53 protein-coding genes and 2 pseudogenes (1 of these 55 running past the window's edge) are annotated in these 56714 nt (G+C 71.9%); 28 read left to right on the top strand and 27 right to left on the bottom strand.

Features of this window, described 5'->3' with window-relative positions; genetic code table 11:
* Positions 1-3312 carry the 3' portion of a serine protease gene (locus OOZ19_RS20570; RefSeq protein WP_266091766.1) on the top strand. The gene continues 612 nt to the left of window position 1, outside the view, so 3312 of the gene's 3924 nt are visible here — the last part of the coding sequence; its start codon lies off the left edge, out of view; its stop codon occupies positions 3310-3312.
* Positions 3313-3336: 24 nt separating this feature from the next.
* Here the strand turns inward: OOZ19_RS20570 and OOZ19_RS20565 are convergent, their stop codons facing one another.
* On the bottom strand, positions 3337-4545 hold the full coding sequence (locus tag OOZ19_RS20565; protein ID WP_266091765.1) for an amidohydrolase family protein: 1209 nt from the start codon (positions 4543-4545) through the stop codon (positions 3337-3339).
* Between the two features lie 247 nt (positions 4546-4792).
* On the opposite strand from OOZ19_RS20565, the gene OOZ19_RS20560 reads away from it, so the two are divergent.
* Positions 4793-7879, top strand: coding sequence for a UvrD-helicase domain-containing protein (locus OOZ19_RS20560; protein ID WP_266091764.1), 3087 nt, complete (start codon positions 4793-4795; stop codon positions 7877-7879).
* Between the two features lie 8 nt (positions 7880-7887).
* Here the strand turns inward: OOZ19_RS20560 and OOZ19_RS20555 are convergent, their stop codons facing one another.
* The 3 genes from OOZ19_RS20555 to OOZ19_RS20545 all read right to left on the bottom strand — a co-directional run bounded on the left by OOZ19_RS20555 (position 7888) and on the right by OOZ19_RS20545 (position 9372).
* Entirely contained in the window at positions 7888-8088 is a 201-nt protein-coding gene (locus OOZ19_RS20555) for a hypothetical protein (RefSeq protein WP_266091763.1), read from the bottom strand.
* Positions 8046-8204 (bottom strand): hypothetical protein, encoded by a 159-nt coding sequence (locus OOZ19_RS20550; protein WP_266091762.1) that lies wholly within the window; start codon positions 8202-8204, stop codon positions 8046-8048. Before OOZ19_RS20550 ends, OOZ19_RS20555 begins: the two co-directional genes overlap by 43 nt.
* A 160-nt stretch (positions 8205-8364) precedes the next feature.
* Positions 8365-9372: a helix-turn-helix transcriptional regulator gene (locus tag OOZ19_RS20545; RefSeq protein WP_266091761.1), complete on the bottom strand. Its 1008-nt coding sequence runs from the start codon at positions 9370-9372 to the stop codon at positions 8365-8367.
* Between the two features lie 91 nt (positions 9373-9463).
* Here OOZ19_RS20545 and OOZ19_RS20540 point away from each other — a divergent pair, with 91 nt between their 5' ends.
* Positions 9464-9862 carry a VOC family protein gene (locus OOZ19_RS20540; protein ID WP_266091760.1) on the top strand — a complete coding sequence of 133 codons (399 nt, stop codon included), beginning with the start codon at positions 9464-9466 and terminating at the stop codon, positions 9860-9862.
* A 27-nt stretch (positions 9863-9889) separates the two neighbouring features.
* Here OOZ19_RS20540 and OOZ19_RS20535 read toward each other — a convergent pair.
* Positions 9890-10918, bottom strand: a pseudogene (locus OOZ19_RS20535) (alcohol dehydrogenase catalytic domain-containing protein); the annotation flags it as partial.
* A gap of 125 nt (positions 10919-11043) precedes the next feature.
* Positions 11044-12288, bottom strand: a complete 1245-nt coding sequence (locus tag OOZ19_RS20530; RefSeq protein WP_266091759.1) for an MFS transporter — start codon at positions 12286-12288, stop codon at positions 11044-11046.
* Between the two features lie 137 nt (positions 12289-12425).
* Between OOZ19_RS20530 and OOZ19_RS20525 the strand changes: the two genes are divergently transcribed.
* Both OOZ19_RS20525 and OOZ19_RS20520 read left to right on the top strand, forming a co-directional pair.
* On the top strand, positions 12426-13334 hold the full coding sequence (locus OOZ19_RS20525; RefSeq protein ID WP_266091758.1) for a helix-turn-helix domain-containing protein: 909 nt from the start codon (positions 12426-12428) through the stop codon (positions 13332-13334).
* Positions 13335-13368: 34 nt separating this feature from the next.
* Positions 13369-13947, top strand: a complete 579-nt coding sequence (locus tag OOZ19_RS20520) for a pyridoxamine 5'-phosphate oxidase family protein (protein WP_266091757.1) — start codon at positions 13369-13371, stop codon at positions 13945-13947.
* 51 nt (positions 13948-13998) lie between these two features.
* Here the strand turns inward: OOZ19_RS20520 and rox are convergent, their stop codons facing one another.
* The gene (rox, locus tag OOZ19_RS20515) at positions 13999-15420 is read right to left on the bottom strand and encodes a rifampin monooxygenase (protein WP_266091756.1); all 1422 of its coding nucleotides are present in this window, start codon (positions 15418-15420) and stop codon (positions 13999-14001) included.
* Between the two features lie 422 nt (positions 15421-15842).
* Here rox and OOZ19_RS20510 point away from each other — a divergent pair, with 422 nt between their 5' ends.
* Complete coding sequence (locus OOZ19_RS20510) at positions 15843-16607, top strand: sulfite exporter TauE/SafE family protein (RefSeq protein ID WP_266091755.1); 765 nt, start codon at positions 15843-15845, stop codon at positions 16605-16607.
* A gap of 9 nt (positions 16608-16616) precedes the next feature.
* On the opposite strand, the gene OOZ19_RS20505 is transcribed toward OOZ19_RS20510, so the two are convergent.
* Positions 16617-17798 (bottom strand): tyrosine-type recombinase/integrase, encoded by a 1182-nt coding sequence (locus OOZ19_RS20505; RefSeq protein WP_266091754.1) that lies wholly within the window; start codon positions 17796-17798, stop codon positions 16617-16619.
* 59 nt (positions 17799-17857) lie between these two features.
* Entirely contained in the window at positions 17858-18439 is a 582-nt protein-coding gene (locus OOZ19_RS20500) for a TetR/AcrR family transcriptional regulator (protein ID WP_266091753.1), read from the bottom strand.
* 148 nt (positions 18440-18587) lie between these two features.
* On the opposite strand from OOZ19_RS20500, the gene OOZ19_RS20495 reads away from it, so the two are divergent.
* The 3 genes from OOZ19_RS20495 to OOZ19_RS20485 all read left to right on the top strand — a co-directional run bounded on the left by OOZ19_RS20495 (position 18588) and on the right by OOZ19_RS20485 (position 22464).
* On the top strand, positions 18588-19436 hold the full coding sequence (locus tag OOZ19_RS20495; RefSeq protein WP_266091752.1) for an NAD(P)H-binding protein: 849 nt from the start codon (positions 18588-18590) through the stop codon (positions 19434-19436).
* 68 nt (positions 19437-19504) lie between these two features.
* Positions 19505-21082: a flavin-containing monooxygenase gene (locus OOZ19_RS20490; protein ID WP_266091751.1), complete on the top strand. Its 1578-nt coding sequence runs from the start codon at positions 19505-19507 to the stop codon at positions 21080-21082.
* Positions 21079-22464, top strand: coding sequence for an MFS transporter (locus OOZ19_RS20485; protein WP_266091750.1), 1386 nt, complete (start codon positions 21079-21081; stop codon positions 22462-22464). Before OOZ19_RS20490 ends, OOZ19_RS20485 begins: the two co-directional genes overlap by 4 nt.
* A 19-nt stretch (positions 22465-22483) precedes the next feature.
* Here the strand turns inward: OOZ19_RS20485 and OOZ19_RS20480 are convergent, their stop codons facing one another.
* The 3 genes from OOZ19_RS20480 to OOZ19_RS20470 all read right to left on the bottom strand — a co-directional run bounded on the left by OOZ19_RS20480 (position 22484) and on the right by OOZ19_RS20470 (position 24435).
* Entirely contained in the window at positions 22484-22978 is a 495-nt protein-coding gene (locus OOZ19_RS20480; protein ID WP_266091749.1) for a glycine-rich domain-containing protein, read from the bottom strand.
* A 25-nt stretch (positions 22979-23003) separates the two neighbouring features.
* Positions 23004-24230 carry a phenylacetate--CoA ligase family protein gene (locus tag OOZ19_RS20475; RefSeq protein ID WP_266091748.1) on the bottom strand — a complete coding sequence of 409 codons (1227 nt, stop codon included), beginning with the start codon at positions 24228-24230 and terminating at the stop codon, positions 23004-23006.
* 76 nt (positions 24231-24306) lie between these two features.
* Complete coding sequence (locus tag OOZ19_RS20470) at positions 24307-24435, bottom strand: hypothetical protein (RefSeq protein ID WP_266091747.1); 129 nt, start codon at positions 24433-24435, stop codon at positions 24307-24309.
* A 351-nt stretch (positions 24436-24786) separates the two neighbouring features.
* On the opposite strand from OOZ19_RS20470, the gene OOZ19_RS20465 reads away from it, so the two are divergent.
* Complete coding sequence (locus OOZ19_RS20465) at positions 24787-26016, top strand: epoxide hydrolase family protein (RefSeq protein WP_266091746.1); 1230 nt, start codon at positions 24787-24789, stop codon at positions 26014-26016.
* Positions 26017-26452: 436 nt separating this feature from the next.
* A complete protein-coding gene (locus OOZ19_RS20460) occupies positions 26453-27673 on the top strand; it encodes a coiled-coil domain-containing protein (RefSeq protein WP_266091745.1) in 1221 nt (406 codons plus the stop codon).
* Between the two features lie 36 nt (positions 27674-27709).
* Here OOZ19_RS20460 and OOZ19_RS20455 read toward each other — a convergent pair whose 3' ends face one another.
* Positions 27710-28591: a helix-turn-helix transcriptional regulator gene (locus OOZ19_RS20455; protein WP_266091744.1), complete on the bottom strand. Its 882-nt coding sequence runs from the start codon at positions 28589-28591 to the stop codon at positions 27710-27712.
* A 132-nt stretch (positions 28592-28723) separates the two neighbouring features.
* On the opposite strand from OOZ19_RS20455, the gene OOZ19_RS20450 reads away from it, so the two are divergent.
* On the top strand, positions 28724-30199 hold the full coding sequence (locus OOZ19_RS20450) for an aldehyde dehydrogenase family protein (protein WP_266091743.1): 1476 nt from the start codon (positions 28724-28726) through the stop codon (positions 30197-30199).
* On the opposite strand, the gene OOZ19_RS20445 is transcribed toward OOZ19_RS20450, so the two are convergent.
* On the bottom strand, positions 30183-31703 hold the full coding sequence (locus OOZ19_RS20445) for an amidase (protein ID WP_266091742.1): 1521 nt from the start codon (positions 31701-31703) through the stop codon (positions 30183-30185). The genes OOZ19_RS20450 and OOZ19_RS20445 overlap by 17 nt on opposite strands.
* Positions 31704-32088: 385 nt before the next feature.
* Between OOZ19_RS20445 and OOZ19_RS20440 the strand changes: the two genes are divergently transcribed.
* From OOZ19_RS20440 to OOZ19_RS30030, 3 genes and pseudogenes are all read left to right on the top strand, one after another.
* Positions 32089-33063 carry a phosphotransferase gene (locus OOZ19_RS20440; protein ID WP_266091741.1) on the top strand — a complete coding sequence of 325 codons (975 nt, stop codon included), beginning with the start codon at positions 32089-32091 and terminating at the stop codon, positions 33061-33063.
* A 179-nt stretch (positions 33064-33242) separates the two neighbouring features.
* Positions 33243-33989 (top strand): annotated as a pseudogene (locus tag OOZ19_RS30035) (amidohydrolase family protein); the annotation flags it as partial.
* A 91-nt stretch (positions 33990-34080) separates the two neighbouring features.
* Positions 34081-34422 (top strand): amidohydrolase family protein, encoded by a 342-nt coding sequence (locus OOZ19_RS30030; protein ID WP_323055164.1) that lies wholly within the window; start codon positions 34081-34083, stop codon positions 34420-34422.
* Between the two features lie 9 nt (positions 34423-34431).
* On the opposite strand, the gene OOZ19_RS20430 is transcribed toward OOZ19_RS30030, so the two are convergent.
* The 3 genes from OOZ19_RS20430 to OOZ19_RS20420 form a co-directional block, all read right to left on the bottom strand.
* On the bottom strand, positions 34432-34959 hold the full coding sequence (locus OOZ19_RS20430; protein ID WP_266091740.1) for a DnaJ family domain-containing protein: 528 nt from the start codon (positions 34957-34959) through the stop codon (positions 34432-34434).
* A 146-nt stretch (positions 34960-35105) separates the two neighbouring features.
* The gene (locus OOZ19_RS20425; RefSeq protein ID WP_266091739.1) at positions 35106-35858 is read right to left on the bottom strand and encodes an SDR family NAD(P)-dependent oxidoreductase; all 753 of its coding nucleotides are present in this window, start codon (positions 35856-35858) and stop codon (positions 35106-35108) included.
* On the bottom strand, positions 35855-36280 hold the full coding sequence (locus OOZ19_RS20420) for a VOC family protein (protein ID WP_266091738.1): 426 nt from the start codon (positions 36278-36280) through the stop codon (positions 35855-35857). The genes OOZ19_RS20425 and OOZ19_RS20420 overlap by 4 nt, the downstream gene beginning before the upstream one ends.
* 65 nt (positions 36281-36345) lie before the next feature.
* Here OOZ19_RS20420 and OOZ19_RS20415 point away from each other — a divergent pair, with 65 nt between their 5' ends.
* Positions 36346-37026, top strand: coding sequence for a GntR family transcriptional regulator (locus OOZ19_RS20415; protein WP_266091737.1), 681 nt, complete (start codon positions 36346-36348; stop codon positions 37024-37026).
* Positions 37027-37064: 38 nt separating this feature from the next.
* Here OOZ19_RS20415 and OOZ19_RS20410 read toward each other — a convergent pair whose 3' ends face one another.
* Both OOZ19_RS20410 and OOZ19_RS20405 read right to left on the bottom strand, forming a co-directional pair.
* Positions 37065-37646, bottom strand: coding sequence for an isochorismatase family protein (locus OOZ19_RS20410; protein WP_266091736.1), 582 nt, complete (start codon positions 37644-37646; stop codon positions 37065-37067).
* Positions 37647-37743: 97 nt separating this feature from the next.
* Complete coding sequence (locus OOZ19_RS20405; protein ID WP_266091735.1) at positions 37744-38286, bottom strand: GNAT family N-acetyltransferase; 543 nt, start codon at positions 38284-38286, stop codon at positions 37744-37746.
* Positions 38287-38446: 160 nt separating this feature from the next.
* Between OOZ19_RS20405 and OOZ19_RS20400 the strand changes: the two genes are divergently transcribed.
* The gene (locus OOZ19_RS20400; RefSeq protein WP_266091734.1) at positions 38447-38761 is read left to right on the top strand and encodes a GNAT family N-acetyltransferase; all 315 of its coding nucleotides are present in this window, start codon (positions 38447-38449) and stop codon (positions 38759-38761) included.
* A 10-nt stretch (positions 38762-38771) separates the two neighbouring features.
* On the opposite strand, the gene OOZ19_RS20395 is transcribed toward OOZ19_RS20400, so the two are convergent.
* On the bottom strand, positions 38772-39599 hold the full coding sequence (locus OOZ19_RS20395; RefSeq protein ID WP_266091733.1) for a helix-turn-helix transcriptional regulator: 828 nt from the start codon (positions 39597-39599) through the stop codon (positions 38772-38774).
* 129 nt (positions 39600-39728) lie between these two features.
* Here OOZ19_RS20395 and OOZ19_RS20390 point away from each other — a divergent pair, with 129 nt between their 5' ends.
* Entirely contained in the window at positions 39729-39992 is a 264-nt protein-coding gene (locus OOZ19_RS20390; protein WP_266091732.1) for an Atu4866 domain-containing protein, read from the top strand.
* The gene (locus OOZ19_RS20385) at positions 39989-40723 is read left to right on the top strand and encodes an SDR family oxidoreductase (RefSeq protein ID WP_266091731.1); all 735 of its coding nucleotides are present in this window, start codon (positions 39989-39991) and stop codon (positions 40721-40723) included. Before OOZ19_RS20390 ends, OOZ19_RS20385 begins: the two co-directional genes overlap by 4 nt.
* Positions 40724-40793: 70 nt before the next feature.
* On the opposite strand, the gene OOZ19_RS20380 is transcribed toward OOZ19_RS20385, so the two are convergent.
* A complete protein-coding gene (locus tag OOZ19_RS20380; protein ID WP_266091730.1) occupies positions 40794-42233 on the bottom strand; it encodes a carboxylesterase/lipase family protein in 1440 nt (479 codons plus the stop codon).
* A 131-nt stretch (positions 42234-42364) separates the two neighbouring features.
* Between OOZ19_RS20380 and OOZ19_RS20375 the strand changes: the two genes are divergently transcribed.
* Together OOZ19_RS20375 and OOZ19_RS20370 are read left to right on the top strand one after the other, a co-directional pair.
* Complete coding sequence (locus OOZ19_RS20375) at positions 42365-43147, top strand: exonuclease domain-containing protein (protein WP_266091729.1); 783 nt, start codon at positions 42365-42367, stop codon at positions 43145-43147.
* Between the two features lie 219 nt (positions 43148-43366).
* The gene (locus OOZ19_RS20370; RefSeq protein WP_266091728.1) at positions 43367-45157 is read left to right on the top strand and encodes a right-handed parallel beta-helix repeat-containing protein; all 1791 of its coding nucleotides are present in this window, start codon (positions 43367-43369) and stop codon (positions 45155-45157) included.
* Between the two features lie 685 nt (positions 45158-45842).
* On the opposite strand, the gene OOZ19_RS20365 is transcribed toward OOZ19_RS20370, so the two are convergent.
* On the bottom strand, positions 45843-46148 hold the full coding sequence (locus tag OOZ19_RS20365) for a hypothetical protein (RefSeq protein ID WP_266091727.1): 306 nt from the start codon (positions 46146-46148) through the stop codon (positions 45843-45845).
* Between the two features lie 191 nt (positions 46149-46339).
* On the opposite strand from OOZ19_RS20365, the gene OOZ19_RS20360 reads away from it, so the two are divergent.
* The 5 genes from OOZ19_RS20360 to OOZ19_RS20340 all read left to right on the top strand — a co-directional run bounded on the left by OOZ19_RS20360 (position 46340) and on the right by OOZ19_RS20340 (position 50262).
* Positions 46340-47128, top strand: coding sequence for a putative protein N(5)-glutamine methyltransferase (locus OOZ19_RS20360; protein WP_266091726.1), 789 nt, complete (start codon positions 46340-46342; stop codon positions 47126-47128).
* 129 nt (positions 47129-47257) lie between these two features.
* The gene (locus tag OOZ19_RS20355; RefSeq protein WP_266091725.1) at positions 47258-48322 is read left to right on the top strand and encodes a s-methyl-5-thioribose-1-phosphate isomerase; all 1065 of its coding nucleotides are present in this window, start codon (positions 47258-47260) and stop codon (positions 48320-48322) included.
* Positions 48319-49038 carry an acireductone synthase gene (gene mtnC, locus OOZ19_RS20350; protein ID WP_266091724.1) on the top strand — a complete coding sequence of 240 codons (720 nt, stop codon included), beginning with the start codon at positions 48319-48321 and terminating at the stop codon, positions 49036-49038. The genes OOZ19_RS20355 and mtnC overlap by 4 nt, the downstream gene beginning before the upstream one ends.
* Positions 49035-49673: a methylthioribulose 1-phosphate dehydratase gene (gene mtnB, locus OOZ19_RS20345; protein WP_266091723.1), complete on the top strand. Its 639-nt coding sequence runs from the start codon at positions 49035-49037 to the stop codon at positions 49671-49673. Before mtnC ends, mtnB begins: the two co-directional genes overlap by 4 nt.
* A 13-nt stretch (positions 49674-49686) precedes the next feature.
* Entirely contained in the window at positions 49687-50262 is a 576-nt protein-coding gene (locus OOZ19_RS20340) for a 1,2-dihydroxy-3-keto-5-methylthiopentene dioxygenase (RefSeq protein WP_266091722.1), read from the top strand.
* A 73-nt stretch (positions 50263-50335) separates the two neighbouring features.
* Here OOZ19_RS20340 and OOZ19_RS20335 read toward each other — a convergent pair whose 3' ends face one another.
* Positions 50336-51514 (bottom strand): macrolide family glycosyltransferase, encoded by a 1179-nt coding sequence (locus OOZ19_RS20335; protein ID WP_266091721.1) that lies wholly within the window; start codon positions 51512-51514, stop codon positions 50336-50338.
* Between the two features lie 238 nt (positions 51515-51752).
* Between OOZ19_RS20335 and OOZ19_RS20330 the strand changes: the two genes are divergently transcribed.
* Together OOZ19_RS20330 and OOZ19_RS20325 are read left to right on the top strand one after the other, a co-directional pair.
* Positions 51753-52601: an alpha/beta fold hydrolase gene (locus tag OOZ19_RS20330; RefSeq protein ID WP_266091720.1), complete on the top strand. Its 849-nt coding sequence runs from the start codon at positions 51753-51755 to the stop codon at positions 52599-52601.
* A gap of 113 nt (positions 52602-52714) precedes the next feature.
* Entirely contained in the window at positions 52715-52972 is a 258-nt protein-coding gene (locus OOZ19_RS20325; protein ID WP_266091719.1) for a helix-turn-helix domain-containing protein, read from the top strand.
* Positions 52973-52993: 21 nt separating this feature from the next.
* Here the strand turns inward: OOZ19_RS20325 and OOZ19_RS20320 are convergent, their stop codons facing one another.
* From OOZ19_RS20320 to OOZ19_RS20305, 4 genes are all read right to left on the bottom strand, one after another.
* Positions 52994-54184 carry an RtcB family protein gene (locus OOZ19_RS20320; RefSeq protein ID WP_323055163.1) on the bottom strand — a complete coding sequence of 397 codons (1191 nt, stop codon included), beginning with the start codon at positions 54182-54184 and terminating at the stop codon, positions 52994-52996.
* Positions 54185-54438: 254 nt separating this feature from the next.
* Complete coding sequence (locus tag OOZ19_RS20315; RefSeq protein ID WP_266091718.1) at positions 54439-54882, bottom strand: DUF6314 family protein; 444 nt, start codon at positions 54880-54882, stop codon at positions 54439-54441.
* Positions 54879-55577, bottom strand: a complete 699-nt coding sequence (locus OOZ19_RS20310) for an MSMEG_4193 family putative phosphomutase (RefSeq protein WP_266091717.1) — start codon at positions 55575-55577, stop codon at positions 54879-54881. Before OOZ19_RS20310 ends, OOZ19_RS20315 begins: the two co-directional genes overlap by 4 nt.
* Positions 55578-55723: 146 nt before the next feature.
* Positions 55724-56569 carry an undecaprenyl-diphosphate phosphatase gene (locus OOZ19_RS20305; RefSeq protein ID WP_266091716.1) on the bottom strand — a complete coding sequence of 282 codons (846 nt, stop codon included), beginning with the start codon at positions 56567-56569 and terminating at the stop codon, positions 55724-55726.
* Positions 56570-56714 lie beyond the last annotated feature (145 nt).

Genomic DNA, 56714 nt, shown 5'->3' with positions numbered 1-56714 from the left:
GGGCGCGACGCCGATATCGAGCGGCTGCGGCAGCTGGTGGACCGCCGGGACCTGGTCGCGGTCGCGGGCCCGTCCGGCAGCGGGAAGTCGTCGCTGGTGCACGCGGGACTGGTGCCCCTGCTCCAACGGGACGGGACGCGGATCGTCGAACTCGGCGCCCACGACGAGATCCCCGAGGCCACCACCGACACGCTGCTGGTCCTCGACCAGTTCGAAGAGGCCGTCGTCGACGACCCCGTGGCGGCGCGGGAGAGGATCACCGAGCTCACCAGGGCGCTGGCCCGGACGGAACCGCTGCGGGCCGTGCTGACGCTGCGGTCCCGCTCCCTCGACGACCTGATCACGCGGGACACCGTCGACGAGCTCAACCGGGCCGTGTGGTTCCTCGAACCGATGTCGCGGCAGCAGCTGGCCGCCGCCATCGAAGAACCCGCCGCGCACGTCGGCGGACTGGCCTTCGAAGCCGGGCTGGCGCAACGCATCCTCGACGACACCAGCGACGAACCCGGGACCCTGCCGCTGGTGTCGCTCGTGCTCGAACAGCTGTGGGAGAACCGCCACGGCGCCTGGCTCACCCACCAGGCCTACGAACACCTCGGCCGCGTCCCCGGCGCGCTCAGCCGCCACGCCGATCGCGCCCTGCCCGAACCCGGCGAACTCGACGGCCCGCAGCAGGCCCGGCAGAAGGACGAACGTCGCCGCAGCGCCCGGCAACTCCTGGTCCACCTCACCCGCCCCGACGGTGAAGGCGGCTACGCCCGCCGCAGCGCGCACCTCGCGGAACTGGGAGCGGACCTGCGGGAGATCGCCGGATACCTCGCGGCCGAGCGGCTTCTGGTCATCGAGGACCAGCGCGTCAACCTCGCCCACCAAGCCCTCATCGACCACTGGCCGCAACTGCGCACTTGGCTGGCCGAGGACGCCGATTTCGTGGCGTGGCAAGCGAAAGTCGACGACCTGGAACGATCCGGGGTGCTGCTGCGCGGGGCGGCGCTGGACGAAGCGTCCAGATGGCTCGGTCAACGCGAGCAGGACGTCCCGGCGCGGTCGGCCTCGTTCATCCGGCGCAGCACCGCCGCCCAGAGCCGGAGCCGACGCCGGTGGATCACCATCACCGCGATCTCGACCACGCTTGCGCTGGTGTCGGCGGCCCTGACCGCCGTGGCGATCAGCAACTCCGCCGAACTCGACCGCACCCTGCGCGCGACGAACTCGACCCTCATCGCCCAGGAGGCGAACCTCGCCACCGACCCCGATCCGGTCACGGCGCTGCAACTCGCCCTCGCCGCCTGGCGGGAAAGTCCCCACAGCCCCGACGCCTACGGAGCGCTGCTGCAACAGCAGGTCGCTTGGAGCGGCGTGGACCGTGTGCTGCCGCCGCAACTGGTCGGCGAAGTGGACGACATCGCGTCCAACGCGGACGGGCACGTCCTCGTCCTCAGCCCCGTGGACCCCGCCGAGCCGACCGTGGTGTGGTGGGATCTGCTCGGTCCGAACCCGACGCGCCGGGAGATCACGAACGTTTCGGAAGGCGAGTTCGAGCTGAGCCCGGATGGACGCTTCTTGGTACTGCCAGGCGACGATGGACTCCAGGTTTGGGATCTCTCCGATCCCGATGGGGAACCGACCCTGCTCGAATCAGATCCATATGGACCGCCCAGGTTCAGCGCGAACAGCCGCTACCTGACGGCCGTGACCCCCCATGAAGGAAATCGAGCCACCACGCCCGTGAAGATGTGGGATCTCGGCACCATGCGCGAACTGCCCATCCCGGTGGAGGCCGACTGGTTCGATATCGACGCGGCGTACCCGTCCGCCGACGGCCGCGCGCTGATCACCCGCGAACGTCGCGGTCTGGAATCGGGGTTCATCACCACGGTCGTGCGTGATCGCGCAACCGGCGCCGACATCAAAACATTCCCACCGTCCGGAACGCTCACCAGCGAGCTGCTCGGCAACGGCACCCACCTCAGCGTGTGCACCGACGACACCGTGACCGTGCACGAATCCTTCACCGGCACGATCACAGGTCGTTTCCCAGCACCGGAATGCAATCTCACACTCGACGAGACCGGGCAGTACCTGACGGACATCAACGGACAGGTGCCCGCCGCGATTCAATGGCGCACCGGACGAGTCCTCGACGTAGCCGAGCTGGATGACGACCTGTTTCGCGGAGGGTTCCCTGTGATCATCGCCGGTCGCGAGGGAACGGGCACCTTCCTCGACGTCGATCACGGTGCCGTGCGGATAGCGACCGCGAAGGCTGCCAGGCACATCGCCCCGCCCGATTCGACGGCGCTGAAAGCTCGCAGCGCCGACGGTCAGCGGTGGATCGCCTACGACAACGGTCACAGCATCCGCTACGACGAACCCGACGAACCCAGCAGTCTCGTTCTGCTCGATGGTGACGCCACGACACTGGGCCGCGTTCCCTTCCCCTTTTCAGAGCCGGAGGCGCTCGCCTTCGACGCTTCGGGCGAACGCGTTCTCGCCGCGACCGGCACCACGATGCGCATCTTCCGCACCGACGGACTCGTCCTGGAGCGGGAAGTGCGGCTTCCGGGGCCCGACGCCCGTAACGACGACCTGAGAACCGGGTACTCCGGTCCGCCGCACCTCCTGATCGATCCGAGCGGTGAGGTGCTGGTGAGCCAGTCCGGCTTGCTGTCGTTCTGGGACGTCCGCCGGGGGGAGCAAACTGCACCGCCGATGATGTTGGAAGAGCCTCCCCCGCCTCCCGATAACCTGCCGGCCGGGCCGAGCATGGTCTTCCGGCCACGGCACCCGGGCCAGGTCGTGGTGGGAACGGAGAATTCGGTGTCGGTGTGGAACTACCGCACCCGCGCCCTGCTGAACGAGTTCCTCTTCCCCGATTCCCAGGTCGGCGCGGAAGCGCCGGTGGTGTCACCGGACGGTGCGACCGTCGCGATCCTCAACGCGTTCGACGGCACGGTCACTCTCATGGACTTGCGCTCGCAACGGGTTCTTCCGCAGGTGAACGGTGATTTTGCGACACTGCTCGGCGTTTCCGCGCAGCATCTGTTCATCCAGAGCAGAACTGAGAGCGGCACTGAGGTGTGGGACTGGCATGCTCGTCGTCGGCTGGCCGCGATCGACTTCGGCGAGGCGATGAGCCCCGCGCTGGTGGACGACGAGCTGGTCGTCGAACAGCCTGGCTACCGCCGCGTGATCCCGCTCGACCCGGCGATGTGGTTCCGGGATCTGTGCCGGGTTTCGGACCGCGACTTCACTGAGCAGGAAGCGGTACTGCTGCCCGCCGGGGCGAGCCGCGACCGCCCCTGCGCTTGACCTCGCAGAGCTCCGGCCCCGCCTTCAGCGCACCCCGACAGCGGCAGGGGCGATCGGCTCACCGCGGGCGACGACCAGGCGCTGCCGGTGCAGGGCGTGGATGTCGGCGCTGGGATCGCCGTCGACGACGAGGAGGTCGGCGTCGAATCCCGCGGCGACCTGCCCGACCTGGTCGAGTCCGAGCGCCGCCGCCGCACCGGCGGTGGCCATGTCGACGACTCGGCCCGGCGTCCAGCCCACCGCCTCCACGTAGTACGACAGCGCCCCGGCGTAGTCGTCGAACACCGACGTCGGCAGGCCCCCGTCGGTGCCGGGCAGGAACTTCACACCGAACTGGTCCATCCATCGGACCCGTTCCAGCGCGGCCTGGAACCGCTGCTCGCCGACGAAGTCGGCGAAGCCGCGCCAGTCCGGCGGGTAGGCGTGGCAGACCGCGATGCCGCGGTCGCTGATCTCGCGGGCGACGTCCTCGCGCAGGTCCGGTCCCGAATTCTCGGCTCCCAGCCACGAGCAGTGCTCGATCGTGGAGACCCCGGCGGCGACGGCGTCCGCGATGGACCCGGTGCCGTGCGCGTGCGCGGCCACGGGCAGGCCCACGGCGGTGGCTTCGGCGACCACGACGCGCAGTTCCTCGGCGCTGAACTGCCCGGCCCACGTCGGAGGGGATTCCGGGGTCGTCTCCCCACCGGAGGCCATCACTTTGATGACGTCGGCTCCGAGCTCGGCGTTGTGGCGGATCTGAGCGCGGATCGCGTCCGCACCGGCGACCTCGCCGCCGAAGAACCAGCAGTGGCCCTTCGGCGGGGTCAGGGGCGCGGCGGAACCGAGGAGGCGGGGGCCGGTGAGCTCGCCGCGGTTGATCGCGTCCCGCACCCGCAGCACGAGGCCGCGACGATCACCCAGGTCGCGCAGCGTGGTGACACCGGCGCGCAGGGCCTGCTGGGACCGGCCGACGACCCCGAGCAGCAGCTCGTCGTCGTCGGCGTCGAAGTAGTTCTGCAGCATCTTGAAGCTGGCGTCCCACACCAGGTGGGCGTGACCGTTGATCAAGCCGGGCAGGATCGTCGCGCCGGGGAAGTCGCGGTGCTCGGCCCCGGCGGCGGCCGGGTGCCGGTCGATCTCGGCGCGGGGTCCGGCGGCGGTGATCGTGCGCCCGTCGACGAGCACGGCGCCTCCGGGGATCCGGTCGCCGTCAGGTCCCGTCAGGACGGTGTCGGCGGTCAGCAGCAGCACGGAAGGTCCTCCCGGTGATCGGAGCGCGAGCGGTGCGCCGCGCCGTCGACGCCCGCGCAACGGGGGCCTCCTCCGCGGCGCGTCGACGTTCGAGTGCTCGCCGCCCCAGCTGATCCGGTGGGCGCCGCCGAGGCTACTCGGCGCGCCCGGTGGTGCGGGCGCATTGCCGGAAACCGCCGCGCACCGCGGAAATCCGCGCGCACCGGGCCCTTCCCGTGCCGCGCCGCCGGACTGGCAAGATCACCGGGTGCGCTTTTACGCCGATCTGCACGTCCACTCGAAGTACTCCCGCGCGTGCAGCAAGGACTGCGACATCGAGCACCTCACCTGGTGGGCGCGGCGCAAGGGCATCTCCGTGGTGGGCACCGGGGACCTGACCCATCCCGCGTGGTTCGCGCATCTCACCGAAGTGCTGGAACCGGCCGAACCCGGGCTGCTGCGGCTGCGGCCGGAGCGGGACCGGGAGATCACCGAGGCGATGCCCGCGAACTGCGGCGGCGACGTGCGGTTCATGCTGTCCTCGGAGATCTCCACGATCTACAAGCGCGGCGACTACACGCGCAAGATCCACCACCTGTGCTACATGCCGGACTTCGCCTCCGCCGAGGAGTTCTCCCTGCGCCTCGGGAAGATCGGCAACCTCGCCTCCGACGGGCGGCCCATCCTCGGCTTGGACTCCCGCGACCTGCTGGAGATCACCTTGGAGTGCGGCGGCTACCTGGTGCCCGCGCACGTGTGGACGCCGTGGTTCGCGGTGCTCGGCTCGAAGGCCGGGTTCAACTCGATCGACGACGCCTACCGCGACCTCGCCGGACACGTCTTCGCGTTGGAAACGGGCCTGTCCAGCGACCCGGAGATGAACTGGCGGGTGTCCGGGCTCGACCGCTACACCCTGGTCAGCCACTCCGACGCGCACTCGCCTCCGATGCTGGGGCGCGAAGCGACGGTGTTCGACACCGACCTCGACTACCACGCGATGAAGCGCGCACTGGAAACCCGCGACGGGTTCGCGGGCACCGTGGAGTTCTTCCCCGAAGAGGGCAAGTACCACCTCGACGGGCACCGCAAGTGCGGTGTGCGGCTGGAACCCGGCGACACCAAGTCCCGAGGCGGGCGCTGCCCGGAGTGCGGGAAGCCGCTGACCGTCGGCGTGCAGCACCGCGTCGACGACCTCGCCGACCGGCCCGGTGGCATCCGGCCCGACGGGGCCACCGGGTTCCGCAACCTCATCCCGCTGCCGGAGATCGTCGGGGAGATCCACGGCGTCGGCCCCAAGAGCAAGAAGGTCTTCGGCGCCGTGTCCGATCTCGTCGCCGCCCACGGCCCGGAACTCGGCATCCTCGACGCTGTGCCGCTCGACGAGCTGCGGCGCAGCGACCCGCGCGTCGCCGAAGCCATCGGACGGCTGCGCGCCGGTGAGGTCGTGCGCGACGCGGGCTACGACGGGGAGTACGGCACCATCCGCGTGTTCCAACCCGCCGAACTCGCCCGGCTGCGCAACGGCGACTCCTACAGCCTGTTCGACGACTCCCTGTTCGCCCCGGCCGCGGAGGAGCCCCGGCACGCCGCCCCCGCCGAACCCGCACAGCACCCGGAACCGGCCGAAACCCCTGCGGCGCCACCGCAAACACCCGCGCGCGGAATTCTCGCCGGGCTCGACCCCGACCAGCGCGCCGCCGCCGAAGTGCCCGGCGGACCGCTGCTCATCGTCGCCGGGCCCGGCACCGGCAAGACCCGCACCGTCACCCACCGGCTCGCGCACCTCGTGCTCGAACGCGACGTGCCCGCCGCCGAATGCCTCGCGATCACCTTCACCCGCCGCGCCGCCGACGAGCTCACCGAACGCCTCCACGCGCTCATCGGCCCGGCCGCCGCCGACATCACCGTCGGCACCTTCCACTCCTTCGGGCTGCAACTGCTGCGCGAACACCACGGCGCCCTCGGGCTCAGCGCCCAGTTCACCGTCGCCGACACCACGCGCAGGCTCGCCGTGCTCACCGAGATCACCGGTGACGACAAGGCCGCCCGCCGGCTGCTGCCGAAGCTGCCCGACGCCGACCCCGACGCGGCCGACCGGTACCGGCGACGGCTGCGGGAACTCGACCTCGTCGACTTCGACGACCTGCTCACCGAACCGGTGCGGCTGCTGGAGAACGACCCCGGCCTCGCCGAGACCTACCGGCGGCGCTACCGGTGGATCACCGTCGACGAGTACCAGGACGTCGACGCCACCCAGTACCGGCTGCTGGGCGCCCTGGCACCGCGGGAGGCGAACCTGACCGCCATCGGCGACCCCGACCAGGCGATCTACTCGTTCCGCGGCGCCGACGTCGGGTTCTTCCTGCGCTTCGAACAGGACTACCCGAGCGCGCCCGTGCACGCGCTGACCCGCAACTACCGCAGCGGGCGCCACATCATCGACACCGCCGTGCGCGCCGTCGCCCCCAGCACCCTGGTGCCCGGCCGCGCCCTGCACGCCGCCTCCGGGCGCGACCCGCACCGCGTCATCCGCCACGAGGCCGCCGACGAACGAGCCGAAGCGGCCTTCGTCGCCCGCGAGATCGACCGGCTGCTCGGCGGGTCGTCGTTCCACTCCCTCGACAGCGGACGCGTCGACGGCGACGGCCCCGGCGGCGTCGGGTTCAACGACATCGCCGTGCTCTACCGCACCGACGCGCAATCCCGGCTGCTGCTCGACGAATTCGCCCGCGCGGGCCTGCCCGTGCAGAAGCGCTCCCACGACCCGCTGTCGGCGCGGCCCGGCGTGGACCTGCTGATCACCGAACTCGCCCACGTCGCCGACCGCTGCGGAACCGCCCTCGACAAGCTGCGCGCCGCCGCGACGACCGTCGTGTTCACCGTCCCCGACGATGCCCAACCCGACGTGCACAACGCTTTGGAACTGCTCACACCCCTGGCGTCGCGCTGCGGAGACGACCTGGAGCGGTTCCGCCGGGAAGTGCTGCTCGGCGCCGAGGTCGACACCCTCGACCCCCGAGCCGAGGCGATCTCGCTGCTGACGCTGCACGCGTCGAAGGGCCTCGAATTCCCCGTGGTGTTCCTCGTCGGCTGCGAAGACGGGCTGCTGCCGTTGACCTGGCCCGGTTCCGACGCCACCGCCGAGGAGATCGCGGAGGAGCGGCGGCTGTTCTTCGTCGGCGTCACCCGCGCCCAAGACCACCTGTGGCTCACCCACGCCACCCGCCGAACCCGCCACGGCCAAGCCCGCGACCGCGCCCCGTCGCCGTTCCTGACCGGCCTCGGCGACGCCGTCACCCGCGCCGACACCCCCAGCCCGCGCAAGGCGCGAGCGACCCAGCTCAGCCTGCTCTGAGGCGAACCTCAGCCGGGCAGCGCGCCGTGTTCGATGCGGTACTGCTCGACCAGCACCTCGAAGTCGTCCGGGGCGCCCCGGCGCAGCACCACTTCGTGCCCGGTCAGTGCCCGGACCTGCTCGGCGATCCGCTCGGCGGCGGGGGCGGGGGCGATGATCGCGGTGATCAGGCATTCCTCGCCGTCCACGGCGCGGACGTGAACGTCCACGGCACCGCGCACGGGCCCGGGTGCTCCGGTTCGGGGCACAGCAGCAGCACGATCGGTTCCCGCCACGCCAACGCCTCCCGCGTCGACGCGCACCCCCGCACCTGAACCTCGTACACGCCCGGCACCATCGGCCGCCCCCTCACGATCACGGTGCGCACCACGTTAAGGAACCGCACCGCCGGGACCATCGGGGTTCCCACCGACCCGTCCCCCGGAAGGCCCGCCGGGGAGCCGAACGTCCGCGTCCACCGCCGGACCTTGCGGGGCCAGGCGCCGCTATCCCTCGAACGCCGCGCCCGCGCCAGGCCGGGTTCGCCGGGCCGAGCGCACGAGCCGGTCGGCGAACGCCGCGACGAGGTCGCGCAGCTCATCCGGCCGGTCGATGACGAACGGCAGGTCCAGCGCCGCGAGCACGCCGGGCAGCCAGTCGAGCCGCTGCGCCCGCAGCTCCACGCGGGACCAGTGCTCGGCGTCCGCGCCGGTCGGCGGTTCCTCCACGAGGGCGATACCGGCGGGCAGCCGGGTGCGGATCTGCTCGGCGGTCCCCTGGACCCGCAGCGTCACCTCGTGCCGGTAGGGGGCGGTGGCGAGGCCCGTCAGGACCCGCTCCGCGGGATCGACACCGGCGGGCCGCTCGAACGAGCCCGGCAGGGCCCTCGCATCGGCGATCCGATCCAGCCGGAACGTCCGCTCTTCGCCGATAGCGGGGTCGGTTCCCGTCACGTACCACCGGCCGGAGTGGGCGACGAGCCCGTGAGGGTGCAGGGTGCGGTCGCTGCGGCGGCCGTCGGCGGCGGTGTAGCGGATCGCGACCGGGTGGTGGTGGCGCACCGCGTCGGCGATCGGCAGCAGCACCGCGGTCTCCGGGACGGGCTGCTCACCGGGAGCCGCGGTGAAGGCGAGGGAACCGAGCACGGCGTCGAGCCTGGACCGGAGGCGTTCGGGCAGCACCCGCCGGATCTTCGCCGCCGCCGTCTCGGAGGCCGCGCCCGCGGCCGTCATCAACCCGGCCCGGCGGCCCGCGACCAGGCCGAGTAGCACCGCGAGCGCCTCGTCCTCGCCGAGCATCAGCGGGGGCATGCGGTAACCGGCGGCGAGCCGGTATCCGCCGTAGCGACCGCGCACCGACTCGACGGGCACGTCGAGGTCGAGCAGGTGCTCGACGTAGCGCCGCACCGTGCGCTCGTCCACGTCGAGCCGGTCGGCGAGTTCGCCGACCGCGCGGGTCCCTCCCGATTGCAGGAGCTCCAGCAGGGCCAGCACGCGAGCGGCAGGTCGGGGCATGCCGGGAATTCTCCCGCGGATACCGGGCGGGTTCTGCCCGGTATCGGTCATAGCGTGCGGTCACCAGCACCGACCTGACAGGGAGCACCCCGTGGACTTCGTCTCGATCCGCATCATCACCGCCGACGTCGCCCGCCTCGTCGACTTCTACGAGCGCGCCACCGCCGTGCGGGCGGACTGGGCCACCGAGGACTTCGCCGAGCTGCGGACCGCCTCGGCCACCGTCGCGATCGGCAGCACCCGCACCGTCGGGTTGTTCGCGCCCGGTTCCGCTTCCCCGGCCGACAACCGCAGCGTCATCATCGAGTTCCGCGTCGACGACGTGGACGAGCTGCACCGGAACCTGACCGGTGCCGTGGCGGACTTCGTCACCGAACCCACCACGATGCCCTGGGGAAACCGCGCGCTGCTGCTGCGCGACCCCGACGGCAACCTCGTCAACTTCTTCACCCCCGTCACCCCGGCCGCCATCGCGAAGTTCGCCCGGTGACGCCCGGCTCGTCACGGTTCGACGAGGGACCTTGAGGCTCGTGCGCCGGTCCATGTCCCGGTACCCGTCGGGCACGCCGCCGAGGCCGGTGGTGGCGTCGAAGACCTTCCCCGGTTCGATCGCACCGTCGAGGATGGCGGGCATCAGCTCCTCGATGTAGGCGCGCACCGGGGCGGGGCCGCCGGCCAAGCGGATGTTGCGGCCGAACAGGCTGCCGAATCCGACGGGCGCGTCCTCGTACTGCGGGACGCCGACGCGGCTGATGACACCGCCGGGGCGCACGACGCCGAGGGCCTGCTCGTAGGCGGGCATGTGCCCGACCGCTTCGAGCACCACGTGCGAGCCGTGCCCGCCAGTGAGATCGCGGACCTTCTCCACGCCCTCGTCGCCACGCTCGGAGACGACGTCGGTGGCGCCGAACTCGCGCCCCAGGTCGGTGCGGTCCCGGTGGCGGCCCATGAGCACGATCTGCTCGGCGCCGAGGCGCTGCGCCGAGAGCACCGACAGGAGGCCGACGGCGCCGTCACCGATCACGGTCACCCGGCTGCCCGGGGCGACACCGCCCATCTTCGCGGCGTGATATCCGGTGCCGTACACGTCGGCGAGGGTCAGCAGCGAGGGCAGGAGCGCCGAGTCGGGCGCGACGGGCAGTTTCACCAGGGTGCCGTCGGCCAGCGGCACCCGCACCGCCTCGGCCTGGCCGCCTTCTTCGGGCATCCCGTCCCAGAAGTTCGCCTCGGGGTGCGAGCAGGACGTGTGCAGGTTCGCGCGGCAGAACTCGCAGGCGTTGTCGGAGATCGCGAACGGAGCAACGACCAGATCGCCCCGGGTGAGGGTGGAGACGTCCGAGCCGACGTCCTCCACGACGCCGATCAGTTCGTGACCCATCCGGACCGGACCGTCGGTCGCGGACATCGAGCGGTACGGGTGCAGGTCGCTGCCGCAGATGCAGGAAGCGGTGACGCGGACCAGGGCGTCGGTCGGGTGCTTGAGCACGGAGTCCGCGACGTTCTCGACCCGGACGTCACCGGCGCCGTACATGAGCGTTGCGCGCATCAGAAGTTCTCCACGGGTTGGTTCGGATGGCTCCGGGTGCGCGGGTTTTCCGACACCCGGGGCCGCCTCCGGCGTAGGTGGACCGGGGCCCGGCGGCGACGTCGGCCGCTCCGGCCCTCACTGTCCTAGGAGGTGGGGGCCGCCGCCCGGCGGTGCTGGACGACGGCGAGGGTGATCGCGGGCAGCAGGGTCAGCGCGGCGATGGCGGCACCGGCCGCGGCGGGCCCGGTGGCGCCGAGAGCGGAGTCCAGGGAGCGGCCCGCGATCCACGAACCGACCGCCGTGCCGAAGTTGAACGCCGACACGCTGAACGCCGACACGCTGAACGCGGACCCCAGCGTGGGCGCCTTGCCCGCGAAGCGGACGGCCAGGGAGATCAGCACCGGGTTGGCGCCGAGCCCGAAGAACCCCAGCAGGGTGATCAGCACGACCGCGGGCAGCGTGAAGCCCGCCAGCAGGCAGATCGCCAGCAGCAGGACCGAACTTCCCGCGGCGGCCACGATCGTCGTCGCGTGCGGCCGGGCCCCGCCGAGACGTCCACCGACCAAAGAGCCGGCCAGCGACCCGACGCCGAAACCGACGAGCACCAGCGGCACGAGCCCGGCGGGCAGACCGGCCCGCCCGGTCAGCAGCGGCGCGATGTAGGAGTACGCCGAGAGCACGCCGCCGGTCGTGGTCGCGCACGCCGCCAGCACCAGCCACAGCCGTCCCGAACGCAGCGCCGTCAGCTCGGAGCGGACCGACACCGCCTGCTGCTGCGCGCCGTCGCGCCCGACGGTGCGGGCGATGAGCCACACCGCCGCCGCGGCCAGCACCGCCAGCGCCCAGAACGGTCCGCGCCAGCCGGCGAGCTGCCCGGCGAACGCGCCCAGCGGGACCCCGATGACGTTGGCGAGCATGCCGCCGGCGCCCACGAGCCCGAGGGCGCGGGAACTCGCGGCGGGACCGGCGGCGCGTGCGGCGACCACGTTGGCGACCGCCCAGAACGCCCCGGTCGCCAACGCCGTCACGAACCGCGCCACCAGCAGCAGCGCGAAGCTGGAGCCGAAGGCGACCACGACGTGCCCGGCCGCGAACAGCCCCAGGGCCAGCATCAACGTCAACCGGGCGGGCATCCGCAGCGTCAGCATCGCCATCAGCGGAGCCCCGACGATCATCCCGACCGCGAACACCGTGATCAGCAGTCCCGCACGGGACACGCCGATCTGCAGCTCGTCCGCGATCTCGGGCAGCAGGCCCGCGACCACGAACTCGGTCGTGAGCATCAGGAACGTGCCCAACGCCAGCACGTGCACGACGAGCGGGAGCCGCTCGCGGCCTTCGACGTGCCCGTCGCCGGGGGCGTCGAGGACACCTCCTCGCATGGTCATGCTTCGCCCTCCACCAGGGTCGTGTTCACACCGTCGCCCCCTACGGAACCCGCTTCCCCACGAGCGGAGAAGGTCGCGCTTATCGGGGGTACGAGCTCAACCCCCTCCGCGCCCGCACACCCCCTAACCTGGATGGCGTGGAACGCCAGCCCGACAACCGCTCCGACATCCGCGACTTCCTCGCCAGCCGGCGCGCCAAGATCACCCCCGAACAGGTCGAGCTGCCCACCAGCGGCCGACGCCGGGTACCGGGCCTGCGCCGCGAAGAGGTCGCCGTGCTCGCCGGGGTGAGCACCGAGTGGTACACGCGGCTGGAGAAGGGCCACATCAGCGGAGTGTCCGAAGAGGTCCTCGGCGCCGTCGCCCACGCGCTGCGGCTCGACGAGGACGAACGCACCTACCTGTTCGACCTGGCCCGCACGGCGCGACCCCACCGCCGCACGCCGTCGCGCCGCAAGGAGGTCGCGGTCCCGCCCGAGGTCCAGTGGATGCTGGATTCCATGACCCTGTCCTCGGCGTTCGTGCGCAACGGCCGCCAGGACATCATCGCCGCCAACCCGCTGGCCCGGGCGCTGCACGCCCCGGTCTTCGACAGCACCACCACCGGCGAGAACGGCCGCGCCAACCTCGCCCGCTACATCTTCCTCGACCCCAGCGCCCACGACTTCTTCGTCGACTGGGAATCCGCCGCGACCGCCACCGCGGCGCTGCTGCGCGCCGAAGCCGGCCGCGAGCCCCACGACCGGGCCCTGCGCGAACTCATCGGCGAACTGTCCACGCTCAGCGCCGGGTTCCGCACCGAGTGGGCCTCCCACGACGTCCGCATCCGCCACGACGGCAGCAAACGCCTGCGGCACCCGGAGGTCGGCGAACTGGACTTGACCTACCGGTCCCTGGACCTACCGCTGCCGAACCGGGCGGTGCACGACCTGACGGTGTACACCGCCGAGCCGGGTACCACCGCCGAAGACCGGCTCAAACTCCTCACCAGCTGGGCGGCCACCCGCTCCCAGGAGCAGCGCGCCGAGGACTCCTCGCGAACGTGAGGAATTCTCTTGATCCGCCGGTGATAATCGGCTGATGGGAACCAGCTACGCGAGCCTCGACCAGCGATTACGGGCGTTCATCGACGAGCAGCCGGTGTTCTTCGTGGCCACCGCGCCGCTGTCCGGTGACGGACACGTCAACCTCTCCCCGAAGGGCCGGTCAGGCACGCTCGCGGTCCTCGACGAGCACACCGTGGCCTACCTCGACTTCGGCGGCAGCCACGCCGAAACCATCGCGCACCTGCGGGAGAACTCCCGCATCACGCTCATGTGGTGCGCCTTCACCGGACCGCCGAAGGTGCTGCGCGTGCACGGGCGCGGCACCCCGGTGTTCCGCGACGACCCCCGGTTCACCGACCTGATCGCACGGTTCGGCGACGCCGACGCACCGGCGCTGCGGGCGATCATCGTCGTGGCCGCCGAACGCATCAGCGACTCCTGCGGGTTCGCAGTGCCGTTCATGGACTACCGCGAGGAACGCGACCTGCACGCCCGGCACTTCGCCCGCAAGACCGACGAGGAATTCGCGGCCTACTGCGAGAAGAAGGAGCACATCGCCACCAGCATCGACGACCTGCCGGGGCTGCCGCTGCCGTTGCCGCCCCGCGGTTGACCCCACCGCTCGCCGGGCCGACGTGCCCGGCGAGCGGTGGCGCAACGGCGCTCAGGCGGCGCCGAACCACCGCGCGAGCTCGCGGCGCAGCGATCCCTGATCGGCACCGGTCCACGCCACGTGCCCGTCGGGGCGCAGCAGCACGGCGGGCACGTCGAGTTCTTCGCTGACGTCGACGACGTGGTCGACCCGATCGGCCCACCCCTGCGCGGAGAGCTCGCCGGTCTGGTCGAGCAGCACACCGCGCCCGGCGTGCATCAGCTCGTACAGGCGCCCCCGCTTGAGCCCCACGTCCCGCAGCCGCAGCCCGAGCATGTCGTGGCCCTCGCCGAAGTCGTAGCGGACACCGATCGCGGTGATCTTCTCGATCAGGTACCGGTTGACCTCCTCGAACGTCATCAGCTCCGCCAGCAGCGCCCGCACCGCACGCGGACCCGGCTCGGCCAACAGCAGCTCCGTCTGCGCTCGGGTGTTGTCCAGCACCGCCGCCGCCACCGGATGCCGCTCCGAGTGGTAGGTGTCGAGCAGGCCCGCCGGTGCCCAGCCCGCGATCTCGGCGGCCAGCTTCCAGCCGAGGTTGAACGCGTCCTGCAACCCGAGGTTCAGGCCCTGCCCACCGGTCGGCGGGTGCACGTGCGCCGCGTCGCCGGCCAGGAACACGCGGCCGGACCGGTAGCGCTCGGCCAGCCGGGTCGCGTCGCCGATGCGCGAGAGCGAACGAGGCGAGTGCGCGCCGAAGTCGGTTCCGGCGAACGCCCGCGTCCGCTGCTTGAGCTCGTCGAGCGTCACCGGCACCGTGCGGTCCTTCGACACTCCCTCGGCGGGCACGATGAACCGGTAGATGCCGTCCTCGAGCGGCATGACGCCGAACCGCACGTGGGTCTTGCGGACTTCGGCGATCACGGCCGCCAACTCCTGCTGGGGCGTGGTCACCTCCACTTCGCCGAGCAACGTCTCGGTCCTGGCGGGTTCGCCGGGGAAGGCGACGCCCAGCAGCTTGCGCACCGTGCTGCGCCCGCCGTCGCAGCCCACGAGGAAGCGCGAGCGCAGCACGGTGCCGTCGGCCAGCTCGGCGCTGACGCCGTGCTCGTCCTGGCTCAACCCGGCCAGTTCGCAGCCGCGCCGGATCGGCACGCCGCGCCCGGTGGCGTGCTCGGTCAGCAAGCGTTCGGTGCTGCGCTGCGGGATCGCCAGGACGTAGGAGTGCGCGGTGTCGAGGCGCTGCGGCCACTGCTCGGTGATCCCCGCGAAGAAGCCGCCCGCCACCACCTTGTTGCCGACTTCGAGGAACCGCTCCAGCAGACCGCGCTGGTCGAGCACCTCGATGCTGCGCACGTGCAGGCCCAGCGCCCGGACCTGCTCGACCGGCGCCGTCGCCCGCTCCAGCACGGCCACGTCCACACCGTGCAGCCGCAACTCACCAGCCAGCATCAAACCGGTGGGCCCGCCGCCCACCACGATCACGTCGTGCATGCATCCCCCATCGACACCGTTGCGCGCCGTGCACCCGATTTCCGCAGGTAACGGCTTCGGCGGGAGATTCTGCAGCGCGACCGGGGTCTTGCCGCAAGCCCCTGGGTGCGCTATACGTTGAGAGTGGCGGGGAGACGGTTGAGCTCCTTGCCTTTTCTCGTGCCCTCCGCCGTGACCTCCCGTCGCGGAGCGGATGCGCCCGCAGCCGCAGCAATCATCACCGGGACCGGTGAAGATCATGGCTCTGATCACGCTCGCATCGCTGGTCGCGCCGTGTCGGGTGGGCGGCGCGACCCCAGCGCGATCACGACCCGGTAGCGTGGCCCGGCGTTGTCCGAGCCGTACCGGACCGCTCCGGCTGAGGGGGAGAGAGCCGTGCCGTTGACCCGTGTCGGCGCCGCCGTCCGAATCGCGGCGGCGCGGTGACGGGCCTCGGCGTTCCCGTGCTGGTCCTGCTGGGACTGTTCGGGCTCATCGGAGGCATCGGCATCACCGCCGTCGGACCGGGCGGTGTGCTGCCCACGATCGGCCTGTTCGCGCTGACCGACCTGTCACCGGCGGAAGTGGCCGGGACCGCCATCGTCACCCACGTCGCGACCGGCGCCCTGGGCACGGTCGCCTACACGCGGTCCGGTCAGCTGCGCGAGCCCGAAACCCGCCGCACCGCGCTGATCCTGGCCGCCACCGCCGTCCTCGGAACGCCGATCGGGGTGCTGCTCAACACCCTCGTGTCCCAGCGCGCCTTCGGGATCGTGCTCGCCGTGCTCGTGACCTTGGTGGCCTGCCTGGTGTGGTACCGCGACCGCGGCGAGCACGAGCGGACGCGGGCGCATCCGCCGGCGGCGCGCGTGGTGGTGCTCGGGCTCGCCGTGGCCATCGCCTCCGGCATCGTCGGCATCGGCGGGCCGATGCTCACCGTGCCGCTGCTGGTGGCGCTGCGCGTGCCGGTGCTCGAAGCCCTGGCCTCCGCCCAAGCGCAATCGGTCGTCATCGCCGGGGTGGGCACGCTGGGCTACCTCGCGCACGGCGCCATCGACTGGCCGCTGGCGGCCCTGGTCGGCATCCCCGAACTGGCCGGTGTCCTGCTGGGCTGGAAGATCGCCCACGCGCTGCCCACCCGCAGCCTCAAGTTCGCGCTGATCATCACCCTGTTCGCGCTGGCGCCCTACCTCGCGCTGCACGGCTGACCGGCCAGGTCACCGGGCGGGCAGCCAGCCGCGGTGCAGCGCGGGCGACAGCTCGTGCGCCGCCGACTGCGCGAGACCGTCGGCGTCGTGCAGGTAGCCCTCGGTCGTCGACAGCGCGGCGTGGCCGAGGTCGTGCTGCACCTGGCGGGGTTCAGCGCCGCGGGTGATCGCGTGCGTGGCGTAGGAGTGCCGCGCCGAATGCGGGTGGATCGTGTCCCGCAACGGGCCCAGGTGGGTGGCGATGAGCGCGGCCTGCTCCCCCGCCAGCAGCTCCCGCAACCACCGGGAACGCGGCGCGGGCGCGTCGGGCGCGGGGGCGAACGTCGCGCACAGCCGCCGCAGCACCGCCTGCACGTGGGAGACGTGCACCCGCCGCCCGGTCCCGGTGATCAGCAGCGGCCGGGGAGGCCGGTGCCCGACCTGGCCCGGCAACGCCGGAACGGCGGTCTCCCCGCGCACCGCCAGGTACGCCTCGACGGCGTCGGCGACCGGCGCGGCCAGCGCCACGCGGCGGTCTTTGGCGCCCTTGCCGTGCACCCGCAACGCCGCCGAACCACCCGGCGTGGGCCGGAGGTAGTCGTCGAGGTTCACCCCGACCAGTTCCTCCGCGCGCACCCCGGTGCCGATCAGCACCTCGACCATGGCGCGGTCGCGCAGCCCGTTGCGGCTCTCCCCGGCCAGCAGGTGCGCGGCCAGCAGCAGCGCCCGGCACGCCTCGAACGACCACATCGCCGTCTGCGACGGCGTGCCGCCCGCCCGGTTGAGGTGCTGGGCGGAGCGGTCCACCAGCGCCGCCGGGTTGTGCGCGGCGAGGCCTTCGCGCAGCAGGTACTTCTGGTAGAACGCCGAGACCGCCGAGAGCATCCGGGCCCGCGTCGCGTCCCGGTACCCGGCGCGCGCGAGTTCCTCCAACCACCGCTCGACGTGCTCGACGCGCACGTCGGCGAACGAGGCGAAGTCGTTGCGCACGCACCAGTTGAGCCATTCCAGCCCGGTCGGCTCGGTGCGCCGCGCCCGGCCCCGGCGGCGCCCCGGTTCCGGCGCGCGGTAGCCGGGGACCCAGTCCAGCGGGATGCCCAGATCGGTGGCGTAGGCGACGCGGGTGTTCAACGACGCGTAGATCCGCAGGAACTCCGCGAAGCGCTCCCGGCCGGACTTGCCGGCCTGCTCGCGCACGGCCACCTCGGTCATGAATTCCCGCTCCTCGTCTGAACTGCTCTGCCCGCGACGGGCCCTGCCGCGCCACCGCGTCATCCGCCGGGGTGCCCGCGGATGCCGTCGAGGAGGTAGCGGGTGCGGCGGTCGTAGTCGTGGCGGTGCGGGCGGGTGCCGTGCTTGAGGGCGAGCGCGTTGTCGTGGATGAGCGCCTGCAGATCGTCGGCCGTGAACTCCGGCCGCAGCGCACCGGCGTTGCGGCCCGCCTTGATCAGTTCGTCGTTCATCTCACCGGCCGCTCGGCAGATCCCCATGAGCTGCCGCGAGTGCGGAAACACCTGCAGCATGACGTCGTTGGCGGCGGGCTGGCGGTACTGGAGGTCGCGGAGCGCGGTGACGTAGTGCGCGATCCGCTCCGCGATGTCGTCGATGCCGCGGGTGCGGTCGATGATCGCGTGCAGCTCGTTCGCGACGACCTCTTCGATGACGGCTTCGATGAGGCCGATCCGACCGCCGAACCGGTTGAAGATCGTCGCCTTGCTCACGCCCGCCGCCTCGGCGACCTCTTCCAGCCGCACGGTCAGCCCCCGGCCATGGAAGGCGTTGATCGCGGCGCGGCGGATCTGCTCCGCGTTGCGCTGGGCGTCGGCGCGAAGCCGGGGCGTCCCGCCGGTCATGTGCGCACCCCTCCTCCGCATCTCGTCCAGCAAGTTGACTTGCCCGGTCAGTTTACCTACCGTCGGCGACGCACTCAAAACTGACCCGTCAGGTCAACTTAATCCGCACCGCGACGGGTGCGGGCACAGGAGAAGCGAGGCCACGAGCATGATCGTCGTCACGGGAGCCACCGGCGCTCTCAACGGAGCGACCGTCGAGCACCTCCTCCAGCTGGTACCGGCCGATCGGGTCGCCGTCAGCGCGCGCGACGCCGCCAAGGCGCAGCACTTCGCCGACCGCGGCGTGCGGGTGCGGCAGGGCTCCTACGACGACCCGGTCGCGCTGCGCGACTCCTTCGCCGGTGCCGAGCAGGTGCTCCTGGTGAGCTCCAACGATCCGGCGGCGGACGTGGTCGGCCAGCACCGCACCGCGATCGACGCCGCGGTCGACGCCGGCGCCCGGCGGATCCTCTACACCAGCCAGCAAGGCGCCGTCGGCGGCCCGTATCCCCCGGCCGCCGCGCATGCCGCCACCGAGTCGCTCCTCGCCGACTCCGGAGTCGCCTGGACCGCGCTGCGCTACGGCTTCTTCGGCGACCTCGGACTGCTGCTCGGTCCCTGGCAGCGGACCGGGGTGATCGCCGAACCGGCGGACGGTCCCATCCCGTGGACCGATCGCGCCGACCTGGCCGAGGCCGCAGCGGTCATCCTCGCAGGCGAGCGCACTTTCGACGGCCCGGTCACGCTGTCCGCACCGGCCGCCACCCTCGACGACTTCGCGGGGATCGCCTCCGAACTCACCGGGCGCACCATCGAACGCGTCGTCGTCGGCGACGAAGACTGGGTCGCGCGGCGAATCGCGGACGGCACTCCGGAATTCCTCGCGCGGATGACGCTCAGCCTGTTCCGCGCCGCCCGCGGCGGACACTTCGCGGGGAGCGCTCCGATGCTGGCCGAGTTACTCGGCCGCGCACCGCGCACCGCCGCCGAACAACTCGCCGACCACATCACGATCTGACCGGAACATCATCTGGATCACCACTGACTGGTGCAGGCGGATTGTCTGTTATGTGTAATCTCGACGCCGTGTTGGACATCGCGGTGATCGGGGCCGGCTTCGCCGGACTGCACATGCTCGACCAGCTCCGCAGATACGAGTTCTCCTGCCATGCCTACGAATCGGCCATCGGAGTCGGCGGCACCTGGTTCTGGAACCGCTATCCCGGTGCCCGGTGCGACGTGGAGAGCGTGGACTACGCCTACCTGCACGACCCAGAGCTGCACGAGACCTGGCAGTGGTCCGAGCGGTTCGCCGCCCAGCCGGAAATCCTGCGCTACGCCGAGCATTTCGCCGACCGGCGCGGATTGTTGCCGCACATCACCTTCGGCACCACGGTCACCGGCGCGGCCTTCGAGGACGGCGCGTGGAACCTGACCACCGACACCGGTGAACGCGTCCGCGCGCGGTTCGTGGTCACGGCCGTGGGCTGCATGTCCGCGGCGCACACGCCGCCCATCCCGGGCTGGGAGCGCTTCGGTGGAACGGTGCTGCGCACCTCCCGGTGGCCTGCCGAGCCGGTCGAGCTGGCAGGGCGTCGCGTCGGGGTGATCGGCACCGGATCCTCCGGGATCCAGGTGGTGCCCGAGCTGGCCAAGGAAGCCGCAGAGCTGGTGGTGTTCCAGCGCACGGCCAACTTCAGCGTCCCCGCCCGCAACCGCCCGCTGACCCAGCAGGAGCGCAACGCCGCGGTCGCCCGCTACGAGCAGCAGGTGCACGACGCACGCACCACCCGGTTCGGTCACGCCGTGATCGGTACCGGCAAGGCCGCCCTCGAGACCGACCCGGCCGAGCGTGCCGTCGAACTCGACGCGAGGTGGGCTCGCGGTGGCACGCACATCGTCGCGACGTTCACCGACACCGGTCGTGACCTGAGGGCGAACGCCGTGCTGGCGGACTACTTCCGCGACCGAGTGCGCGAGCAGGTACACGACCCGGCCACCGCGCGGGCGCTCACCCCGACCGGCTATCCGATCGGCACCAAGCGACTGTGCGTCGATGACGGTTACTACGAGACGTTCAACCTCCCGCACGTCAGGCTCGTCGATCTGCGCGCCGATCCGATCCAGGAGTTGACCCGCACGGGGGTCCGCACCATCGGCGGCGATCACGAGCTGGACGTGCTCGTGCTGGCCACCGGATTCGACGCCTTCACCGGGGCGCTGACCCGCCTGGGCATCACCGGCCGCGACGGCCGGGCGCTCACCGAGGTCTGGCGGGACGGTCCGCGCAGCTATCTCGGTCTGGCGATGGCCGGGTTCCCGAACCTGTTCACCCTCACCGGCCCGGGAAGCACCATGGTCCTGTCCAACGTGCTGCGCGCGATCGAGCATCACGTCGAATGGGTGCGCGACCTGCTCGTGCACGCCCGGGAGCACGAGCTCACCGAGGTCGAGGCGCTGGAACCCTTCCAGGACGAGTGGGCGGCCCGGCTCGCCGAGCTGGCAAGCGGCACGCTCTATCCGCGCACCGATTCCTACTACCTGGGCGCCAACATCGAAGGCAAGGCGCGGGTGTTCGCGCCGTTCGCCGGCGGGCTGGACGCTTACCGGCGGATCTGCGACGCGGTCGCGGCCGAGGACTACCGGGGGTTCCGCACCGCATGATCACCGTGGAGCGGCCGAAGCTGGGCTCGACCGGGATCGCGGTGGTGCTACTGGCCGCGCTGCTGCCGATGATGGATTCCTTCATCGTCAACGTCGCGCTGCCCACCATCGCGGCGGACCTCGGCACCTCCGGCGCCGACCTGGAGCTGGTGGTGGCCGGGTACGGATCGGCGTTTACCGTCTTGCTGGTGCTGGGCGGGCGCCTCGGTGACTCCTACGGGCGCAAGCGCGTTCTCGTCGCCGGGCTGGTGGTGTTCACCTTCGCCTCGCTGCTGTGCGCGCTGGCCGGGTCGGGCGAATGGCTGGTGGCCGCGCGCGTCCTGCAGGGCGCGGCAGCGGCGCTGATCCCGCCGCAGGCACTGGGCACGATCCAGGCCGCCGTGGACGCCGAACGCCGGCCGCGGGCGATGAGCCACTACGCCGCGATCAGCGGATTGTCCGCGATCCTCGGGCTGCTGCTGGGCGGAGCGCTCGTGCAGGCCGATCTGTGGGGCACCTCGTGGCGGCTGATCTTCCTGGTGAACCTGCCGCTCGGGATCGCGGCGACGGTGCTCGCCCTGCTGCTGGTGCCCGACACCCGGGCGCCGCATCCGGTCGGCGTCGACCTGCGCGGCACCGCGTTGTTGACGACCACGATCGTCTTGCTGCTGCTCGCGCTCAACCGGGGGCCGTTGCTGGGCTGGCCGTGGTGGACCGTCGCACTCCTGGCCCTGGTACCGGTCGCGGCGGTCGCGTTGTGGCGCACGGAAAACCAGGTCGTCGCGCAGGGCCGGGTACCGCTGTTACCACCGTCGGTGCTGACCGAACGACGGGTGCGCGGCGGGCTGATGCTCGTGGCGCCGTTCTTGGCGGGCTGGGCCGGGTACCTGTTCGCACTACCGCTGACCCTGCAGAACGGGTTCGGGCTCGACCCGGCGCTGGCCGGGCTGGCCGTCGCACCGATGTCGGCGGCGTTCCTGGCCGGCTCGTTCGCCGTGCCGGGGCTGCGCACGAAACTCGGGGACGGCGTGCTGGGCGCCGGGGCGTGGGTGCAGGCCGCGGGTGTGGTGTGGCTGCTGGGCGTGCTGCTGCTCGGCGGCGCGGTGTGGTGGGTGCTGCCGGGAATGGTGCTGATCGGAGCGGGCCAGGCACTGGTGGTCGGGTCGTCGCAGATCTCCGTGCTGGGTGCGGTGCCCGCCAAGTACGCCGGGGTCGGCGGCGGAGTGCTGGTGACCGCGCAACAGGGCTCGATGGCGGTCGGCGTCGCCGCGCTCGGATCGGTCTACACCGGACTCGTCGGCACCGGTCACGCCGCCGCCTTCGCCGCCGTGCTGGCGGTGCAGCTCGCGGTCGGGATCGCGGTGGCGGTGACCGGGCGCCGTGCGGTGACCGGGCGCTACTGACCCCGCCCGAGGCTCGGGCTCAGATCGAGGCCATGTCCAGCTCGGCGATGGTAGCCATCGACATGTTCAACTCCTCGTGCAGGAAGCGGACCATCGTCCAGTGCGGCAGCGCGTCCTCGTCGTAAGGACCGAAAGCCGCCTGGTAGAGCGGAATCCACCGCAGCGCCTCCGCCGCGGTCCGCTCGCGCGGAGCCTCCTCGGCGTACTCGGTGTAGCTGATGCTGCGGTGCTCGATGAAGAACCCGCCGGGCAACCGGGCGCAGATTTCCCGGTACTCCCGAGTCTGCAGGATGAGGTAGTGCCACACCTCGTCGATCTCCTGCTCCACCGGCAAGAACGTGCCTGCCAGCTGGTCCTGGTGGGAGGAGACCAGGTACAGGTAGCGCAGGCATTCCAGGACTTGGCGCCGCACGTACTCGGTCGGATGGCCGGTCTTGGCGGCGAAGTGCGCGACTGCCTCGCTGTGCAGGTCCTCGCCCAGCAGGGACCGCAGTTCGGCGGGAGTGACGGGCACGGTGGGCTCCTGACGTGTGTGGTGCTCAGCGGACGCGGGATTCGGGATGCAGCCAGGCGTACTTGCCGGAGGTGCCGATCGGGATGTGCTCGCGGTGCACCGGCTGCACCGCCAGCTCCAGGTGCTCGGCGAGCGCCGCGACCAAAGCGGTGGTGTCGGTCGGCCGCCGATCGAAGGTCGTGTACTCGAGCTCGGCCGTCTGCCCTGCGCCGCGGCGCAGCCGGTAGACGAACACCTCCGGCGCCGTCCGTCCGATCCAGCGGTCGAGGTCGCCGTGGCACAGCAACGCGGAGCCGACACGGATCAGTTCCTTCTCCCTGCCGCAGAAGCGGGAGATCCGCGCCGGGTCGGCGGAACCGTCCGCGGTGCGGGCGAGGTCGCCGGAGCGGTAGCGGATCAGTGGCATCCACTCGTTGCGAACGCTGGAGACGATCAGCGCGTACAGCGTGCTTCCCGGCTCCACCGGAATCAGTTCCACCGACATCTGATCCAGGTACGGCCGATAGGTGTCCTCACCGGCGCTGTAGTACAGGTAGCCCAGCTCGGTGCTGCCGAACAGGTCGACGATCGGGCAGTCGAAATGGCCGCGCAGGAAGCGGACGACGTTGTCCGGTGTGTATTCGTAGGCGTGCACGATGCTCGACGGCGCCGGCAGCGTCAAGCCGAATTCCAGCACTTTGGTCACGAGGTGCGCGAGGTGGTAGCCGGAACAGTCGAGGTGGTACCGGCCTGCTGGGTGGTCGGCGCGGGTCTGCTCGATCTCTGCCACCATCCGCTCGACGTCGGCGCGGGTCCACAGCGCCGGATCCAGCTGCTGGTTGACGTAGACGGTGCGCTCGTCGAGCCGGCGATCCGACAGCGGCGGGTGCTCGGCGGGCGGCTCACCGCGCCTGGTGGCGTTGACCCGTGCGACGTGCTCGGTGGCCAGCACGGTGGTCAGCGATACGCGCGGGCAGCCGGCATGCCAGGTGTGCTTGATCGCCGGGTGCTCGGACCAGAGGCGGTAGTAGGACTTGAGCAGGAAGTAGGGCGGACGGATCAGCTGCATCCGCGCGTGGTTGGTACCGGTGGAGAGCACGAACTCGGCCTCGCCGGTCTCGAGCGCCTCGGCCAGGGCCGGCGTCATGAAGTTGTCCGGGAAATCCCGGGCGATGATGTCTTTCTCCAGCACGGGAAATTCCCCGGCGGCCAGCGATTCCCGGTAGAGCGGGACGTCACGGACGTGATCGAGCATCTCGTCGGTCGGCTGCACCCGGAGTCCAATCGGAAGTGGACGAACGAAGGTGGAGCGGCAGGCCGAGTCGCCTGCCGCTCCGGAGCGACGCGGGTCAGCTCGCCCTGGAAATGCAGCCTTCCTTGCGGGAGATGCATCCCTGCTTGGCCGATGGCTGCGAGTTCGCCGCGACCCACTTGGCCCACACGGTGTCACTGGCGATCTTCTCGGACAGCTTCTTCATGCCACACCTCCGGCTATCTGGGGGGAAGGCGCCGGTCCAGCGTCCATCACGATGGACATATCGGACAGGCTCGATCGCAAAGCTAGCAGATCTTGACCGAAATGTCCGCTTAAATGATCTTGGCCTCACTGGGGCCGGACGGCCGCGACGCCCGGTCGCCTCCACCGAACTCGCGCGCAGGACGTGGGTGCCGCTGAAAGGGCAACGTAGCCGGGCGTTCGGAGCACCGGGCGCCGCCGACCACATCACGATCTGACCGGCGCCCCGGTGAACCCGTGGCGGCGGGCGTGCCGCCGAGGAAGGATTTGGGGACGTCACCTCGTCCCACTCCGTTCCGTTGAGGACCACGCCATGCCCCGGCGCGCCGCCCTGGAATCCGCTCCGATCCACGTGCCCGACGAGGTCCTCGACGACCTGCGCGCCCGCCTCGGCGCGACCCGGTCGCCGCTGGACGACAACAACGAGGACTGGTCCTACGGCGTCCCGGCCGGCTACCTGCGCGACCTGGTCGCGTACTGGCGGGACCGCTACGACTGGCGCGCCGCCGAAGCCGCGATCAACGCCTACGAGCACCACGAAGTGACCGTCTCGGGTGTTGCCGTGCACTTCGTGCGCAAACCCGGGCGCGGCCCCCGCCCGATCCCGCTGATCCTCACCCACGGCTGGCCGTGGACGTTCTGGCACTGGTCGAAGGTGATCGACCCGCTCGCCGACCCGGCCGCGTTCGGCGGTGATCCCGCCGACGCGTTCGACGTCATCGTGCCCTCGCTTCCGGGGTTCGGATTCCCCGGCCCGCTGACCGGGTTCCCGGACGTCAACTTCTGGAAGGTCGCCGACCTCTGGCACGCGCTGATGACCGAGACCCTGGGGTACGAGAAGTACGCCGCCGGGGGCTGCGACATCGGCGGGATCATCTCCAGCCAGCTCGGCCACAAGTACGCCGACGAGCTCTACGGCATCCACATCGGCTCCGGGCTGCCGCTGGACTTCTTCACCGGCCCCCGGGCCTGGGACTTCGCCCGCAACCGGCCGCTGGCCGACGACCAGCCCGCCGACGTCCGCGCCCGCATCGTCGAACTGGACCACCGCTCGGCGTCGCACTTGGCCGTGCACGTGCTCGACGGCGCCACCCTCGCCCACGGGCTCAGCGACTCGCCCGCCGGACTGCTCGCCTGGCTGCTGGAGCGCTGGAACTCCTGGAGCGACAACGGCGGCGACGTCGAGTCCGTGTTCAGCAAGGACGACCTGCTCACCCACGCCACGATCTACTGGGTGACCAACTCCATCGCCACGTCGATGCGCTACTACGCCAACGCCAACCGCCACCCGTGGACCCCCGCGCACGACCGCAGCCCGGTCGTGCAGGCCCCGGTCGGCCTCACCTTCGTCACCTACGAGAACCCGCCCGGGATCCGCACCACCGCCGAGCGCGTCCAGGCGTTCGAGAACGGCCCGCAGGCCGCCTGGTTCAACCACGTGAACGTCACCGCCCACGACCACGGCGGTCACTTCATCCCGTGGGAGAACCCCGAGGCCTGGGTGGGCGACCTGCGCCGCACCTTCCGCACCCGCAGGCCCTGAACGACTCCGCGGAACGACCTGAATCTTTTCGTCACCGTGACTTAATTGGTCCGTGTGCTTGATCGTTCTACAGGGGCGCCCTTCCCCGCCTGATGGCGCTTCTCGGTGCTCGCGGTCTCAACCACTCGCCTTCCGGGTGCTGCCTCCGGCCCTTCACCCTGCCGCCCGCGAGACGACAGGGCAGTCGCGAGCGCCAGGCACCTCCCTCGCCCCTGCGCTCGATGTCCGTTTTGCCGCATTGCAAGGCCGCGATTCGGCTGCTCGACCCCGCGAGCACACCATATCCATAATCCTGCTTATCCATATGATATCACCATGTCCCCACAGGTGACCGGTTTTAGTTTTGAAACCCAAACCTGATGTTATGATTCGTTACCCGATATCTCGGGTTGTGGGGTTTTCGCAGAGAAATCGAAGGAGAGGGGCGCGGCGGGCGATGGAGCAGTCGGGAGACGTGGCGGTGGAGACGGGCGGAGGCGACCAGGAGCACCCGGAAGCGCCGGTGCGGCGAGGAACGAGGGCGCAGCGGCGGGAGCAGACGCTGCGCGCGCTGGCCGAAGGAATGGACGCTCACTGCGCCTACTGCGGGGAGCCGCTGGCCCCGGTGCCGTCCAAGGGCGGGCGGCCCACCCCGTACTGCCCCGCCGACTCCGACCGGTACGGCAGCTGGGGCGCGAAGACGATCACGTGCGCGATGCTCGACGAGCAGCGCGAGATCTGGATGCAGGTCTACGGGCCGGACCAGCCGATGACCAAGGTCGACCTCGGCGGACTCCGGGACCGGTTGGCCGACCTCAAGGGCGCGCTCGCGCCGGTCCACGAGGAGATCGCCGGTCTCGAACAACTCGCCACCGCGGAGCTGGCCCGAGCGCTCGACGCCCGCCACGACGCCGAGACCGCGCGCACCGAGGCGCAGGACACCGCTCGCACGGCCGTCGCCGACCGCGACGAGGCTCGCTCGACCGCCGAGGAAGCCCACGCGCGAGCCGAGGCGGCCACCGCCGAACGGTCCGAGGCCGTGGACCGCGCGGCGCAAGCCGACCAGGAACGCGATCAGGCGTTCACGGATCGCGACGCCGCGCGCGACGAGGCCGCCCGCGCCGGCGCGGACCGGCAAGCCGCGCTGGAGCAGGCCACCGCCGCCCAGCAGCACATCACCGAACTGCACAACACCCTCGCCGGCGAGCGCGCCACGGCGCTCGACCGCGTCGACGTCCTGCGCAGGGAGCACGAGCAGGCCCAGCAGGAGCTGCGCCGGGAACTCGACGAGCACCACCGGCAGCGGCTGCGCGCGCAGGCCGACGAGTTCTCCCAGCGCGTGCAGGCGGATCGGGCGGCGGCCGACCAGCGCATCGGCGAGCTCACCGACCGGCTCACCGAGGCCACCCGCTCCTACGCCGACGCCCTCGCGCCGCTGCACGAGCAGATCCAAGTGCTGACGCGCGACCTCGCCGACCAGCGCGCCACCGCGACCACGGCCCGCGAGCGGTGCGCGCGGCTGCACGGCGAACTGGCCGAGGTCCTCGTGCCCGACGCGGAGGACGCGGCCAACCGTGCGCGCTCCGTCCTGGAGCGTTATGCCCCGAAACCGCCCTCAGCGGAAAGCGGCCGTGCGCAGCAGGCCCCGGAGACGACTCCACCTGACGCCGAGCGGTGACCCGCTCGCCCCGGCCGGGTGGTGCGCCGCGAACTCTCAGAGCCGCGTGGCCGCCTGGCGCGGCGTGGCCGGTGCGGGCTCGGTGGTGAGCAGGCTGGCGAGTGCGCGGAGGCGTTCGTCGTCGGCGGAACCGGGGACCGCGGTGTAGGCGATCAAGGTGGGGCCGGGACGGCCGGGCAGCGGGTAGGCGTCCCAGTCGAGGGTCAGCACTCCCGCCTGGGGGTGGTGGAACACCTTGCGACCGCGGGTCTTCTCCCGCACGTCGTGCCGGGCCCACAACTTCGGGAACCGCGGGCCGCGCACGCTCAGCTCGCCGACCAGTTCCCGCAGGCGCGGGTGGTCGGGGTCGGTGGCCGCGGCGGCGCGCAACATGCCGATGTACTCGATGGCGCTGGCTTCCCAGTCGGGGCACACCTGCGGGGCGTCGGGGTTGAGGAAGATCGCGCGCAGCACGTTGCGTTCCCCGGCGGGGACCGCGTCCAGGCCGCCGAAGAGGCTTCCTGCCAGCGCGTTCCACGCCAGCACGTCGAGGTGGCTGCCCAGCACCAGGGCCGGTCCGGTCATGGTGTGCAGCAACCGGCGGGTCGTGTCCGGGACGTGTTCGCGCGTTCGGCGTCGTGACGCGGCCGGGCGTCGGAGGGCCCTGCCGAGCATGTGCAGGTGCCGGGTCTCGTCCTCGGTCAGGTTCAGGGCGCGGGCGAGCGCGTCGAGGACCTGATCGGACGGCCGGACGTCCCTGCCCTGCTCGATGCGCTGGTAGTAATCCGTGCTGACCCCGGCCAGCATCGCCATTTCCTCGCGCCGCAGTCCGGTGACCTTGCGTCCGCTGCCGGGTTCCAAGCCGAGATCCGCCGGGCGCACCCGGCCGCGGCGGGTGCGCAGGAACTCGGCGAGCTGCTGTGCGCGTGTGCTGGCCATGCCCTCATCCTGCCGCAGCCGCGCCGCGCAGGGTGGGACTGCGATTCCCAGGGAATCGCGCAACGCCCCGGGCCCGGCCGGTCGGGGTGAAGCTCGAACCGACCAGAGATCGCGTCCTCCGGGAGGTTCCCCTTGTCCATCGACACGTCCACCACCCGTCCCCGTCCCGCGCTGCTCGACGAGGACCCGCTCGGCTTCCTCATCGACGGGCGCCTGCAGCGGCCACGCTCCCCGGAGACGTTCTCGACCGTGGACCCGGCCACCGAACAGGTGCTCGCCCGGCTCGGCGTCGCCCGCCCCGACGAAGTCGACGAGGCGGTGCGGGCGGGGCGCCGGGCGTTCGGCTCCTGGGCCGCGGTGTCCCCGCAGCACCGGGCGAAGGTGCTGTCGCGGATCGCCGACGTGGTCGAGGCCCACCGGGAGGAACTCGCTGCGCTGGACTCCTTGGACATGGGCGCGCCGCTGGAGCTGTCGCGCGGCATGGTCGAGCACGCGGTGGAGGTCTACCGGCACTACGCTGGCTGGCCGACCAAGCTGACCGGGCACACCACCCCGGCCGGTCCCGGCCGGCTGCACTACACGCTGCGCCAGCCGATCGGAGTGGTCGCGGCGATCATCGCCTGGAACGGTCCGGCGCTGCAGACGTCGTGGAAGCTGGCTCCGGCGCTGGCGGCGGGCAACACCGTGGTGCTCAAGCCGTCCGAGCACGGTTCGCTCTCGGCGCTGCGGCTGGCGCAGCTGCTCACCGACATCGAACTGCCCGCCGGAGTGGTCAACGTGGTCACCGGCCTCGGCGAGGGCACCGGGCAGGCGTTGATCAGCCACCCCGGCGTGGACAAGGTCTCGTTCACCGGTTCCGGCCCGGTGGGCAAGCACGTGCTGCGCGCCTCGGCCGGGACGCTCAAGCGGGTCAGCCTGGAACTGGGTGGGAAGTCGCCGTTCATCGTGTTCCCGGACGCCGATCTGGACGCCGCCGCCACCGGCGCCGCCGCCGCGTTCTGCATGGGCACGGGCCAGGGCTGCGTGGCCGGTACCCGCATCCTCGTGCACCGGGACGTGCGCGAACGGTTCGGCGAGCTGCTGCGCGCGGCGATGGCCCGGTACGTGCCGGGAGACCCGTTCGACCCGGCCACGACGTTGGGGCCGCTGGCCTTCCGCGCGCACCTGGACCGGGTCACCGGTTACTTCGACATCGCCCGCGCCGAGGGCGCCACGATCAGCACCGGCGGGCACCGCCTGCAGCGGCCGGGCCTGTTCGTCGCGCCCACGCTGCTGGACGACGTGCGCACCGACATGCGCGTGGCGCAGGAGGAGATCTTCGGCCCGGTCGCGGCGCTGCTGGGCTTCACCGACACCGCGGAGGCCGTGCGGCTGGCCGACGACACCCGCTACGGCCTGGCCGCGTCGGTGTGGACCCGGGACGTGTCGCTCGCGCACCGGGTGAGCGCCGAGCTGCGCGCGGGCACGGTCTGGGTGAACACCTGGGGTGCGATGGCGCCCGGCACGGCCCCGTTCGGCGGTTTCAAGGAGTCCGGGATCGGCCGCGAGCACGGACCGGACGCGCTGCACGCCTACACGGAGACCAAAACCGTCATGTTCGACTTCTGAGGCCAGGATGGTCGTGGGTCTGCGTCCTGTCAGCGAGGGTGCCGGGCCGCTGCGCGGCCGGAACCTGGAAGCCACCAATCCTCTGCTCGAGAAGTTCGGCCAGCCGCAGCGGGGTGCGGTCCTCGAACATCGGGCCGATGAGCTGCACTCCCACCGGCAGGCCCTCGGAGGACAGGCCCGCGGGTATCGCGGTGGCGGGCAGGCCGGGCATGGTGGCCAGACCGGCCCAGACGAGCTGGTCGAAGTACGGGTGCTCGACGCCGTCGATGTCGATCCGGCGTTCCAGCAGATCGGGGGCGTGGTCGTGCGGGAACGCGGGAGTCGGCGTGATCGGGCACACCACGGCGTCGAACTCGGTGAAGAACCGCCGCCAGCCGTGGCGGTGCAGCTCGCGACGGTTGTTCGCCTCGATCCAGTCGCGGTGGCTCAGCACCATTCCGCGCAGCCGCGCCGCGTCGAGGCTCTGGTCGTCCGCGCTCAGCCCGGCGGCGCGGGTCCGCAGCTGCTCGTCCGCGTCGACGGGGAAATGCGCGACGGAGCCCGAGAACAGCAACTGCGCGTAGAGCGTCGCGGCTTCGGCCAGGTCGGGCAGCAGCGGGCTGTGCCGTTCGACGCGGGCGCCGCCGTCGGTGAGCGCGTCGGCCACCCGGTTCACGCCGGCCCGCACGGCGGACCCGGTCGGGATGAACGGATGCTCGTCGAGGACCAGGACCTGGAAGTCGCCGAGCCGCTGGTGGCGCGCGGGCGGCAGGGCCAGGTCGTGCGCCACGCCGTGCGTCAACGGGTCCGGTCCGGCCATGACGTCGAGCAGGAGCGTGAGGTCGCGGGCGGTGCGCGCCATCGGGCCGACGACGGCGAGGTCGAGGTCGACGGGCAATGCCGGTGCCTGCGGCGCGACCATGCCGCGGTTCGCCGCCAGCCCGAGCGTCGGCTTGTGCGCGTGGACACCGCAGAAATGCGCGGGGGTGCGCAGCGAACCGGCGATGTCGGAGCCGATGGACAACGCGCCGAATCCAGCCGCCAGGGCCGCCGCCGACCCGCCGGAGGAGCCGCCCGGCGTGCGGTCGTGATCCCACGGGTTGCGGGTGGTGCCGTAGATGTCGTTGAAGCTCTGCAGATCCTGCAGCCCCAAGGGCACGTTGGTCTTGCCGAGCACGACCGCGCCGGCGGCCCGGAGCCGCGACACCTGCACCGCGTCCTCGGCCGGCACGAAGTCCCGGTGCATCGGCATGCCCCAGGTCGTGGGCAGCCCGGCGATGTCGTAGCACTCCTTGACCGTCACGGGAAGGCCGAGCAGTGGCCGGTCCTCGCCGCGGGCGCGCGCCTGGTCGGCCTGGTGCGCGGTGGCCCGCGCACGGTCGAAGTCCGGCACGCAGATCGCGTTGATCGCCTCGTCGTCGCGTTCGATGCGAGTGATCGCCTCGTCGGTCAGCTCCACCGAGGTCACTTCACCGGCGCGCAAAGCGGACATGAGTTCTTCGGCCGTCGGCCAATTCCATTCCATGATTTCGACCGTATCGGCCTCTCGAAGAGGTCATGAAATGTCGATTCGCGCAAACGGGATGGACGTCTCGGCTCATCATGTCGCTTTCCGGCGGCAAGACGTTCGCCCGGCCGCCGGCCATGGCGACGCGCGGCGGCCCGGGCGTCTGCGGAGGAGGTGACGAGCTCTGATCGAGGGCGATTAGGACACGGCCCCACCCCACCGGCGATCGCCGCGCACGATGATTGCCGCGAGGGACGTTTCTGCGAGCTTTCCGATCCGTGCCGAATCGCCGAGTACTTCGCGGACGGGGGCGACTTCGGGAGTGCCGGGCCTGCGCGGACCGTTCTGCGGCGGCGTGAAAATGCGTCGCGGCGTGATCGTGCCGCGTGCCACCATCACCGGCATGCCCGTTTCGATGACCTCCGATCAGCTCGCCGAACGCACGGCACGGGCTCGTGCCGCCGCCGTGGGAGCGGGGCGCGACCTCGGGTTGGACGTGGGTGCGGCGACCGTGCTGCACGACGTGTTCTCCGTGGTCGTGCACCTCGCGCCGTCCCCGGTGGTCGTCCGGGTCCCCACCGTGTTGCCGCCCCACGCGGACGCCTGGGAGCAGGCCGAGCAGCAGCGGGTGGAGCTGGACGTGGTGGCGTGGCTGGCGGAGCAGGGCGTGCCGGTGATCCCGCCGAGTCCGCTGGTGGCGCGGGAACCCGTGCGCCGGGACGGATTCTCGATGACGTTCTGGGAGTTCGTCGACGTCGATCACGGCGCCGAGCCCGATTACGTGCGCCGGTGCGGCCTGATCGCCGAGCTGCACGCCGCGTTGCGCGACTATCCGGGTGAGCTGCCGTTCCTGTCGGCGGCCGACCCGCGGATGGTCACCGACGCGCTGGCCGGTCTCGACGGGTGCCCGGAGCTGATCACGGCGGTGGATCTCGACCGCGCTCGCCGCGAGTGGGACGTCCTGGAGCCCGTCGTGCGCTCGCGGGCGGAGTTCGAGGCGGTGTTCCCGGACGTGGAGTTGCAGGCGATCCACGGGGACGCTCCGGCGGTCAACGTCGTGTCCACTCCGGGTGGTGAGCTGTTCTCCGATTTCGAGCTGGCCACGCTCGGCCCGGTCGAGTGGGATCTGGCCTCGTTCGGCCCGGACGGCGAAGCCGTTTACGACGCGGCGGCGCGGCGCCTGGGGTTGCGCGGGTTGGACGAGCGGGTGCTGCGGTTCGTCAACGCGGTGGGCATGGTGCGGGCAGTGTCGTGCCTGGCGCTCGCACCGCGGTTGCCGATGCTGGTGGACGCGGTGCGACCGGCCGTCGAGCACTGGCGCTCAACGCCCTTCGCCGGTGGTCTCGACGAGCTCCCGACCGGTTCGCCCCGCGGCTGAGTGGTGCCCCGGCGTTGGTGGATCTCGCCGGGCGCGTCGCCGGTGATCGGCAGGGTCCGGTGATCGGCCTGACCGGCCGAGTTGCGTCACCGTGATGTTTCTCGTCGTGGGGTGCGGATGGATCTTCTAGGGGCCGGTGTGCCTCACGGGCCGGCCGCAACGGCGCTGGGAGGCGAAGTGTGCTGCGACTGATCACGGCGGATCGGGTGCTGCCCGGCCCCGAGGGCGAGTGCGTCGAGGGCGGCGCGGTGCTCGTCGACGACACCCGCATCGTGGCGGTCGGGCCGCGCCGCGAGGTGCTGGCGCTGGCTCCCGAAGGGGTGCGGCGACAGCACTTCGACGGTGCGACCGTGCTGCCGGGGTTGGTCAACGCGCACGTGCACCTCGCGTTCGACGAGGCCTCGGCCGATGCGGCGGCGTTGGTGGAGACCGTGCGTGCGGCTTCGGACGAGTCGCTGCGCCACGCGATGGGTCGACGCGCGCTGGCGGCCTTGCGTTCGGGGGTGACGACCCTGCGGGACTGCGGTGATCGCGGTGGGCTGGCGGCGCGGCTGCGCGACGACATCACCGCCGGCGCGGCGCTCGGCCCGCGCATCGTGGCGACCGGGCCGCCCCTGACCGTTCCCGGTGGTCATTGCTGGTTCCTCGGCGCGGCCGTCGGCTCCGACCGCGAGATCCGCGATCAGGTGCGGCGCAACGCGGAACTCGGCGTCGACATGATCAAGGTGATGGCCTCCGGTGGGCAGATCACGCCGCACTCCCCGCCGAGTTGGGTCTCCCAGTTCGACCGCGATCGGCTGCGGGTCCTGGTGTCCGAGGCGGATCGGCTGGGGTTGCCGGTCGCCGCGCACGCCCACGGCACCGAGGCGATCCGGGACGCCGTCGCCGCGGGTGTGCGCACCGTCGAGCACTGCTCCTGGATGACCGGTCAGCGCAGCGTGCAGCGTGATCCCGTGACCGCCGCCGAGATGGCCGCGCGCGGCGTCGTCGCGGAACTGGCGCACGATCATCGAGAAGTTGCCGCCGGAGGTGGCCGAACAGGTCTACGGGCGGCTTCCGTGGATGGCCGGTGTGGGCGTCGACCTCATCACCGGTACCGACGCGGGACTTCCCGGCAGCCCGTTCGACGATTCGGCGGGGGCGTTGGAGCTCTACGAGCACCTCGGGTTCGCGCCGGGGCGGGTCGTCGAGATGGCGACGGTCTGCAGTGCCGCCGCGCTCGGCCTTGGCGAGGTCACGGGTCGGTTGGCGGCGGGCCGGGACGCCGATGTGCTGGTCGTGGGCGGCGATCCGCGGTCCGGTCTCGGTGCGCTCGTCGACGTGCGCCTGGTGCTGGCCCGCGGCGCCGTCGTCGACTGACCCGGACGGTCAGGGGCGGGTGCGCGCCGGGTATCGGGTGGTGCCGCGCAGGTAGCGGGTGAACCGCCGCCACCGCCCGTCGCGCTCGACGTGCCGGTGCTCGGCGGGCTGGGCGGGGGCGTTGGGGGTCGTGGTGGCGCGGTCGTCTCGCCAGCGGGCGACGAGGTCGTCGACGCGCACGGTCGCGAGGGGCACTGGCGGCCCGGAGGGGGTGCGCAGCCAGGCGACGATGCGGCGGTTGAGGTCCCCGGCGAGGTCGCGGACGTCCTGTTCGGTGGGCAGTTCCCGCACGGTCTCCGGTAGCCGCTCGATCTCCTTGCGCAGTTGCAGCGGGGTCGGCAGCAGTGCTTCGCGGGAGAGGCCTTCGCGTTCGACGTAGCCCTTGACCCACCACAGTTCGTCGTGCGGTCGGCCGGCGCCGGGCAGGGGCCGGCCGGTGCCTTCGAGGTCGTCGAAGGCACCGCGTTCCTGCGCCACCCGGATCTGGCGGTCGATCCACGACTCGAAGGTCATGCCGAGCGGTTTGCGTTCGGTCATGGCTGGCTCCTGCCGACGCTGCGGGATTCCGTCGCGCTCGCCGCCCCTGCCGGGTTCGACGGCCGGGTCCAGGATACCGGCGGCGTGTCGCGAGACGCGCCGTTGCCGGACGGCGCGATCACCTGATCCACCACGGCCGCGGTGGATCAGGTGCGCAGGTAGGACGCTCCGTTGACGTCGAGCACGGTGCCCGAGGACCAGATGGCCTCCGGGGACGCGAGGTAGACGACGGCGGAGGCGATCTCCTCGGGCGCGGCGACCCGGCCGAACGGGCTCTGGGCGCGGATGTCCTCGCCCTGCTGCCCGGCGAGGCGGTCGGTGACGCGTTCGGTGGCGACGAACCCGGGCGCGACGGAGGCGACGCCGATCCCGTGCGGGGCCAGCGCCACTGCGAGGGACTGGCCGAGGGCGTGCAGCGCGGCTTTGCTCGCGGCGTAGGCGGGGTGGTCGGGTTCGCCGCGGAAGGCCCCGCGCGAGCCGACGTTGACGATGCGGCCTTCGGCGCCGCGGCCGATGAGGTGCGCGGCGACCTGGTGGCTCACGTTCGCCGCGCCCAGCAGGTTCACGTCGACGGTGGCGCGCCACGCGGCCTGCCACTCGGCGTAGGAGGTGGTGGCCGGTGGGTGCGGGGTCATCACGGCCGCGTTGTTGACCAGGACGTCGAGGTCGCCGAGCCCGGTGACGGCGTCGGTGACGAGCTGTTCGACCTGGCCGGGGTCGGCGATGTCGGCCTGCAGCAGCACGTGCCCGGTTCCCGGCAGTTCCCGCACGGTGCGGGCGGCGTCGTCGGGGCGGGAGGCGCAGTGCACGGCGACGCGGTCGCCCGCGGCGGCGAACGCGGTGGCGATGGCGCGGCCGATGCCGCGGGAGGCACCGGTGATCAGGACACCGCGGCTCATCGGGCGAACACCTGCGCTTCGTCGTGGAACGCCTTGAACTCCAGCGCGTTGCCCGCGGGGTCGAGCAGGAACATCGTCCACTGCTCGCCCGGTTGCCCGGCGAAGCGCAGGTAGGGCTCGATGACGAAGTCGGTGCCCGCGGCGCGCAGCCGTTCGGCGAGCACGTGGAAGTCGTCGGTGGCCAGCAGCAGCCCGAAGTGCGGCACCGGCACGTCGTGGCCGTCAACGGGGTTGTGCCCGGTGGCCACGCGGTCGCCGTCGACGACGTGGGTGACGAGCTGGTGCCCGTGGAAGTTCCAGTCCACCCACGCATCGGAGGAACGTCCTTGGTCGAGGCCGAGGACGTCGCCGTAGAAGGCGCGGGCGCGGTCGAGGTCGTCGACGGGGATGGCGAGGTGGAAACCGGGGCGGGTCGAGGTCATGGCGACTCCGTTCGCTGGACTACCGCCACCTTGACCCCGCCATGTCCTGATGTCAACATTCGAACATGGAGTCGTCGTTGGGTTCGATCCGCACCGCGCAGCGCCGCGGCCTGGCCGATGAGGCCGCCGACCGGGTCCGGGAGGCGATCTTCGCCGGGGTGGTCGCGCCGGGCGATCCGTTGCGCGAGGTGGAGTTGGCGTCGTCGCTGGACATCAGCCGGGGCGCGGTGCGCGAAGGGCTCGCGGTGCTGGCCCGGGAGGGGCTGGTGCGCAGCGGCTGGCATCGCGGCACCAAGGTCATCGAGGTCACCGCGGCCGACGCCGAGGAGGTGTACGCGTTGCGGGCCGCGCTGGAACGGCTCGCGGCGCGCTCGGCGGCGGCCAACGCCACCGCCGACGACTGCGCCGAACTCGACGCTCGGGTCGACGCCATCGCCGCCGAGCTGGCCGCGGGCGGCGAAGCGGGGCGGCTGCTGGCGCTGGACATCGACTTCCACGACCGGATCTACCGCTTGGCGGGCAACCGGCGGTTGCTGGAGGCGTGGCAGGCGATCCGGTCGCAGATCTACCTGTTCCAGCTTGCCCGCGTGCGGCTCGGCGACGAGCAGTACCGCGAGATCGTCGTCGCCGAGCACCGCGAGCTGGTGCGGTTGCTGCGCGCCGGGCACGAGTCGTTGGAGCAGGCCGCCGAGGACCACGTGCGCGACGCGGGCCGCAGCCTCATCGCCGCCCTCGCGCAGCAGTGATCTCCCTCCCCTGCCCGGCGCACTCCGGTGGCGTCCGGTCAGCGGGTGTCGGCGAGCACGTCGATGATCTCCGCGGCGGTGCCGCTCTCGCCGAGGCGCGGGAAGATCCGCTCGACGCTGTTGCGGTGGGCGTCGGCGTCGAGGTCGGTCATCGCGTCGGTGGCGAGGGTGACGTGGTAGCCGTGCTCGTGCGCGGCGCGAGCAGTGGATTCCACGCCGAGGCTGGTGGCGATGCCGCCGAGCACGACCTGGGTGATGCCCCGCCGCCGCAGCTGCACGTCGAGGTCGGTGCCGTGGAACGCGCCCCAGTTGCGCTTGGTCACGACGACGTCCTCGGGATGCCCGGCGAGTTCGTCGACGATGACGTCCCACCCTTCGGGCCGCGGCCCGGACCGACCGGGGGCGTCGGTGCGTCCCGGCGCGGCGTCGGCACCGTCGGCGGCGAAGCTGACCCGCACGAGCACGACCGGGAGATCGTGGCCGCGGAACGCCTCGGCCAGTTCCGCGCAGCCCGCCACGACGTCGGCGGTGGGCCGGGGCGCGCCGGGTGCGCCGGTGATGCCGTTCTGCAGGTCGACGAGCACCAGCGCGGCGCGCGGATCGATCGTGCTCACGGGCATGGAGTGCCTCCAAGGGTGTGATCTTCTGCTGCCGCACCACCGGCCGCGCTCCGCAGCGCTCGGTGCGGCGCGCGGTCGAGGCCGAGGTGCCGGTGGTTCATCGGCGACGGGACGCTGGCTGGGACCGCCAGCGGACCTCGCCACCCGAGACCGTATTCGTCGCGTTCAACCCCACCGCCCGCGCGATGGCGTTCGACGCTTCGTGCCGCGGATGAACGTGCGCGGTCAGCTCGGCGGGGCCGTGCGCGCGCAGCCACTCCACCATCGCCCGCGCACCCTCACGGCCGTAGCCGTTGCCCTGGTGATCGTGGCCGACGACCCAGGCGAGCTGCGCGCTGAGCCGTCGGTGCGGCCGGGGCAGGGTCGCCTGGACGGTTCCGGTGAGCCGCCCGTCCGATCGTCTCCGCAGGATCCAGTTCAACCAGCCCCGCGTGCCGTCCGGAGACGATCCGCCCGCTTGCCGCAGGTACCGGGCTTCCAGCTCAGCAGGCGTGCAGGGCGTGCCACCGGTCCACTCGTGCAGCCGCACGTCGCCGAAAACGGGAGCGGTTTCGGGCGCGTGCCCCACCCGCAACGGTTCGAGCCGGAGTCGCGCCGTCGAGATCGGCGAGGCGACGGGCCACGCGGCTGCTCCGGACACGAGCGGATCGTAGCCGCAGGCGCGCGGACCGAGATCGCTCTGCCACCCCCTCGCGGCGACGGAGCGCTCGGGGAGATCTCTCAGGTCCTCACCGCAAGCAGGAGCCGGGTGCGGCGGTGAGGATCTTCCAGTGCGGGTGGGGTGCTGGTAGAAGGGCGGTATGAGCGATCAGTCCGCAGTGCGGGTCACCGACCGGTCCGACCGCAGCCGCTTCGAGATCACCGTCGACGGCGTTCTCGCCGGGTTCGCCGAGTACCGGCGAACTCCGGGGCGGGTGGTGATCACCCACACCGAGATCGACGACGCCCACCAGGGCCGGGGGTTGGCGGGGCGGCTCACCGCCGGGGCGCTCGACGTGGTGCGCGACGAGGGGGCGCTGGTCACTCCGCTGTGCGAGTACACCGCCGCCTACATCGGCAAGCACCCGCAGTACCAGGACCTCGTCGACGACCGGCTCGTCCCGCCGGTGTCGTGACCCCGCGCCGTCACCGGTGCGGCGCGCGGATGGGTGCGTGGAGGCTGGTGAGCAGCGCCAACGCGTGCGCGCTGGGGGTGCCGGGTTCCGCGTGGTACAGGATCAGCTGCTGGCCTGGGGCGCTGCGCACGTCGAACGCCTGGTAGGTGAGCGTGAGCGGGCCGACGTCGGGGTGGTGCAGGTGCTTGGGGTCGCCGGTCTTGCCGCGCACCGAGTGGGACTGCCACAGGGTGCGGAACCGTTCGCTGGCGGCGCTGAGTTCGGCGACCAGCCCCGGTAGCGCCGGGTCCGCGTAGCCTTCCGCGATCCGCAGGTTGGCCACGACGGCCTGCGCCGTCCAGTCCCACCGCGCGTAGAAGTGGCGTGCGGCGGGGTCGAGGAAGGTCATGCGCGCGAGGTTGTCGACGCGGGCGAACGGGGCGAACAGGGCGTCGGCGAGCGCGTTGGTGGCCAGCACGCCCAGGGTCCGGTCGAGCACGAGCGCCGGGGTGTGCGGGGAGCCGTCCATGAGTTGCCGCAGCTGCGGACCGACGATCGCCGGTGCCGGGTCGGGAGTTCCCGCCGGGGCGGTGCCGGCGAGCCGGTGCAGGTGGTCGCGGGAGTCGGCGTCGAGGTCGAGCGCTCGGCACAGCGCGTCGAGGACTTGGGCGGACGGGTGGGTTTCGCGGCCCTGCTCCAGCCGCGTGTAGTAGTCGGCGTTGACCCCGGCGAGCACCGCGACCTCTTCGCGCCGCAGGCCGGTGACCTTGCGCCGCCCCGAGTAGACGACGCCCGCGTCGTCGGGAGACCGCTGCGCGCGGCGGGCGCGCAGGAACGCGCCCAGCTCACCACTGCTCATGCCCTCAGCCTAGGGCGATGCCGCGGCCACCGGGTGGGTGCGGCGCACCCCGCCACGGCGGGTCCTGCCGGGAGCGGCGCCGGTCGCCGAAGCTCGAACTCGAAGCACCACAGCGAGCGAGGATGAACGATGAGCACAGCGACAGACCGGCCGGACGCCGACGTGGTGGGCACCTGGGTCACCGCCGACGGCCACATCCGGCAGGAATTGCGCGCCGACGGGCGCTACGACGAAGCGCGCGGTGCGCGGCGCAGCGCCTACACCGGCCGCTACACCGTGACCGGTGACCACCTCGACTACGTCGACGACACCGGTTTCACCGCCACGGGAGACGTCCGCGACGGCGTGCTCCACCATGAGCACCTCGTGCTCCACCGGGAGGAGCGGGCATGACGGGCGCACCGAAAGTCGTCGCGGTCACCGGGGCGAGCAGCGGCATCGGCGAGGCCACCGCACGGCGCCTCGCCGCCGACGGGCACCACGTGTTCCTCGGAGCGCGGCGCACCGACCGCCTCGACGCGCTGAGCGGGGAGATCACCGCCGCCGGCGGCACGGCGGCGTTCCAGCGGCTCGACGTCACCGACGCCGCCGAGGTGCGGGCCTTCATGTCCGCGGCGCGGGACCACTACGGGCGGGTGGACGTGGTGGTCAACAACGCGGGAGTGATGCCGCTGTCGCCGTTGCACGAGCTCAAGTTCGACGAGTGGGATCGGATGATCGACGTCAACGTGCGCGGCGTGCTCCACGGCATCGCCGCCGCGCTGCCGATCATGCGCGAGCAGGGCGGCGGGCAGTTCGTGAACGTCGCGTCGGTCGGCGCCTACGAAGTGGTGCCGACCTCCGCGGTCTACAGCGCCACGAAGTTCGCCGTGCGCGCCGTTTCCGAGGGGCTGCGCCAGGAATCGCCCGGTGACATCAAGGTCACCGTCGTCTCCCCCGGCGTCACCGAATCCGAACTCGCCGACTCCCTCTCCGATCCGCGCGCCCGCGAGGCCATGAAGGCCTACCGGTCGGTGGCCCTACCGGCGGAGGCGATCGCGGACGCCATCGCGTTCGCCATCACCCGGCCAGCCGAGGTCGACGTCAACGAGATCGTGGTGCGCCCCGCGGCCAGCGCCCAGTAGCGGCGCAGCGCTGCCCTGGTGCCCGACCGAGCGGCGTCCGGCACCAGGAGGCCACCGTCTCGGCGTCCGCTCAGGCGGTCTCGGGTCCGGCGATGAACACGTGGTCGTCGTGGTGATCGGGCCAGCCGGGGTCGCCGGTGGCCGCGAACGACACCCACGCCCGGTGCAGCGCGTCGGCGAGCTCCACGTCGGGCGCTTCGCCGAGCAGGCCCCGCGGGCCGGTGGCGACGTCGAGGTTGTGGAACACGAACGGCAGCTCCAGACCGTGGCACGCGCCGAGCCGCCCGTCGAAGCGGGGCGAGGGCCAGGTGAACTCGGCGACGTGGGTGTGCCCGCCCGCGTCGCGGTGGCGCGCGGCGAAATCGCGGGCGGGAAGCCGGAACACCAGGTCCGTCAGCGCCTCGGTGAGCACGGTCCCCGCGGGCCGCTGCCCCAGCCCGTAGGGCTTGAGAGCCTCGGCCGGGTCCGGGTGGGACGCGGCGAGCGCGGCCACGGCCTGCTCGTCGGTGAGGGCGTCGGTGGCGCCCGTCGGAGCCAGGTACAGCGACATCTCGTCGCGGCAGGTGCTCACCAGCAGGTCCACTCCGGTGGCGCCGCCCGCGGCGATCGCCTCACCCGGCGGTACCGGCAGCACGTCGTCGCCGTGCACGGGCAGGAAAGCGCTGAGCCCGAAGCTCGGGTCGTGGCCGTGCTCATCGCGCAGGTCCGGGCCTTGACCGGGTGCCGACAGCGCGGTCTGGGCGGCCAGCAGCCGTTCCGGTTCGACGCCGCGGAACGCCTCGGCGGTGGCGGGGATCGACAGTCGTTGCGCGAGCGCGTCGGTCAGCAGCCTGCCCGCCGCGGGGCCGCGGGTCATGCCGGTGTGCCCGCTCTGCACGATCGCCCGGTCCACCGAACCCGCCAGCAGCGGGGACCCGAGCAGGTCGGCGATGCTCATCGCCCCGGAGGACTGGCCGAAGACGGTGACGTTGCCGGGGTCGCCGCCGAACGCGGCGGCGTTCTCCCGCACCCAGCGCAGCGCGGCGAGCTGGTCGCGCAGGCCCACGTTGGTCGCCCCGATCGGCGCGAACCCTTCCGCGCCGAGCCGGTAGTTGACGGTCACCAGCACCACCCCCGAACGCGCGAACGCGGTGCCGTCGTAGAGGGCCGCCGACCCGGTGCCGCCGACGAACGCGCCGCCGTGCACGAACACCAGCACCGGCAGCCCACCGGCGCCGGGATCGGGGGTGCTGACGTCGACGGTCAGGTAGTCGTGCCCGCCGTCCCAGGCCGGTCCGCGCAGCACGGCGGTGTCGAGCTCGGGGAGGTCGGCGCCGACCGCTTGCGGTGCGATCGGGCCCGGCCGCGCGGCGTCGCGCACCCCGTCCCAGGCCGGTGCCGGGCGCGGCGCGGCGAAGCGCAGTTCCCCGACGGGCGCGGCGGCGTAGGGCACGGCGTGGAACCGCGCGACCCCGCCGCGGTGGTGCCCGCGGACCCGTCCGGACGTGGTGGTGGCGAGCGGGTCGGTCACGATGTGGATCTCCTTCGCGGTGCGCGAGTTGCGCGATCGACTCTAGCCACGGCCGGGCACCGGGCCGCGCCGATCGTTCGCCGCCTGGCGCGGCGGGTGGACGCGTCGGTGGATCTCGATACGGTTCGATCATGACCAACTCCGCGTCGTCCTGGGCCGATGGGCCGCTGCTGGCCTTCGACTTGGAAACCACCGGCACCGACACCGACACCGACCGCATCGTCACCGGCACCTTGATCTCGATCCGGCCAGGTGCGGCGCCGCGGGTGCGCACGTGGCTGGCCGATCCCGGGGTGGAGATCCCCGCGGAAGCCGCCGAGGTCCACGGGATCAGCACCGAGCACGCCCGCGAGCACGGCCGCGACGCCGCGGAGGTGACCGCCGAGATCACCGAGGCGCTCACCGCGGCGTGGGACGCGTCGGTTCCGCTGTGCGTGTTCAACGCGCCGTTCGACCTGTCCCTGCTCACCAGCGAACTGCGGCGCCACCACCACCGCGAGCTGGCGTTGACCGGACCGGTGGTGGATCCGCGCTGCCTGGACAAGCGCCTGGACCGCTACCGCAAGGGCAAGCGGACATTGGGTGCGCTGTGCGAGCACTACCGGGTGCGGCTCGACGCCGCGCACGACTCGGCCGCCGACGCGCTGGCGTGCGCGCGGTTGGCGTGGCGGCTGGCCAAGACCTATCCCGCCGAGGTCGGCACCCGTCCGCTCGGGCTGCTGCACGAGGACCAGACGGGGTGGCACCGCGATCAGCAGCACGACTTCGCGGGGTTCCTGGAGCGCCAGGCCGGGCGCGCCGCCGACGACGCCGAGGCCGACGGGCTGCGGTCGAGGGCGGCGGACGTGCGTTCGCGCGCGGAGCACTGGCCGTTGGCGATGGGTGCCGACGTCGTGCACCACGTCCCGGCGTGACCGCGCCGCCGGGTAATCGCGGGCGGGTCGGCGGCACCTGCGGCGTGCGGCGGCGGGCCGTGCGGGTGCCGCTGCTGCACGCGGAGCCGCCCGGCCTGTCGTGATCTTGCCATCGGGGCTGCGCGGGGGCGTTCCGGTCCTACCGTGTGAGCGCTTTCAGGCTGGTGAGCGGTCTTCTCGCCGCCCGGCCCCCGCCCTGCCCGATGTGAAGGAAGTGCTGTGCGAAACCCCGACCTGCTCCCCCCCGCACGCGGTCCGTGGTGGTGCCGCTGCACCGCGGTGGCCGCGGCCACGATCGTCGTCGCCGGCGCCGTCGCGTTCACCGTTGCCCCAGCACCGTCCGCCGCGCCGCGGCCGGCGCCGACCGCTCCGGCCGCGGCGGCACCGCGCGCGGGCGCGCAGACCCCGTTCGTGTCGATGGAGGCCGAGGACGCCGCCACCAACGGCACCGCGATCGGCCCCGACCTCACCCAGGGCAGCCTCGCCTCGGAGGCCTCGGGGCGGCGCGCGGTGACCTTGGAGGGGCCCGGTCAGTACGTGGAGTTCACCGTCGGCGCCGACGCGAACGCGGTGACGGTGTCCGGCAACGTGCCCGACGGGACGAGCGGTTCGGTGGCGGTGTCGGTCAACGGGCAGCGGGTGGAGGACGCGCTGCAGGTCACCAGCGAGTACTCCTACCTCGACACCCCGGACATCGTCGGATCCGAGACCCACCACCTGTTCGACCACGCGCGGCTGCTGCTGGGCCGGGACGTGCACGCTGGGGACACGGTGCGGCTGGAGCCGGAATCGGTGTCGTCGTACACGGTCGACGTCGCCGACTTCGAGCAGGTCGCGCCCGCCCCGCCCGCGCCGGAGGGCTCGGTGTCGGTGCTCGGCGCCGGTGCCGACCCCACCGGCGCCGCGGATTCGGCGCAGGCGTTCACCTCCGCGATCGAGCAGGCCAGGTCCGCGGGCGGCGAGGTGTGGGTGCCGGAGGGCCGGTTCCGCATCGACACGCCGCTGGCGGTGGACCAGGTCGCGATCACCGGTGCCGGGCCGTGGCGGTCGGTGCTGCTGAGCTCGCACCTGATCGATCAGACCGAGGCGGTCGGCGGGGTCCGGCTGCGGGACTTCGCGGTGATCGGTGAGGTCACCGACCGGGTCGACGATTCGCCGGACAACTTCGTCAACGGCAGCCTCGGCGCCGGTTCGGAGGTCACCGGGTTGTGGTTGCAGCACTTGAAGGTCGGGTTGTGGCTGACCGGCGACAACGACGACCTGCTGGTCGAGGGCAACCGGATCCTGGACACCACCGCCGACGGGCTCAACCTCAACGGGTCGGCGAACCGGGTGCGGGTGCGCGGCAACTTCCTGCGCAACACCGGTGACGACGCGCTGGCGATGTGGTCGCTGAACGCGCCCAACAGCGGCAGCGAGTTCACCGGCAACACGGTGGTGGCGCCGAACCTGGCCAACGGCATCGCGCTCTACGGCGGCACCGATCTGGTGGTGCGCGACAACCTGGTGGCCGACACCAACGCGCTGGGCAGCGGGATCGCCGTCTCCAACCAGGCGTTCGGCGATCCGTTCTTCCCGTTGCAGGACACGATCACCGTCGAGGGCAACGAGCTGGTGCGCACGGGTGCGATGAACCCGAACTGGCAGCACCCGATGGGGGCGTTGCGCGTCGACGCGTTCGACTCGCCGGTCGACGCCGAGGTGCTGATCAGCGACACCACCGCCACCGACAGCCCGTACGGGGTGTTCGAGTTCGTCTCCGGCGGTGGGCAGGGCCACGAGGTCCGCGGTGTCACCGTTGACGGGGCGGCGCTGCGCGGAGTGGGCACCGTGGTCGTGCAGGCCGAGACCGTCGGTTCGGCGGAGCTGCGCAACGTCGTCGCGGAGTCGGTGGGCGCGGCGGGTGTGTACAACTGCCCGGAGGCGGGCGCGTTCGACGTTCGCCTCGGCGAGGGCAACAGCGGCTGGGACGGCACGTGGCCGTGCGGCACTTGGCCTTCGCCGCGCTGATCTCGCTTCGGGCCGATGTCGGGGTCGGCCGGGTGGTCGCTTCCCAGCGGGTTCGCCTCGTGCGAGCGGTTCGCCGTGCCGGGCACGCAGCGGTTGTGGTGGCTTGTGCGGACGGGCTGCGGGGCGAGGCTGGGGCCGTGCGTCGCCACTGACCGTGAGCACGAATTCGCCGGATCCGCGGCCTGAGGTCGGTGTTCGTGCTCACGGTCGGCGACGAGCGGGTGGGGTGTGGCGGGGAACGCATCCCGCCTTCGGCCCTAGCGGCCGGGCTGATCGTCGCAGTTGAGCGCGATGTCGCGCACTGGCGGTGACGGTGCGCGGTGGCTCACCCACATTTCGCGCCCACTCGGGTGGTGCTTTACCGGTCCGTTACCGGTAGGGTCTGATCCGCTGGTGGGTCACCCACTGGTGGTACTGGCCGTTTGCTCCCCGCAGAGTCGATACGGATGACTGTTCAAGACGATCTAGTTCGCCCCTGGTTCCAGCCGGCGGTCTCGCCCGAGCAGCAGGACCGTTCGCGGCCTGACTCCGGGCCCGTGACCACTCGCTTCGTCGGAGAATTGCCCGTCGATGCGGCGCCGGCCCCGCCCGCTACCCCGCAAGGCGCCACGGCACGGCCGGAGGACTTCCTGCCGCGTTCGGAGCCGGCGGTGCCGCGGCCGGATCGAGTCGAGGTGACCCAGCCCTACATCCCGGCGATCCGGGACGAGCGGCCGGAGTTCGCCAAGCGGCTCAACCCGGACCCGCCCACCGCGCGTGCCGCGACCGCCGAACCGGCGGCGCGGAGATCCCCGCAAGGCACGGTCGCCGACTTGACGCCGGTGGCCCCGACCGCTGCTCCGGCCGAGCCGGTGGTGCCGATCCCGGATGCCGCGCCGGCTCCGGTGGCGCCGCAGGCGCGGCCCGCCGCCGCTGCGCAGCAGCCGGTGCGGCGGCGCAGCATCGCCCGCCGCGTGGTGCGCCGCATCATCGGCCCGGATCTGCTGCGCAAGGATCCGCCGAAGAAGCGCCGCGTCGTCGTATGTCCGGCCCTGTTCCGGGGAGCCGCCGGTCCGCCTCGGCGTGGCCGTGTTCGGGTGCCGTCCGGCGACGGGTGCGGCAGGCCGCATCCGGTACGGTGTCGCCGCCCAGGTCGGGCCTGCTCGCGTGTGGTGTCCGCGGGCGGAGGCGGGGAAGGGTTCGGTGCCGTTGTCGCAGGTCGCCTCGTTCGAGCAGGTCGTGGCCCGGTTGCGGGCCGCCGGTTGCGTGTTCGCCGAAGACGAGGCGCGGCTGTTGCTGCGGGCCGCCGCCACGGCCGAACAGCTGGAGGAGTCGGTGGCGCGGCGGGCGTCGGGGCTGCCGTTGGAGCTGGTGCTGGGCTGGGCGGAGTTCTGGGGCCTGCGCATCGTGGTGGAGCCGGGGGTGTTCGTGCCGCGGCGGCGCACCGAGTTCCTGGCGCGGCGCGCGGTGATCGCGGCGCGCGCGGCGGGTTCGGCGCCGGTGGTGGTCGACCTGTGCTGCGGCAGTGGCGCGGTGGGTGCGGTGGTGGCCGCGGAAGTGCCCGGGGCCGTGGTGCACGCGGCCGACGTCGATGCGGCGGCGGTGCGGTGCGCGCGGCGGAACCTGCCGGTTGATCGGGTGCACGCGGGCGATCTGGGCTCGGCGTTGCCGGAGTCGGTGCGGGGCCGGGTCGACGTGCTGGCGGTCAACGCCCCGTACGTGCCGACGGAGCGGATCGCGATGATGCCGCCGGAGGCCCGCGACCACGAGCCGCGGGTGGCGCTCGACGGTGGCGCCGACGGGCTGGCCGTGCACCGCCGCGTCGCGGCTGCCGCGCCGGGCCTGCTGGCGGCCGGGGGCGTGGTGTTGATCGAGACGAGCACCGGGCAGGCGCCGCGGACGGCCGCGGCGGTCACCGAGCACGGGTTGGACGCGCGGATCGTCACCGACCCGGACGTGGCGGCGACCGTGGTGATCGGCACCGCCCGGTGACGTCGCCGCCTGATCGCGGGAACACATGCGCATGTCCGAGTCCCGGAATCTGGAAGGCGTTGCGCCGCAGCGGGATCGGCTCAGTATCCTAGTCCGTCGCCCGTCCCTGAAAATCCACAAAGGACACTGATGGTGTTGATCACCGAACCGGCCGGTTCGCCGGTGCTGGCCGACAGCGTGCGGCTCTGCGACGACGGGGTGCACCTGCTCGACCGCAGGGTGTTCCCGTTCGAGCGGACCTGGGTGCACGCGCGCACCGTCGACGAGGTCGCCCGCGCCATCGAGGACATGGTCACCCAGTCCAGCGGGCCGTACTTCGCCGCGCTGTGGGGGATGGCGCTGGCCGCGCGCCAGGCCGCCGCCGACGAACCCCGGCAGCTGCGGCTGCGGCTGGCCGAGGCCGCCGAACGGCTCATCGCCACCCGCCCCACCAACGACCACCAGCGGATCGCGGTGTCCTGGGTGCTCGACGCGGTCGAGGCCGAGCGGGACCGCGCCGAGGACTCCCCCGAGCAGCTGGCCGCCGCCGCACTGGCCGGGGCGCACGCCGGGGACGCCGACTACCGGGGCCGCAGCCGGGCGATGGGCGTGGCCGCCGCGGCGCTGCTGCCCGACGAGGGCCGCGTCCTGACCCACTGCTGGGGTGATCTGTACCTGACCGAGACGGTCGCCGCCGCGTTGCGCGCGGGCAAGCGGCTGTCGTTCTTCTGCACCGAGACACGCCCCTACCTGCAGGGCGCCCGGTTGACCGCGGAGACCCTCGCCGAGATGGGGGTGCCCACGACGCTGGTCACCGACGGCATGGGCGCCTCGCTGTTCAGCGGCGGCGAAGTGGACGCGCTGGTCACCGCCAGCGACCGGGTCACCCTCGACGGGCACGTGATCAACAAGGTGGGCACGTTGCAGCTGGCGGTGGCCGCGCACGCCTTCGGGGTGCCGTTCCACGCGTTGTGCCACGGCCCCGACCCGAAAGCGCCGACCGCGGCCGACGTGCCGATCGAGTACCGCGACGGCGACGACGTGCTGCACACGCTGGGGCGGCGCACCGCGAGCGAGCGGGTGCGCGGGCACTACCCGGCGTTCGACGTGACACCGCCGCGGTTCGTGACCACCGTGGTCACCGACCGCGGCCCGTTCGACCCGGACGAGCTGGCCGGATACGCCACGGCCCAGCAGTGGGAGGAGAGTTCGTGACCGCACCGACACCGGCCCGCTGGGTCGTGATCGACATCGAGGGGACGGTGACCCCGACCAGCCAGGTCCACCGCGTCCTCTACGACTACGCCCGGCCGCGCCTGGGCCCGTGGATCGACGCGCATCCGCACGACCCGCAGGTGCGAGCGGCCGTCGAAGCCGTGCGCGCGGAGGCCGGGCTCGGCGCCGAGGCGGGCACGGCCGCGATCGTCGAGGTGCTGCACGGGTGGATGGACGCCGACCGCAAGGCCACGCCCCTGAAGACCTTGCAGGGCCTGATCTGGCAGCAGGGCTACGCCGACCGGGAACTGCGCACCGACCTGTTCGCGGACGTGGTGGGCGCCCTGCTGCAGTTCCGGGAGCAGCGCGCGGGCCTGGCGGTGTTCTCCTCGGGATCGGTGGCCGCGCAGATCGCGTCGTTCTCGCACACCGCCGACGGGGACCTGCGCCACCTGTTCACCCACCACTTCGACACGGTCAACGCCGGGCCGAAGCGTGAGGCGGACTCCTACCGGGCGATGACCGAGGTCCTCGAGACCGCGCCGGGCGACGTGCTGTTCGCCTCCGACGTGCCCGCCGAACTCGACGCCGCCGCCGAAGCCGGGTGGCGCACCGTGGGCCTGGCGCGGCCCGGTGAACCGTTCGCCGACGCCGATTTCGGCGCGCACCGCACGGTGACCACCTTCGACGACATCAGCATCGAGGTACCCGCGTGACCGGGACGGTCACCGCGGCCGAGCTGGAGCGGGCCGGTGCGGCGCTGGCCACGGAGTCGGCACGGTTCGCGGGGCTGGGCTGGATGCGGGGCACCTCCGGCAACCTGTCGGTGACGCTGCGGTCGGACCCGCTGCGGCTGGCGGTGACCACCAGCGGACGCGACAAGGGCCTGCTGCGGGCCGAAGACGTGGTGGTCGTCGACGCCGACGGCGCCGCCGTGCCCGACCAGCCACGCCCGGGGCCACGCCCCTCGGCGGAGGCCGGGTTGCACGCCCGCATCGCCCGCGTGGCAGGGGCGGGCGCGGTGGTGCACGTGCACGTGCTGGCCCCGGTGCTGGCCGCCGAGCGCTGGCCCGGCGGGGTGGTGCTGCGCGACCTGGAGATGCTCAAGGGCCTCGGCCGCGGCGCCCACGACGACGTGGTGACGGTGCCGGTCGTGGCCAACTCGCAGGACATGACATGGCTGGGCGACCGCTTCGAGGACGGCTTCGACCCGGCGACACCGGCGTTGATCGTCGCCCGCCACGGCGTGTACGTGTGGGGCGACGACCTCGAACAGGCCCGGCACCGCGCGGAGTGCCTGGAGTGGCTGGTGTCGTTCACCCTCGCCGCGAACCAGGCCGGACACATCTGAACAGGAGAGCCACATGACGCTGCTGACCGTGTGGGACGACACCGATCCCGCCACCGCCACGGTGCGCACCGAGGACCCCGCCGAGATCGGCGACGTCCTCAGGGAGTTCGGGGTGCGCTTCGAACGCTGGGAGCTGCGGGACCTGCCCGCCGACCCGACCTCCGATCAGGTCCTCGACGCCTACCGGGCGGAGGTGGACCGGGTCATCGACAGCGAGGGCTACATCAAGGTCGACGCGATCGCGATGAGCCCGTCCGACGACCCGCAGTGGCCGGCGAAGGCGAAGGCGGCGCGGGAGAAGTTCCTCTCCGAGCACACCCACGACGACGACGAGGACCGGTTCTTCGCCCGCGGCGCCGGGGTGTTCTACCTGCACCTGCAGGGCAAGGTGTACGCGGTGCTGTGCGAGGCGGGTGACCTGCTGAGCGTGCCCGCGAACACCACGCACTGGTTCGACATGGGCACCAGCCCCGACTTCGTGTCGATCCGCTTCTTCCACGACGACGACGGCTGGATCGGCGAGTTCCTCAACACCGACACCGCCGAGCGCTTCCCCGGTTTCGACGAGCTGATCGCCTCCCGCGGCTGATCCGCGACCGGAGCCGCGCCCCGCACCGCCCGCCGGTGCCGGGCGTCGCCACATCCAGGGGCCACCCGCGTGCTCAGCGGCAGGCGCCTTCGATCGCGTCGGCCCCGGCGACCGCGCCGCCCGCGGCGGCCACTTCGACGCGCATCGCGGCGAGGTTCGCGCGGATCCGCTCGTCGGCGGCGACCTCGTCGACGGCCGCGCGCACACCGCTCGCGGTGAGCTCGTCGTCGCGCAGGCGGCGGCCGAGCCCGAGCGCGGTGACGTGATCGGCGTTGATGGCCTGTTCGAGCATCTGCGGCACCCCGACCATCGGCACCCCGTAGGCCAGGGCCTCCGTGGTGGAGCCCATGCCGTTGTGGGTGACGAACGCGGAGGCGCGCCGCAGCACACCGGGCTGCGGGAAGCTGGGGCGCACGTCGAAGTTCGCGGGGATCTCGCCCAGCTCGGCGACCTCGACGCTGCCGCCGATGGACATCGCGACCTGCCAGCGGCCGTCGCCGAACGCGTCGAGGAACGTGCGGTACAGGTCGGGGCGGTTGTTGAACGCGGTGCCCAGGGAGATGAACAGCAGCGGAGCCTGCCCGTCGGCGGGCGCGTAGTCCTGCTCGGCACGGCTTCCCAGGCAGGGGCCGATGAAGTGGAACCGGTCGTCGAAGGTCTCCGCGCCGATCTGGAAGGCCTTCGGCAGGAACACGACGCTGGTCGCGCGCTCCACCGGGCGCATCGGGAACTGGTCGCCGGGCAGCTCGAAGTCCTCGGCGATCTCCTGGAACAGGCCGACGGCCTTCACCAGCACGGGGTCCTGCGGGTCGAAGCCCTCCGGCATCATCCGCTGCTGCAACGACATGTCCTCGTTCGAGGCGAAGCTCGGCATCAGCGACACGAGGGGAACGTCGAGCTTGTCCGCGAGCATCCGCCCGACGGGGGTGAGCATGTCGAAGCACACCACGTCCGGCCGGTCCTGCTCGAAGTGCTCCAGCAGCACCGGCAGCGCGGTGCGGCATTCGCCGTGCAGGTATTCGAGCATCCCGGCCATCGTCTCGACGGTCATCTCCATGCCGGGGGTGACCGTCGGCATCGACATGGGCAGCTCGACCCCGCGGGCACCGGCTTGCTCGACGGTGCCGAGCATGCGCTCACCGGTGGCGTAGCTGACCCGGTGCCCACGCCGCGCCAGCTCCTCGACCAGCGGCAACGTCGGATTGATGTGGCCGTGGCCCGGCGCGGTGACCACGGCGATGTGCTTGTTCACGGTTCCCCTTGCGATCGGCACTGGCCTTGTCGGCCCCTACCGGTCGAGTCTGCCCGCGCCCACCTGGCCGTGGTGGCACGGGTCCGTGCGGTGATCCTCACACCGCGTGTTCTCACGGCGGCGCGGACGGCAATCGCCGGGGTGCCGCACAGGTGGGGGCGAAAGCCTCCGGTCGAGCCCCGCCCCGGCCGGGAACCTGGGAGTGGCCGGCGGACACCGCGAGGGGAAGGACGCACCGATGCCGACGTTGATCACCCACGATGGCACCGAGATCTTCTACAAGGACTGGGGCACGGGCACGCCGGTGGTGTTCAGCCACGGCTGGCCGTTGAACGCCGACGTGTGGGACGAGCAGCTGATGCTCGTCGCCTCGCACGGGTTCCGCGGCATCGCCCACGACCGCCGGGGCCACGGCCGTTCCGCCCAGACCTGGGACGGCAACGACATGAACACCTACGCCGAGGACCTCGCCGCCCTGCTCGACGCCCTGGACCTGCGCGACGCGATCCTGGTGGGGCACTCCACCGGTGGCGGCGAGGTCACCCGCTACATCGGCAGGCACGGCACGGGGCGGGTCGCCAAAGCCGTGCTGCTGAGCGCGGTGCCCCCGCTGATGCTGCGCACCCCGGCGAACCCGGACGGGCAGCCGATCGAGGTGTTCGACGAGATCCGCGCCGGGGTCGCCACCGACCGCTCCCAGTTCTACCGGGACCTCTCGGCGCCGTTCTACGGCGCGAACCGCGCGAGGTCGGCCGTCTCCGACGGGCTGCGCGACGCGTTCTGGCTGATGAGCATGCAGGCCGGGCTGAAAGCCGCGTTGGACTGCGTGGCGGCGTTCTCCGAAACCGACTTCACCGAGGACCTGCGCCGCTTCGACGTGCCGACGTTGATCGTGCACGGCGACGACGACCAGATCGTGCCGATCGGCGCCGCCGCGACGCGCTCGGCGCAGCTGGTCCCGGACGCGACGCTCACGGTGCACTCCGGTGCCCCGCACGGGCTCGTGGGCGCGCACCGCGACGAGTTCCACACCGACCTGCTGGGGTTCCTCACCTCCCCCGCCGCCGAACGCCTCGGCGCGCGGTAGGAACGGCGAAGACCGGCGGGGCGAGGCCTCAGCCGATCACAACGGCCTCGCCCCGCGCACGACCACCCCGATAACTATACCGGGATAGTTGTACCGGACGTATGATCCCGGGCATGGTGCGCGTACCGCTGAGCCCGGACGAACGAACCCGCGGCGAGAACCTCGGCCGACTCCTGCGCACCGCACGCGGCGACCGCAGCATCATCGACGTCGCCACCGGCGCCGGAATCTCCGCCGAAACCCTCCGCAAGATCGAAACCGGACGCATCCCCACCCCCGCGTTCTTCACCGTCGCCGCCGTCGCCGCCGAAGTCGGCCTCTCCCTCGACGTGCTGCACACCGAAACCACCCCGGCGGCCCGCACCGCGTGACACAGCCCGGCCACCACCCGATCAGCCCTTCACGCACACCACCTGCTTGAGGTGGGCGACGACCTCCACCAAATCCGCCTGCGCCCGCATCACCTCGTCGATGTCCTTGTACGCCGCCGGAATCTCATCCACCACACCCGCGTCCTTGCGGCACTCCACACCCTCGGTCTGCGCCACCAGATCCGCCGCCGTGAACTCCCGGCGCGCCCTCGTGCGCGACATCGCCCGCCCCGCACCGTGCGACGCCGACGCGAACGACTCCGCATTCCCCAAGCCGCGCACGATGAACGAACCCGTGCCCATGCTGCCCGGAATGATCCCCAGATCCCCGCTCCCCGCACGAATCGCGCCCTTGCGGGTCACCAGCAACTCCACCCCGTCGTAGGACTCCTCCGCGACGTAGTTGTGATGGCACGAAATCGGCTCGCCGAACCGCGTCCCCGGCACCGTCGCCACCAGCGCCCGCTGCACCAGCGACACCATCACCGCCCGATTCCGCCGCGCGTACTCCTGCGCCCAGAACAAATCCCGCCGGTACGACTCCATCTGCGGCGTGCCCGCCACGAACACCGCCAGATCCCGATCAGGCAGATCCGCGTTGTGCGGCAACGACCGCGCCACCTCCATGTGCCGCTGCGCCAACTCCTTGCCGATGTTGCGCGACCCCGAATGCAGCATCAACCACACCCGCCCCGCATCCGCACCACCCCGCTCCAGGCACACCTCGATGAAGTGGTTCCCACCACCGAGACTGCCCAGCTGCCGCAACGCCCGCCCCCGACGCCCGCGCACCCCCTCGTGCAACCCGCCGAACCGGCCCCAGAACCCGTCCCAACCGGACTCACCACCCACCGGCGACACGTCCACCGGCTCGTCGTGCATCGAAAACCCCACCGGCACCGCCGACTCGATCCGCCGCCGCAACCGCCCCAGATCATCCGGCAGATCCACCGCCCGCAACGACGTGCGCACCGCGCTCATCCCGCACCCGATGTCCACCCCCACCGCCGCCGGCGACACCGCATCGCGCATCGCGATCACGCTGCCCACCGTCGCGCCCTTGCCCAAGTGCACATCCGGCATCACCGCCAACCCGTGCACCCACGGCAGATTCGCGATGTTGCGCAACTGCTCCATCGCCGCGGCCTCCACCCGCTCCGGATCCGCCCACATCCGGATCGGCACCGAAGCGCCCCCCACCACACCGACCACGACGACCTCCCCAGAACCACCAGGAAGCCACGCCTCCCGGAACACGACGCAAAAAAAGCCCGAGCCACCCGGCCCGGACACCACCACCGCACCAGCAGCAGCGTCAGAACACGCCCCCGCGCACAGGCGACCCGGACCACGAGCACCACAACCGCCGCCACACGCCCACCAGACCACCTCCCACGACCCCGACCACACCGATCATGACGACCCGCGAAACCCACCAGCAAACGAATTTCCGCCCCACCGCACCACTACCCGGCGACCCGCGCGAAATCCGTCGTCAACGTGTGCGCCTTCGCAGGCCCCGCCACCCGCCACTGCTGCCACCACGAATCCGGCCCCGACACCACGAACTCACCCCGGTACACATCCGCCCGGCACGGATGCTCCACCCGCCAACGACCCGACCGCAGATCCAAATCGTGGAAGAAATCCCCGTAGTCGAAGAACACCGACGCCCGCCCAGGCCCCGTCACCCGGTAATGCAACGTGCGCTGCGCAGAACCCCGATGCGCCCCCAACACCAACTCACCGCGCTCCCGGTACACCAACAACCCGCCCGGCTCCGCAGCGAACACCGCCTCACCCTCGAAACCACCCAACCGCGCACCCGAGTCGTCCACGATCCCCCGCACCACACCCCACGTACCGGCGAAGAACCCCGCCACGTCCGCCACCGCGAACCCCTCGGTCACGACGCCGCCCCCGACGACCCCGTCGAACCACCCACCACCGCATCCGACGACGCCGCCTCCTTCGGCGGCAACAACGCCGACACGTCCGAACCCGTGTCGTTCACCTTCACCACGAACGGCCGCGTCTCCGTGTACCGCACCACGCTCAACGAACACGGATCCACCACGATCCGCTGAAAACCGTCCAGATGCACGCCCAACGCATCCGCCAACACCGACTTGATCACATCACCGTGCGAGCACGCCAACCACACCGCGTTCGGCCCGAACTCCGCCGACACCCGCGCATCGTGCTCCCGCACCGCGGCCACCGCCCGCGCCTGCACCTGCGCCAAACCCTCACCACCCGGGAACACCGCCGCCGACGGATGCTGCTGCACCACCGACCACAACGACTCCCCCGTCAACTCCGAAACCTTCCGCCCCGTCCACTCCCCGTAATCCACCTCGGACAACCGCTCGTCCACCACCGGCACCAGCCCGCGCGACGCCGCGAACTCCCGCACCGTCTCCGCGCACCGCTGCAACGGCGACACCACCACCGACGACACCGGGACCTCGCCCAACCGCGCCCCCAGCCCGGCCACCTGCGACGACCCCGTCGAATCCAGCCCCACCCCCGGACTGCGCCCGGCGAGCACGCCCGAACCGTTCGCCGCCGACCGTGCGTGCCTGAGCAAGATGAGAGTCGCCACGACCGCCGAGGGTAACGACAACGCCCCACCCGAGTCGCGCGGCGGGGTCCGATCCCGCACCCCCGAAGCGACACCACGCCCCACCCGGAAAGCACAACGGCCCGGCGCCGAACAGGCACCGGGCCGCCGCGCGGACGAACCACCGATCAGGGCTGCATCACACCGAAGCCCAACAACGCGAACACCAGCAGACCGAGCCCGATCCGATACCACACGAACAAGTACACGCTGTGGCGCTCCACGAACCGCAACAACCACGCGATGCACGCGAAACCGACCACACCCGCGACCACCGTCGCCACGATCATCTGCACCCCCGAAGGATGCAGACCCGGACCACCCTCGAAGACGTGCGGAATCTCCGACAACCCCGCCGCGAACACCGCCGGAATCGCCAACAAGAACGAGAACCGCACCGCCGTCGGACGCGTCAACCCCAACGACAGACCAGCCGTGATAGTGCCACCGGAACGCGACACACCCGGAATCAACGCCAACGACTGCGCCAACCCCATCAGCACACCATCGCGCATCGTCAACTCGTCCTGCGCCCGCACCTGCCTGCCGAACCGCTCAGCCAGACCCAGCAGCACACCGAACACGATCAACATCGCCCCGGTCACCCACAGGCTCCGCAACGCTCCCCGAATCATGTCCTGGAACAACAACCCCAGAACCGCGATCGGAATGCTGCCCACGATCACGAACCACGCCAACCGGTAATCCTGCGTCCGCCGCACCTCGGCATTCACCAGACCCCGGAACCACGTCCCGACCAACCGCACGATGTCCTTCGCGAAGAAGATCACCACGGCCAGTTCCGTCCCGATCTGCGTCACCGCGGTGAACGACGCACCCGCGTCCACACCGAAGAACAACTCCGAGACGATCCGCAAATGCCCTGACGACGAAATCGGCAGGAACTCGGTCAGACCCTGGACCACGGCGAGCACCATGGCCTGCAACCACGACAACTGAACCCACTCCAGCACATTTCGAGAGATGAACCAGGCACGCACCGGCCACGCACCCGGGGCGAACGCCTCCCCCTCGACCGCAAATCTTGCAACACCGCCCGCACCCGCCCGTGACCACCCCGGCCCCACCCACCACCAGCGACGACCACACCCCCACCAC

Origin of the sequence: Saccharopolyspora sp. NFXS83, assembly GCF_026241095.1 — a bacterium.
In the GTDB taxonomy this organism is placed as follows: Bacteria; Actinomycetota; Actinomycetes; order Mycobacteriales; family Pseudonocardiaceae; genus Saccharopolyspora_C.
The sequence above is the reverse complement of the archived record's forward strand: the minus strand, read 5'-3'. Positions and strand labels throughout refer to the sequence as shown.

Coding starts and splice junctions, on each gene's coding strand:
- OOZ19_RS20545 (WP_266091761.1), bottom strand. CDS start 9,372: ATGCCCCGACCTGCCGCTCGCGTGCTGGCCCTGCTGGAGCTCCTGCAA.
- OOZ19_RS20530 (WP_266091759.1), bottom strand. CDS start 12,288: ATGACCATGCGAGGAGGTGTCCTCGACGCCCCCGGCGACGGGCACGTC.
- OOZ19_RS20520 (WP_266091757.1), top strand. CDS start 13,369: ATGGGAACCAGCTACGCGAGCCTCGACCAGCGATTACGGGCGTTCATC.
- rox (WP_266091756.1), bottom strand. CDS start 15,420: ATGCACGACGTGATCGTGGTGGGCGGCGGGCCCACCGGTTTGATGCTG.
- OOZ19_RS20505 (WP_266091754.1), bottom strand. CDS start 17,798: ATGACCGAGGTGGCCGTGCGCGAGCAGGCCGGCAAGTCCGGCCGGGAG.
- OOZ19_RS20500 (WP_266091753.1), bottom strand. CDS start 18,439: ATGACCGGCGGGACGCCCCGGCTTCGCGCCGACGCCCAGCGCAACGCG.
- OOZ19_RS20495 (WP_266091752.1), top strand. CDS start 18,588: ATGATCGTCGTCACGGGAGCCACCGGCGCTCTCAACGGAGCGACCGTC.
- OOZ19_RS20485 (WP_266091750.1), top strand. CDS start 21,079: ATGATCACCGTGGAGCGGCCGAAGCTGGGCTCGACCGGGATCGCGGTG.
- OOZ19_RS20470 (WP_266091747.1), bottom strand. CDS start 24,435: ATGAAGAAGCTGTCCGAGAAGATCGCCAGTGACACCGTGTGGGCCAAG.
- OOZ19_RS20465 (WP_266091746.1), top strand. CDS start 24,787: ATGCCCCGGCGCGCCGCCCTGGAATCCGCTCCGATCCACGTGCCCGAC.
- OOZ19_RS20460 (WP_266091745.1), top strand. CDS start 26,453: ATGGAGCAGTCGGGAGACGTGGCGGTGGAGACGGGCGGAGGCGACCAG.
- OOZ19_RS20455 (WP_266091744.1), bottom strand. CDS start 28,591: ATGGCCAGCACACGCGCACAGCAGCTCGCCGAGTTCCTGCGCACCCGC.
- OOZ19_RS20445 (WP_266091742.1), bottom strand. CDS start 31,703: ATGGAATGGAATTGGCCGACGGCCGAAGAACTCATGTCCGCTTTGCGC.
- OOZ19_RS20440 (WP_266091741.1), top strand. CDS start 32,089: ATGCCCGTTTCGATGACCTCCGATCAGCTCGCCGAACGCACGGCACGG.
- OOZ19_RS20430 (WP_266091740.1), bottom strand. CDS start 34,959: ATGACCGAACGCAAACCGCTCGGCATGACCTTCGAGTCGTGGATCGAC.
- OOZ19_RS20425 (WP_266091739.1), bottom strand. CDS start 35,858: ATGAGCCGCGGTGTCCTGATCACCGGTGCCTCCCGCGGCATCGGCCGC.
- OOZ19_RS20420 (WP_266091738.1), bottom strand. CDS start 36,280: ATGACCTCGACCCGCCCCGGTTTCCACCTCGCCATCCCCGTCGACGAC.
- OOZ19_RS20415 (WP_266091737.1), top strand. CDS start 36,346: ATGGAGTCGTCGTTGGGTTCGATCCGCACCGCGCAGCGCCGCGGCCTG.
- OOZ19_RS20410 (WP_266091736.1), bottom strand. CDS start 37,646: ATGCCCGTGAGCACGATCGATCCGCGCGCCGCGCTGGTGCTCGTCGAC.
- OOZ19_RS20400 (WP_266091734.1), top strand. CDS start 38,447: ATGAGCGATCAGTCCGCAGTGCGGGTCACCGACCGGTCCGACCGCAGC.
- OOZ19_RS20395 (WP_266091733.1), bottom strand. CDS start 39,599: ATGAGCAGTGGTGAGCTGGGCGCGTTCCTGCGCGCCCGCCGCGCGCAG.
- OOZ19_RS20390 (WP_266091732.1), top strand. CDS start 39,729: ATGAGCACAGCGACAGACCGGCCGGACGCCGACGTGGTGGGCACCTGG.
- OOZ19_RS20385 (WP_266091731.1), top strand. CDS start 39,989: ATGACGGGCGCACCGAAAGTCGTCGCGGTCACCGGGGCGAGCAGCGGC.
- OOZ19_RS20375 (WP_266091729.1), top strand. CDS start 42,365: ATGACCAACTCCGCGTCGTCCTGGGCCGATGGGCCGCTGCTGGCCTTC.
- OOZ19_RS20355 (WP_266091725.1), top strand. CDS start 47,258: ATGGTGTTGATCACCGAACCGGCCGGTTCGCCGGTGCTGGCCGACAGC.
- OOZ19_RS20340 (WP_266091722.1), top strand. CDS start 49,687: ATGACGCTGCTGACCGTGTGGGACGACACCGATCCCGCCACCGCCACG.
- OOZ19_RS20330 (WP_266091720.1), top strand. CDS start 51,753: ATGCCGACGTTGATCACCCACGATGGCACCGAGATCTTCTACAAGGAC.
- OOZ19_RS20325 (WP_266091719.1), top strand. CDS start 52,715: ATGGTGCGCGTACCGCTGAGCCCGGACGAACGAACCCGCGGCGAGAAC.